Origin of the sequence: Kosmotoga olearia TBF 19.5.1 (assembly GCF_000023325.1) — a bacterium.
GTDB classification, from domain to species: Bacteria; Thermotogota; Thermotogae; order Petrotogales; family Kosmotogaceae; genus Kosmotoga; species Kosmotoga olearia.
Genome location: NC_012785.1, coordinates 1 through 57,671 on the forward strand (window position 1 = coordinate 1; position 57,671 = coordinate 57,671).

47 protein-coding genes, 5 tRNA genes and 2 pseudogenes (1 of these 54 running past the window's edge) are annotated in these 57,671 nt (G+C 44.0%); 30 read left to right on the forward strand and 24 right to left on the reverse strand.

The features are described from left to right. Positions 1 to 102: 102 nt before the first annotated feature. Entirely contained in the window at positions 103 to 1,446 is a 1,344-nt protein-coding gene (dnaA, locus tag KOLE_RS00010; RefSeq protein ID WP_012744518.1) for a chromosomal replication initiator protein DnaA, read from the forward strand. Between the two features lie 13 nt (positions 1,447 to 1,459). Here the strand turns inward: dnaA and KOLE_RS00015 are convergent, their stop codons facing one another. Together KOLE_RS00015 and trmB are read right to left on the reverse strand one after the other, a co-directional pair. Further along, positions 1,460 to 2,434: an NAD(P)H-dependent glycerol-3-phosphate dehydrogenase gene (locus tag KOLE_RS00015; RefSeq protein WP_012744519.1), complete on the reverse strand. Its 975-nt coding sequence runs from the start codon at positions 2,432 to 2,434 to the stop codon at positions 1,460 to 1,462. After that, positions 2,431 to 3,375, reverse strand: a complete 945-nt coding sequence (gene trmB, locus KOLE_RS00020; RefSeq protein ID WP_012744520.1) for a tRNA (guanosine(46)-N7)-methyltransferase TrmB — start codon at positions 3,373 to 3,375, stop codon at positions 2,431 to 2,433. Before trmB ends, KOLE_RS00015 begins: the two co-directional genes overlap by 4 nt. A 230-nt stretch (positions 3,376 to 3,605) precedes the next feature. On the opposite strand from trmB, the gene hpt reads away from it, so the two are divergent. The 18 genes from hpt (at position 3,606) to KOLE_RS00110 (ending at position 30,540) form a co-directional block, all read left to right on the forward strand. Continuing rightward, a complete protein-coding gene (hpt, locus tag KOLE_RS00025) occupies positions 3,606 to 4,154 on the forward strand; it encodes a hypoxanthine phosphoribosyltransferase (protein WP_012744521.1) in 549 nt (182 codons plus the stop codon). Further along, positions 4,132 to 4,449 (forward strand): hypothetical protein, encoded by a 318-nt coding sequence (locus KOLE_RS00030; protein WP_012744522.1) that lies wholly within the window; start codon positions 4,132 to 4,134, stop codon positions 4,447 to 4,449. The genes hpt and KOLE_RS00030 overlap by 23 nt, the downstream gene beginning before the upstream one ends. A 111-nt stretch (positions 4,450 to 4,560) precedes the next feature. After that, entirely contained in the window at positions 4,561 to 6,924 is a 2,364-nt protein-coding gene (gene recG / locus KOLE_RS00035) for an ATP-dependent DNA helicase RecG (protein ID WP_012744523.1), read from the forward strand. Next, positions 6,924 to 7,487 (forward strand): 16S rRNA (guanine(966)-N(2))-methyltransferase RsmD, encoded by a 564-nt coding sequence (gene rsmD, locus KOLE_RS00040; protein ID WP_012744524.1) that lies wholly within the window; start codon positions 6,924 to 6,926, stop codon positions 7,485 to 7,487. Before recG ends, rsmD begins: the two co-directional genes overlap by 1 nt. Next, the gene (locus KOLE_RS00045) at positions 7,484 to 7,960 is read left to right on the forward strand and encodes a Mut7-C RNAse domain-containing protein (RefSeq protein ID WP_012744525.1); all 477 of its coding nucleotides are present in this window, start codon (positions 7,484 to 7,486) and stop codon (positions 7,958 to 7,960) included. The genes rsmD and KOLE_RS00045 overlap by 4 nt, the downstream gene beginning before the upstream one ends. Before the next feature lie 7 nt (positions 7,961 to 7,967). Then, on the forward strand, positions 7,968 to 10,667 hold the full coding sequence (locus KOLE_RS00050) for an ATP-binding protein (protein WP_012744526.1): 2,700 nt from the start codon (positions 7,968 to 7,970) through the stop codon (positions 10,665 to 10,667). Then, complete coding sequence (locus KOLE_RS00055; protein WP_012744527.1) at positions 10,636 to 10,995, forward strand: response regulator; 360 nt, start codon at positions 10,636 to 10,638, stop codon at positions 10,993 to 10,995. The genes KOLE_RS00050 and KOLE_RS00055 overlap by 32 nt, the downstream gene beginning before the upstream one ends. Positions 10,996 to 11,009: 14 nt before the next feature. Beyond that, positions 11,010 to 13,775, forward strand: coding sequence for an isoleucine--tRNA ligase (ileS, locus tag KOLE_RS00060; RefSeq protein ID WP_012744528.1), 2,766 nt, complete (start codon positions 11,010 to 11,012; stop codon positions 13,773 to 13,775). Between the two features lie 124 nt (positions 13,776 to 13,899). Next, entirely contained in the window at positions 13,900 to 17,469 is a 3,570-nt protein-coding gene (locus tag KOLE_RS00065; RefSeq protein ID WP_012744529.1) for an SLBB domain-containing protein, read from the forward strand. A 48-nt stretch (positions 17,470 to 17,517) separates the two neighbouring features. After that, entirely contained in the window at positions 17,518 to 18,198 is a 681-nt protein-coding gene (locus KOLE_RS00070; RefSeq protein ID WP_235599632.1) for a tyrosine-protein phosphatase, read from the forward strand. A gap of 33 nt (positions 18,199 to 18,231) precedes the next feature. Continuing rightward, positions 18,232 to 20,457, forward strand: coding sequence for a GumC family protein (locus KOLE_RS00075; RefSeq protein WP_012744531.1), 2,226 nt, complete (start codon positions 18,232 to 18,234; stop codon positions 20,455 to 20,457). Beyond that, positions 20,454 to 21,197: a ZIP family metal transporter gene (locus KOLE_RS00080; RefSeq protein ID WP_012744532.1), complete on the forward strand. Its 744-nt coding sequence runs from the start codon at positions 20,454 to 20,456 to the stop codon at positions 21,195 to 21,197. The genes KOLE_RS00075 and KOLE_RS00080 overlap by 4 nt, the downstream gene beginning before the upstream one ends. Positions 21,198 to 21,223: 26 nt before the next feature. Then, entirely contained in the window at positions 21,224 to 24,001 is a 2,778-nt protein-coding gene (locus KOLE_RS00085) for an O-antigen ligase family protein (protein WP_012744533.1), read from the forward strand. Between the two features lie 77 nt (positions 24,002 to 24,078). After that, positions 24,079 to 25,998 carry a methionine--tRNA ligase gene (gene metG, locus KOLE_RS00090; protein ID WP_012744534.1) on the forward strand — a complete coding sequence of 640 codons (1,920 nt, stop codon included), beginning with the start codon at positions 24,079 to 24,081 and terminating at the stop codon, positions 25,996 to 25,998. 16 nt (positions 25,999 to 26,014) lie between these two features. Next, positions 26,015 to 28,453, forward strand: coding sequence for a DNA gyrase subunit A (gene gyrA, locus KOLE_RS00095; protein WP_012744535.1), 2,439 nt, complete (start codon positions 26,015 to 26,017; stop codon positions 28,451 to 28,453). Positions 28,454 to 28,472: 19 nt separating this feature from the next. Then, the gene (gene lexA, locus KOLE_RS00100) at positions 28,473 to 29,099 is read left to right on the forward strand and encodes a transcriptional repressor LexA (protein ID WP_012744536.1); all 627 of its coding nucleotides are present in this window, start codon (positions 28,473 to 28,475) and stop codon (positions 29,097 to 29,099) included. Between the two features lie 23 nt (positions 29,100 to 29,122). Then, the gene (rpiB, locus tag KOLE_RS00105; protein ID WP_012744537.1) at positions 29,123 to 29,578 is read left to right on the forward strand and encodes a ribose 5-phosphate isomerase B; all 456 of its coding nucleotides are present in this window, start codon (positions 29,123 to 29,125) and stop codon (positions 29,576 to 29,578) included. Next, positions 29,575 to 30,540: a histone deacetylase family protein gene (locus tag KOLE_RS00110; protein WP_012744538.1), complete on the forward strand. Its 966-nt coding sequence runs from the start codon at positions 29,575 to 29,577 to the stop codon at positions 30,538 to 30,540. Before rpiB ends, KOLE_RS00110 begins: the two co-directional genes overlap by 4 nt. A gap of 59 nt (positions 30,541 to 30,599) precedes the next feature. Here KOLE_RS00110 and KOLE_RS00115 read toward each other — a convergent pair whose 3' ends face one another. The 12 genes from KOLE_RS00115 to KOLE_RS00170 are packed head-to-tail and all read right to left on the reverse strand — an operon-like array spanning position 30,600 to position 41,284. Continuing rightward, positions 30,600 to 33,110, reverse strand: a complete 2,511-nt coding sequence (locus KOLE_RS00115; protein ID WP_012744539.1) for a BamA/OMP85 family outer membrane protein — start codon at positions 33,108 to 33,110, stop codon at positions 30,600 to 30,602. Between the two features lie 4 nt (positions 33,111 to 33,114). Beyond that, positions 33,115 to 33,663, reverse strand: a complete 549-nt coding sequence (locus tag KOLE_RS00120) for an ATP-binding protein (protein ID WP_041288596.1) — start codon at positions 33,661 to 33,663, stop codon at positions 33,115 to 33,117. Further along, a complete protein-coding gene (locus KOLE_RS00125; RefSeq protein WP_012744541.1) occupies positions 33,654 to 34,397 on the reverse strand; it encodes a PHP domain-containing protein in 744 nt (247 codons plus the stop codon). Before KOLE_RS00125 ends, KOLE_RS00120 begins: the two co-directional genes overlap by 10 nt. Further along, complete coding sequence (locus KOLE_RS00130) at positions 34,394 to 34,726, reverse strand: hypothetical protein (protein ID WP_012744542.1); 333 nt, start codon at positions 34,724 to 34,726, stop codon at positions 34,394 to 34,396. The genes KOLE_RS00125 and KOLE_RS00130 overlap by 4 nt, the downstream gene beginning before the upstream one ends. A gap of 39 nt (positions 34,727 to 34,765) precedes the next feature. Next, positions 34,766 to 35,722 (reverse strand): CBS domain-containing protein, encoded by a 957-nt coding sequence (locus tag KOLE_RS00135; protein WP_012744543.1) that lies wholly within the window; start codon positions 35,720 to 35,722, stop codon positions 34,766 to 34,768. Next, positions 35,719 to 36,084: a hypothetical protein gene (locus KOLE_RS00140; protein ID WP_012744544.1), complete on the reverse strand. Its 366-nt coding sequence runs from the start codon at positions 36,082 to 36,084 to the stop codon at positions 35,719 to 35,721. The genes KOLE_RS00135 and KOLE_RS00140 overlap by 4 nt, the downstream gene beginning before the upstream one ends. Further along, positions 36,081 to 36,773: an FAD-dependent thymidylate synthase gene (thyX, locus tag KOLE_RS00145; protein ID WP_012744545.1), complete on the reverse strand. Its 693-nt coding sequence runs from the start codon at positions 36,771 to 36,773 to the stop codon at positions 36,081 to 36,083. Before thyX ends, KOLE_RS00140 begins: the two co-directional genes overlap by 4 nt. 11 nt (positions 36,774 to 36,784) lie before the next feature. After that, entirely contained in the window at positions 36,785 to 37,957 is a 1,173-nt protein-coding gene (locus KOLE_RS00150) for a tetratricopeptide repeat protein (protein ID WP_012744546.1), read from the reverse strand. Beyond that, a complete protein-coding gene (locus KOLE_RS00155; RefSeq protein ID WP_012744547.1) occupies positions 37,947 to 38,768 on the reverse strand; it encodes a type I phosphomannose isomerase catalytic subunit in 822 nt (273 codons plus the stop codon). The genes KOLE_RS00150 and KOLE_RS00155 overlap by 11 nt, the downstream gene beginning before the upstream one ends. A 1-nt stretch (position 38,769) precedes the next feature. Continuing rightward, positions 38,770 to 40,077: a methylenetetrahydrofolate--tRNA-(uracil(54)-C(5))-methyltransferase (FADH(2)-oxidizing) TrmFO gene (gene trmFO / locus KOLE_RS00160; RefSeq protein WP_041288753.1), complete on the reverse strand. Its 1,308-nt coding sequence runs from the start codon at positions 40,075 to 40,077 to the stop codon at positions 38,770 to 38,772. Positions 40,078 to 40,079: 2 nt separating this feature from the next. Then, positions 40,080 to 40,973, reverse strand: a complete 894-nt coding sequence (locus tag KOLE_RS00165; RefSeq protein WP_012744549.1) for a DNA-3-methyladenine glycosylase family protein — start codon at positions 40,971 to 40,973, stop codon at positions 40,080 to 40,082. Then, positions 40,970 to 41,284, reverse strand: coding sequence for a hypothetical protein (locus KOLE_RS00170; protein ID WP_012744550.1), 315 nt, complete (start codon positions 41,282 to 41,284; stop codon positions 40,970 to 40,972). The genes KOLE_RS00165 and KOLE_RS00170 overlap by 4 nt, the downstream gene beginning before the upstream one ends. Positions 41,285 to 41,409: 125 nt before the next feature. Here KOLE_RS00170 and KOLE_RS11840 point away from each other — a divergent pair. Further along, a pseudogene (locus tag KOLE_RS11840) lies at positions 41,410 to 41,595 on the forward strand (hypothetical protein); the annotation flags it as partial. Here KOLE_RS11840 and KOLE_RS11845 read toward each other — a convergent pair. The 8 genes and pseudogenes from KOLE_RS11845 to minC all read right to left on the reverse strand — a co-directional run. Next, positions 41,577 to 42,074: pseudogene (locus KOLE_RS11845) on the reverse strand (epoxyqueuosine reductase QueH); the annotation flags it as partial. The pseudogenes KOLE_RS11840 and KOLE_RS11845 overlap by 19 nt on opposite strands. A gap of 14 nt (positions 42,075 to 42,088) precedes the next feature. Then, positions 42,089 to 42,883 carry a ComEA family DNA-binding protein gene (locus KOLE_RS00180; RefSeq protein WP_012744552.1) on the reverse strand — a complete coding sequence of 265 codons (795 nt, stop codon included), beginning with the start codon at positions 42,881 to 42,883 and terminating at the stop codon, positions 42,089 to 42,091. Beyond that, positions 42,880 to 43,641: a hypothetical protein gene (locus tag KOLE_RS00185; RefSeq protein ID WP_012744553.1), complete on the reverse strand. Its 762-nt coding sequence runs from the start codon at positions 43,639 to 43,641 to the stop codon at positions 42,880 to 42,882. Before KOLE_RS00185 ends, KOLE_RS00180 begins: the two co-directional genes overlap by 4 nt. Continuing rightward, a complete protein-coding gene (locus tag KOLE_RS00190) occupies positions 43,638 to 44,627 on the reverse strand; it encodes a 3-dehydroquinate synthase (protein ID WP_012744554.1) in 990 nt (329 codons plus the stop codon). Before KOLE_RS00190 ends, KOLE_RS00185 begins: the two co-directional genes overlap by 4 nt. Further along, positions 44,624 to 45,634, reverse strand: a complete 1,011-nt coding sequence (locus tag KOLE_RS00195) for a M42 family metallopeptidase (protein WP_012744555.1) — start codon at positions 45,632 to 45,634, stop codon at positions 44,624 to 44,626. Before KOLE_RS00195 ends, KOLE_RS00190 begins: the two co-directional genes overlap by 4 nt. Beyond that, positions 45,631 to 46,665 (reverse strand): M42 family metallopeptidase, encoded by a 1,035-nt coding sequence (locus KOLE_RS00200; RefSeq protein WP_012744556.1) that lies wholly within the window; start codon positions 46,663 to 46,665, stop codon positions 45,631 to 45,633. The genes KOLE_RS00195 and KOLE_RS00200 overlap by 4 nt, the downstream gene beginning before the upstream one ends. Then, positions 46,655 to 47,677, reverse strand: a complete 1,023-nt coding sequence (locus KOLE_RS00205; protein ID WP_012744557.1) for a M20/M25/M40 family metallo-hydrolase — start codon at positions 47,675 to 47,677, stop codon at positions 46,655 to 46,657. The genes KOLE_RS00200 and KOLE_RS00205 overlap by 11 nt, the downstream gene beginning before the upstream one ends. Further along, positions 47,674 to 48,330 carry a septum site-determining protein MinC gene (gene minC / locus KOLE_RS00210; protein ID WP_012744558.1) on the reverse strand — a complete coding sequence of 219 codons (657 nt, stop codon included), beginning with the start codon at positions 48,328 to 48,330 and terminating at the stop codon, positions 47,674 to 47,676. The genes KOLE_RS00205 and minC overlap by 4 nt, the downstream gene beginning before the upstream one ends. Positions 48,331 to 48,489: 159 nt before the next feature. Between minC and KOLE_RS00215 the strand changes: the two genes are divergently transcribed. The 8 genes from KOLE_RS00215 to KOLE_RS00250 all read left to right on the forward strand — a co-directional run bounded on the left by KOLE_RS00215 (position 48,490) and on the right by KOLE_RS00250 (position 52,680). Further along, positions 48,490 to 48,565, forward strand: a tRNA-Glu gene (locus tag KOLE_RS00215). 5 nt (positions 48,566 to 48,570) lie between these two features. Next, a tRNA-Val gene (locus KOLE_RS00220) sits at positions 48,571 to 48,645 on the forward strand. Between the two features lie 8 nt (positions 48,646 to 48,653). Beyond that, a tRNA-Phe gene (locus KOLE_RS00225) sits at positions 48,654 to 48,729 on the forward strand. A gap of 128 nt (positions 48,730 to 48,857) precedes the next feature. Continuing rightward, the gene (locus KOLE_RS00230) at positions 48,858 to 49,364 is read left to right on the forward strand and encodes a transcription repressor NadR (protein WP_012744559.1); all 507 of its coding nucleotides are present in this window, start codon (positions 48,858 to 48,860) and stop codon (positions 49,362 to 49,364) included. Between the two features lie 25 nt (positions 49,365 to 49,389). Beyond that, positions 49,390 to 50,667, forward strand: a complete 1,278-nt coding sequence (locus KOLE_RS00235) for an MFS transporter (protein ID WP_012744560.1) — start codon at positions 49,390 to 49,392, stop codon at positions 50,665 to 50,667. Between the two features lie 154 nt (positions 50,668 to 50,821). Next, positions 50,822 to 51,394, forward strand: a complete 573-nt coding sequence (locus KOLE_RS00240; RefSeq protein ID WP_012744561.1) for a pyruvate kinase alpha/beta domain-containing protein — start codon at positions 50,822 to 50,824, stop codon at positions 51,392 to 51,394. 4 nt (positions 51,395 to 51,398) lie between these two features. Next, entirely contained in the window at positions 51,399 to 52,568 is a 1,170-nt protein-coding gene (locus KOLE_RS00245) for a phosphopentomutase (protein WP_012744562.1), read from the forward strand. Positions 52,569 to 52,604: 36 nt separating this feature from the next. Beyond that, positions 52,605 to 52,680: transfer RNA gene (locus KOLE_RS00250), tRNA-Ala, on the forward strand. Positions 52,681 to 52,744: 64 nt separating this feature from the next. Here the strand turns inward: KOLE_RS00250 and uvrA are convergent. Beyond that, complete coding sequence (gene uvrA / locus KOLE_RS00255) at positions 52,745 to 55,573, reverse strand: excinuclease ABC subunit UvrA (RefSeq protein ID WP_012744563.1); 2,829 nt, start codon at positions 55,571 to 55,573, stop codon at positions 52,745 to 52,747. Then, positions 55,566 to 56,879, reverse strand: coding sequence for a phosphoglucosamine mutase (gene glmM, locus KOLE_RS00260; protein WP_012744564.1), 1,314 nt, complete (start codon positions 56,877 to 56,879; stop codon positions 55,566 to 55,568). The genes uvrA and glmM overlap by 8 nt, the downstream gene beginning before the upstream one ends. A gap of 89 nt (positions 56,880 to 56,968) precedes the next feature. On the opposite strand from glmM, the gene KOLE_RS00265 reads away from it, so the two are divergent. Continuing rightward, positions 56,969 to 57,059 (forward strand) — tRNA-Ser (locus KOLE_RS00265). Positions 57,060 to 57,102: 43 nt separating this feature from the next. Then, positions 57,103 to 57,671 carry the 5' portion of a 16S rRNA (adenine(1518)-N(6)/adenine(1519)-N(6))-dimethyltransferase RsmA gene (rsmA, locus tag KOLE_RS00270; protein ID WP_012744565.1) on the forward strand. The gene runs 250 nt beyond the window's last position, so the window shows 569 of its 819 coding nt (coding positions 1-569); it begins with the start codon at positions 57,103 to 57,105; the stop codon falls past the right edge of the window.

A 57,671-nucleotide genomic window follows, 5' to 3' on the forward strand; every position in this document is an offset into this window, starting at 1 on the left:
TTTTAGTTCTGGGGTTACTCAGCCTCGTTGGATCGATTTTCATTTATTGTTTGGGGTATTGTTTCGCTTCCAGACGATATTTTCTTTCCACTGGAGGTAAATGTGTCAAATCGAATAATAAGCATCCTTAAGAAAAGGCTTGCCAGGAAAACCTGGGACAACTGGTTCACAACCTTTCAGGTAAAAAAGGTAACTGACGACAAGATCATTTTCAGCGTCGGTAACCTTTTCATAAAAGATTGGCTTCAATCCAAGTATGGAAGCGTTATTTCGAAAGCCATTAAGGAAGCTTATGGAAAAAATCTTGATTATGAGATCGTTTATGAAACGACAGAACCTGAAGCCTTTAACAAAAGCAATGAAAGTTACAAAGGACCGCTGGTTAAGAAGAAACCCCTTTTAATATCTAATCTTAACGCTAACTACACCTTTGAAAATTTCGTGGTTGGTCCTGAAAACAGGGTGCTGTATGAGGTTTCACTGGAGATATCCAGGAACCCGGGGAGATACAATCCCTTTTTCGTCTATGGTATGGTAGGACTCGGAAAGACACACCTCCTGCAGGCTATAGCTCACAAGATCATGGAACTCCATCCCGAAATGAGAGTACTTTACATAACCAGCGAGCAATTCATGAATGATATGATAGATTCCATAAAATACGGTTCTGTAAGAGACTTCAGGGAGCATTACAGAAAAAAAGCCGATGTTTTATTGATCGATGACATCCAGTTTCTTATCGGGAAAAACGGCGTTCAGAAAGAATTATTCCACACCTTCAATGAGCTCTACGACGCAGGAAAGCAAATAGTGATATGTTCTGACAGAAACCCTGAGGAACTCAACGGATTCCATGACCGCCTTGTTTCGCGGTTCCAAATGGGAATGGTAATGGAAATCTGCCCGCCAGAAAAAGACACCCGTTTTAAGATTGCGAAGAAGTTTGCCGAAAGGGAATCCGTGTCTTTGCCGGATGATGTAGCGCAGCTTCTTGCGGATAGTGTGGACGGAAACCTTAGAATTCTGAGGGGCGTCATCATAAAGTTGATTGTTCAGAGCAGCATAAACAAAGAAAGGATCGGGGCTGCTTTGACTAATCAGATACTTGCTGCTTTTAACAAAACAACCGTTTCGATAAAAAGGATGAAAGAAGAAGACCTTATCATGAGTACTATCGAAGCGGTTATGGGAGTAAGCCCCGAAGAGATTAAAGGAACCAGTAGAAAGCAAAACATTGTACTCTCAAGGCAGCTTTTGATGTACATTCTAAAGCGCCATCATGGGAAGAGCATAAAAGAAATCTCTAAAATAACAGGCAAGCGCCATTCAACAGTGATTCATTCCATCAAAAAAATTGAGATGAGTGTCATCAAAGGCAACACAGTGGTAAAGGAAAAGCTGGCCAAAATTTTAAACACGATGGCTACAAGCTCGGCTGCAGGATAGAAACACAGTTCCATCATCGTTCATCCTTTTTCTTTCTCGTCATCAGCTCTTCTATCGCTTTCTTCGGTTCCTTTTCTTCGTAAAGAACAGCATAAACCTGTTCGACTATCGGAAGTTCGATGTTTAGTTTTCTGGAAAGATGGTAGATCGCTCTGCAGGTAGCAACTCCTTCTGCTACCATTTTCATTGAAGAGAGTATTTCATCGATTTTTCTTTTTTTAGCTAGTTCTTCGCCAACTTTTCGGTTTCGGCTGTATACTCCCGTACATGTCACAATAAGATCCCCAACGCCGGCGAGTCCTGCAACGGTTTCAGGTTTTCCGCCCAGGGCTACTCCCAGCCTGGCCATTTCGACCGTTGCTCGCGTTATTAACGCGGCTTTTGAGTTGTTCCAGCCTCCGAGACCGTCAATAATACCGGCCGCTATCGCAATGACATTCTTTATTCCACCGGCGATCTCAACGCCAATCAGATCATCGTTGCTGTAAACCCTGAAATACTTAACATTATACAGATCCCTCACAAAACGGGCAAATTCAATGTCTTTCGCTGCTACAACAACACTCGTCGGTATTTCTCTCGCTACTTCTTCAGCGTAACTCGGCCCGGAAAGAGTTGAAACTGTTTTGGCTCCGAAAGACTCAAAGATCTGAGATGGTCTTCTGTGAGTACTCATCTCGAGACCCTTGGAGAGATTTACGATACTTTTATTTGCAAGATTCCGTTCACCAAAAACAGTTGAGATATACTGTACCGGAACAGCATTAAAGATTACATCGGCGTATTCTAACGCTTCGTTGAGTTTGCCGGTTAATGCCACATTGCTTGGAAGGTGCAGCGATTTCACAAAATAAGAACGTCTTTCCTCTCTCAAAAGTTCAAGCAGATCCGGTTCCCTGACCCATAGCATAACGTCATGTCCGCTATCCGCAAGTACTTTTGCCATAGTGCTTCCCCAGCTTCCAGCACCTATTACACTTATTCTCATAGTGCTCCCCTCCTCTTTTCAAGAATCTTTCCAAGTTCATAAACAGCCTTTTTCACTGCCGGAGTTCGGAAGGGAAGTCCGTGACTGTCCAATTTGACCAACCAGCCCTTGTTTCGTTTGTGGATTTCTACATAGAAATGCTGCTGAAAATCACCATCGATTGCTATCGTTTCTACAAGATAACGATCGTCATCCAGATCTTTTAGCATACTCTTATATACGAAGACACCTATATCTTTCTTAATCGGAGAATTTAGAATTTTCTTTAAATTTTCTGGTTTGAGTTCCTTTATCCATGTATGGGGCATTTCATCACCTCCCGCTATTCGTCTCAACATGGGTGTTTTCAACTTTTCAGCGGTGACCTTGTAGATCTCTCGTCCTTCACGCTTCCACTTTCGTTCATAACGGGTATTTACCTGCGGAGGATTCTTTATCAATTCTATCTTTATGAAACATGAGGTTTGACCGAGATTTTCAGCAAAAACCTCCGCAAATTCCAGGGAATCAGTGTACAGCTGAACCATACCACCTTTTTTAAGAACCGCTGCCACACTGAGAAGAAAATCAACCGTGTTCAGGCGTTTACCAGAATGCCTTTCACGCGGCCAGGGGCACGGGAAATTCATATATAAACCATCGACACTTTCATCAGGAAAGAGTTCCCTGACTCCGAATTTGGCGTCAACCATCATCACTTTCACATTCTCGATGTTTTCCCTTGACAATCGTTTCATTATTTTGACCATTGAAATAACAGAAAGTTCTATACCCAGGAAGTTGTGACCCTGTCTATTCAGCGCGTTTTCTATCAGAAATTCTCCATTTCCAAAACCCACCTCTAGAAATAATGGTGCAGATCTGGTAAAAAGAGCATCAAGATCCATTGGAAGATTCATCAAACGCGGTTCAACATAGAACTTTGTAAAATCCTGACACATATAAAATTACCTCCGAAAAACTCTTTGTTTATCTGCCTATTGCAGAACAAATATATCATAAATCACAAAATCGCGGTTGCTGTTCGCTTAATTAACCACTCCCGGTTCCTTAGACGAAGTTACCCTCCATTCTTCGTGAGAGGAAGCCATAAAAGTCATTTTACACTGCCTTGGAGACCATAAAGTACATTGGTGATATAATAATAGACATAAAAACCGGAGGTGAGAATATGGAGCTTAGCCCCTCCAGAATAAGAATCCTTTTCTCTGAGGAAGATCTCGATAGAATCGTTAAGAAAGTGGCTGAGGATATAAACAACTATTACAAGCCCCTGACTGATGAGATCACGGCTATTTGTGTCTTAAAGGGCTCAGTTCATTTTTACAGTGATCTGTTGAAAAGGCTCGACCTGAAAGTAAGATACAATTTTGTCCATGTTTCAAGCTATTCTGGCATGCATACCACCGGGAAGATCAGAGTGAAAACCTGGGTGGACGAATCTTTAACAAATCGCTATGTGCTGGTTGTAGAAGATATACTAGATACAGGCAATACCTTGCGATACATCATCAACTACATCTGGAAACAGAAACCCAAAGACGTAAAATTGGTATCTTTGTTTGAAAAAACCGTCCATAAACATGGGGTTAATCTCGATTTCGTAGGTGAAAAGATCGGTGATGTTTTCGTTATAGGTTATGGCCTCGATTACAATGAAATTTACCGAAATTTACCATATGTTGGTTATATTCCCGATGAGGAAAACGAAGAAGGGTAATTCAACGATTTTCATCACGGTTATTTTGATTTTTGCTCTTGTGGCCGTGGTATCCGCAGGGATACTTAGAATCGGCAGCGAAATAGTTCGCCTGAGACAGGGATTTGTCGATATAGCGATTAAGAGGATTACACTGGAATCCGCTAAAGAGCTGCTTGATTTTTCAAAGACCTATCAAACACCCCTTAACCTTACACTCAATGAATACGAACTGAAATCATACTTTAAAGATGGGGAATGGTGGGTGGAAATCCAATGGGATGATACTGTAGAAATATTGAGAGAATATCCCTGATAGATTCCATTTCACCCGTAAACCGCATTATTAGTTGAACCACAAATCCTCTTCGAAAGTCAAATCACAACACGCCATGACCCTTAAAAAAATTTGCAGGGAGAATACTCAATGCTGTTAGAAGATTATCTGGATCGTTGCGAGAAACTTTTAGAAAAGTTTTTAAGCGGAAAGGTTGATACAATTGAGTTAATCCAGGAAATCAAGCGGGGAGCAGAACTCCTTGAACCAGAGGAGTTATCTGCAAATGAGGGATTAAAAGACTACATCGGAAAGTTTGTCTCTTATTATCTTCCACTGGCATCACTTCCGAATGAACGGCAACACCTTCGTGTAAAAAATGGTTTCACCATGATCAACAAACTCAGGGGTAAATTTCTTCTAACATCCTTTGATGAAAGCACTTCCGCTATACCCGTGAAGGTTTCTTCGCTGAACTTTGACATAAAATATGCAAAAGGTGTTGGAGAAAGGCGCGCGAAGATTCTGAAAAAGCTTGGTATAGAAACAGTTAAGGACCTGCTCTGGTGGTTACCGAGAGATTATGAAGACCGTCGAAGAATCGTTCCACTGTCTTCCATTGTGGCTGACCGCAAGGTAACTATCAGAGCGAAACTTCAGAACTTTAGCGTTAAAAAGGTAAAGGAATACGTGATTATTTCTGCTGTTGTTTCCGATGGATTTGGACAGATCATTCTGAAGTGGTTCAACCAGGAATACATAACGGACAGACTTATAAAAGAAAGGGAGTACCTCATTACAGGCATCCCCAAAAAAACACCCTTTGGCCCCTACGAAATGAATTCTCCTGAGATAGAGGAGATAACCGGGCGTGTTCCCCGGGAGATTCTCCCGCTTTACAGCCTTTCCGCCGGGATCTCCCAAAAGGTAATGCGGAAAATCGTGCGAAAAAATATCACCAACGTACGCTTGCTGAAAGAGTTTATTCCTGCCGAAGTTATCAAAGAGAGAAATCTGCTGCCAAGACATCATGCCATGTACACCGTGCATTTTCCAAAGAGCCTATATGAGTTGAAAGAATCCAGAAGGCGCCTGGCATATGAAGAGCTGTTTCTTTTTGAGGTTGCTGTTCTTTACAACCGGGAAAAGTTGAAAACCACGAAAGGTGGAATCAGCAAGAGCATATCCGGAAAACTTGCCGAAAGATTCATCGACAGTCTCAACTTTGTCCTTACAGGCGACCAGATGAGGGCCTTTGAAGAGATAAGGGAGGATATGAAAGCTCCCACGCCTATGAATCGATTACTTCAGGGCGACGTTGGTTCAGGAAAAACGGTTGTTGCTGAGCTGGCTATTATTGATAATTTTGAGGCAGGCTACCAGAGTGCGATGATGGTTCCAACTACCGTCCTTGCAACCCAGCAGCATCAAAAATTGGTGAAGGATTTAGAACCGCTTGGTATAAAAGTCGAACTGCTTGTCGGTTCTCAAAAAAAATCGCAGCAGGAAGAAATAAAGAAACGAATAGCAATAGGAGAGGTTGATGTTGTTGTTGGAACACACGCCCTGATCCAGGAGAATGTGAAGTTTAAAGACCTGGGGCTCGTTATAATTGATGAACAACACAGGTTTGGAGTAAAGCAACGTGAAGCTCTCATGAACAAAGGAGCACTTGTCGACACACTCGTTATGACCGCAACTCCAATCCCGCGAACCCTGGCATTGACCGCATATGGCGATCTCGATATCTCCACCATTACTGAAATGCCCCCAGGGAGAGCCCCCATCAGGACGATGCTGATAAGCGAAAAACGCTTACCGGAACTCTATGCCTTCATTCGCGATGAAGTAAATCACGGTCATCAGGCCTTCTTTATCTATCCTTTAATAGAAGAATCCGAGCAAATGGATCTGAAAGCAGCGACAGATGAGGCCGAGAGATTGCAAAAGGAAGTGTTCCCGGATATCGGGGTTGAACTGCTTCATGGCAGGATGAGCGATGAAGAGAAAAACAGGATCATGCACCGCTTCAAAAACAAAGAGGCAATGATTCTCGTGTCGACCTCTGTTGTTGAGGTCGGGATAGACATCCCTACAGCCACCGTTATGGTAATAGAACATCCCGAAAGATTTGGACTGGCGCAGCTCCATCAGTTGAGAGGAAGGGTTGGTCGCAGTTCTTTGAAATCTTACTGTATGCTCGTTCTTAATAGCAACATCTCCGGAGAAGCTCTCGACAGGTTGAGAAAATTTGCGGGTACACAAAACGGATTTAAGCTCGCTGAGATAGATCTGAGCCTCAGAGGCCCCGGGGAGTTTATGGGGACGAGACAACATGGCCTTCCGGACTTTCTGGTGGCTGATATTGTTAAAGACAGTGAACTCCTAATTATGGCGCGTAACGATGCCATGGAATTGCTGAAAAGGGATCCGAATCTTGAAAAACATAATAGAATAATAGAAGAAATAAAGGAACGATTTGGTGAAAATATATCTCTCATCGAGGTAGGCTGATGCTGACAATAACCGGAGGGAACTGGAAAGGAAGAAAGGTTGAAGTAACGCCCAGGCTGATAACAAGATATACTCCCCAATTTGCGAGAAAAGCGCTCTTCGACATCATTGATGTTGAAGGACTGAGGGTTCTGGACCTTTTTTCTGGTAGTGGAATAATTGCATTTGAAGCGCTCAGCAGAAGCGCTACGAACGCTGTTTGCATCGATAGTTCGCGTGTATCCTGTAACACCATCAAAAAAAATGCCCTAAAACTTGGGTGCCAGGAAAAACTCAGAATTCTTTGCGCCGACTTCAGAAGAGCAATACCAAAACTCGAAAAAAGCGGAGAACGCTTCGACTTCATTTTTGCTGATCCCCCATTTGGCGAGAATTATATTCCCGAACTTTTGGAGGTTCTCGAAAGAAACGCAGGTATCTTCTCAGAGAATGCCTGCCTTGTCATCGAAAGTTCTAAGAAAGAACGTGAGCTTGTGAAAAAATATTCCGGCGATGCTTCTTGCCTTTACGATACAAGAGAATACGGAAACGTTTTTCTCAGCTTTTTGAAGGTGGTAAAATGAAGTTTTTCGCGGATCGGATGCTTGGAAAGCTGGCAAAGAAACTGCGTTTACTGGGTTTTGATACCCTTTATTTCAACAATATTGAAGAAAAAAGCATTCTGGAACTCCTTCATGAAGAAGAACGTATTCTTCTTACCAGGGATAGAAGTTTACATTCCAGGGCGTTAAAAGCAGGAATCGACAGCTATCTTTTGAAATCGAATCACTGGAATTCACAGTTGCGGTCAGTAATTCAAAGATTCAGATTGACAGAAGACAATTTCCATCTCTTTTATCGGTGTTCGGAGTGTAATGCTGAGCTCGAAGAAGCGGATGCCGCTTCTGTTTCCGGATTGGTCCCGGATTTTGTGCTCTACACTAACGACAAATTCATGCGCTGTCCCGGTTGTGGAAGGATATACTGGAAAGGTACACATCTAGAAAAGATCATAAAAAGCCTTCAGAGCGTTATAAACCTAACTCGAAAGGATTGACGGAGATATGTCCTCACGGTTGAGGGAGTATCTTGCAAAATTGCAAAATCTAATCCGCAAACTTGATGAAGTCTGTTCCAGCGATTTCAGCGTCTTCGTTTTCGAAAAATACAAGAAAAGATTGAAGGAGTTCAATCCCGGTCGAGATTATTATGTTATGGATTTTCCTGAGGTTCAGGAACTTTTGAATACAAAGAAAGCCATCTCCAAACAGGTTAAACTGCGGAAAGGCGATCGGTTTGAATCTAAAGAAGGGATATTTGTTCCTCTAATAAAGGACGAATTGATAGGTGCTGTAGCTGTATGGGATACAAACTTTCAGCTGACCGATGCCTTTTTAGAAGCCGTTTCGAAGATAACAGATATGATATTTCTTTTGTCTGCTGTTAGTTCCGGAGCCGAAGCCACAAGGAGATTGGAACTGGTAAAAGAGCTAACGGATGTTTTTGAGTCCACTTACAACGAATCGGAATTACTCCACAAAACTATTGGTATCACGAGAAAAATGGTCAAAGCGAGATATGGCTTCTATTGCAGAAAATTCGGAGAAGTCTTTGCTATAGATTCAGCTTCCTGCGATGTTTGCGAGAAGGAGTTTGAGAACTGGTCTTTTAAATTCTCCGAAGATCTGCTTTTGAAACTCGGTGAAGGAAAGGTTTTTATATCACCTAAAACCGCCGGTGAGTATTTGAGTATTTTCCCTGAGGATTTTGAGGTACGTTCCTTCATTCTCGTACCGCTGGATGTCGAAGATAAGATCGAAGGCCTTATTATCATCACCGACAGGGAAAGTGAAGAAGCGGAATTTAGACCTCACCGCTACCTTGACGAAGAGGACCTGGAAATGGTGCAGGATATTTCTAACAGACTGACCGTCGCGATCAGTCGGATTAGATTGATGGAAACCCTTGAAAAAGAGGTTGAAGAGCTCAACAAACTGAAAAAGATAAACGAGGATCTGATAGACCTTCAGAGGAACCAGCTTCTAAAAATGAGCGCTGTACACAAAATCGCACAATCGATACGGAGACCCCTGAAAAAAGACAGGATAATAAAGATAGTTCTGCTCGGGATAACCAGTTCAGCTGGACTTAATTTCGATAGAGCGATCTTTCTTGAAAAGGATCAAACCAGTCCTTTCATAATTCCCCGATATACAATAACCCGTGAGATTGAATATGAACTTTCCAGAGATATTCCTTTGAGCGGCATTTATGGAAATTTTTCTCAGTATTTGCTCGAAGCATCTAACTACGAACTCCCTTATTTTTCTAACTTTTCAGATACAAGACGTATATCCTATAGCGGGAATCTACTTTTAGAAAGGGTCGTCCTGAGGCGCAAGGCATTGCATATTACTCCTGAAATGTGGAAACATCGCTACGAAGAACTCTTTCAGTTAAGAACCATCATAGACAGCGACGACTTTGTTTTGATTCCCATCGCTGGTGAACAAAGTGTCCAGGGAATGCTTGTCGTGGATAACAGTTTGAGTGGCAGGCCTATACTATCTTCGGATCTCGAGATTCTTGGTCTTTTGGCGGATAGCTGTGGACTTGCACTGGAGCTGAGTAATAACTATGAACGCCTGCTTGAAATGACACGTTCCCTTGAAAGAGAAAGAAATCTTTCAGATTACTACCGGAATTTTGTCTCTAATATCCTGCAGTCCCTTGAATCTTCTATCATCGTTTGCGATAGAGACGGAAAGATAACGGAAATGAATCGAAGAGCTGAAGAGCTCTTTGGCCTGTCGAGGGAAAAATGCCTTGGCGTTCCCTTGAAAACCGTGTGTGATCAATTGTCTGAGCTTCATTCTCTTATCGCTGAGGTTCTTAAGGTTGGGGAAACCGTTACCCTCTCCGATCATAGGTTGGAAGATTTCAACGACAGGATTTTTGATATTCGAATAACTCCGCTGGTCAACAAAAGAAGTGAAGAGATAATCGGAATCATCCTTTCCCTTGACGATGTTACCGAAAGATTCAATCTCGAGAAAGAATTACGTTTCAGAGAAAAAATGGCGGCGCTGGGAGAGATGTCCGCGAAAGTCGCTCATGAGATAAGAAATCCAATAACGATTATAAGTGGTTTCACCAGAAGGATCGCTCGTACACGCGATAGAGAAAAGATCCAGCAGTACGTCGAAATTCTCAATCGAGAACTCGAAAGATTGGAAACCATCGTAAACGATGTCCTGGATTACTCGAGGAGAGCTAAGAAGAAAGAGAACATCGAATCTGTAAATGCTCTTGAGCTATGTCAGGAGATAGCGAACGGTTTCAAAGATTTAGCGAAAAAGAAAGGAATTTCCCTGATAGTCGAAGGAGATGAAGAAACCGTATTTGTTGGGAACAAAAATAGAATGAAACAGGTTATAATAAACCTAGTACAGAACGCCATTGAGGCGTCAGAAGATAATGGTATTGTAAAAATAGAAGTCGAATTCGCTCAGGAAAATGTGAGAATCTCTGTGTGGAATAAGGGCAAAGAAATTCCTCCGGAGATATTGAGAAGGGTTTTTGAACCTTTCTTCACAACGAAGACCTTTGGAACAGGTCTTGGATTGTCTATATGTAAACGAATAGTCGAAGAACATGGTGGAAACATAACAGCTCAGAGTGATTCTAACGGTACTATCTTCGTGGTATCATTGCCCTCAAGGAGGTATGCGAATGGAGACGAAAAAAATAATGATCGTAGATGATGAAGAGAACATGCGTTTTTTGTTGACTGAAGAGCTTGGTGAAGAAGGATTTCACGTCATAACCGCTGCTTCCGCAGAAGAAGCCCTGGACCTTTTCGAGAAACATCCGGATATTTCCCTCGTTACCATAGACATCGAGATGCCAGGAATCAGCGGCCTTGAATTAGCAGGCATGCTTAGAAATAAAAAACCTGACCTTAAAATTGTGTTGCTCACCGCCTACACACATTACAAACAGGATATGGCCTCATGGGCTGCAGACGCCTATGTGGTAAAATCCACGGATTTGCGTGAATTCAAAGAAACGATAAAAAAATTGCTTGATTGATACGGAGGTGCATCATGGATTATAAGGACACTCTGAATCTTCCCAAAACATCTTTTTCTATGCGTGCCAATCTTGTCAGGAAGGAACCTGAACAACTGAAAAAATGGGAAGAAATGGATCTTTACAAGTACGTTCAAAAAAACAGAGAAGGTGCGCCACTTTTTGTTCTTCACGATGGACCGCCCTATGCTAATGGAAACATTCATGTCGGAACCGCTTTAAATAAGATCTTAAAGGATTTCATCATAAAGTACAAAACCATGCAAGGGTACAATGCCCCTTACATTCCTGGCTGGGATACCCACGGCCTTCCCATTGAGCACCGCGTCGCTTCCGAACTCGGGGAAAAAGCAAAAGAATTGAGCAAGAGCACCATCAGAAAAAAGTGCAGGAAATACGCGGAAAAATATGTCAAGATACAGCGTGAACAGTTCAAACGCCTTGGTGTGCGGGGAGATTGGGAAAATCCTTACTTAACATTTGATCCAAAATACGAGGCGAGTGTATTGAAGGTTCTCTCAAAACTTGTGAAGAGCGGCAACGTTTACCGCACATTGAAGCCCATTTACTGGTGTACAAGCTGTGAGACCGCTCTTGCAGAAGCGGAGGTCGAGTATCACGATCATAAATCTTACTCGATTTACGTAAAGTTCCAGGATAAGAACAAACCCAATAGATTCTTTGTGATCTGGACCACGACGCCGTGGACCCTTCCCGCTAATGTGGCCATCGCATTGAATCCCAATTTCGATTACTGCGAAGTAAAAGTAAAGGATGAAATCTGGATTCTTGCTGAAGGGCTTTTAGAACAAGCTATGAAAGCAATGGGTATCGAAAGCTACGAGATTATCTCAACAAAGAAAGGTTCGGAGTTTGAAGGTGAAGTAGCTCAGCATCCTTTCATGAATAGGGATTCAGTAATTGTAATGGCTGACTATGTTGCGCTCGACGCTGGAACAGGTTGTGTACACACTGCCCCAGGACATGGTGAAGAAGATTATGGCACCGGTTTGAGATACAGACTTCCCGTTATCTCACCTGTGAATGATCAGGGGATTTTCACCAAAGAGGCTGGAAAATATGCTGGACTCTTTGTATTTGACGCAAATCCTATCATCGTAGAAGATCTGAGAAAATCCGGCCACCTTGTCGGTGAAGGAAAGATTGAACATTCTTACCCGCACTGCTGGAGATGTAAAAATCCGGTCATCTTCAGGGCAACCGAACAGTGGTTCATAGACGTTGATAAAAATGACTTAAGGCAGAAAGCGCTCTCAGAGATCGAAAAGACTGAATGGCATCCCTCTTGGGGGCAAAACAGAATAACCGCTATGGTTCAGGACAGGCCGGATTGGTGTATATCCAGACAGAGATCCTGGGGGATCCCCATTCCTGCTTTCCGTTGTCAAGATTGTGGTGAATCGATTCTTGATGGCAAAGTTATCGATCATTTTGCCGGTATTGTAGAGGAAAAAGGAACGGATGTTTGGTTTGAGTGGAGTGAAAGCGATCTCTTACCGGAAGGATACACATGTCCAAAATGTGGTTCCAAAAACCTCAAAAAGCAGGAAGATATACTCGATGTCTGGGTTGATTCCGGCTCTTCATTTGAAGCAGTTGTCAAGGTCATGGACGAGCTTCGCTTCCCGGCAGACGTTTATATAGAAGGTAGTGACCAGCACAGGGGCTGGTTCCAGTCTTCATTGTTACTGTCAGTCGGCACCGAAGGAGTCGCGCCTTTCAAAAGCGTTATAACTCATGGATTCATAAACGACGAACAGGGCCGAAAAATGTCTAAATCTCTGGGTAATGCTGTTGATCCGCAGGAAATAAACAACAAGTATGGTGCTGAAATACTCAGACTGTGGGTTGCTAGCTCCAATTACCAGGAAGACATAAGAATCTCTATGAACATAATCCAGCAACAGATCGAAAACTATAAAAAGATCAGGAACACCCTGAGATACTTGCTGGGTAACCTGAGTGATTATTCTCCTCAAGATAGCGTACCCTACGAAGAGCTTCTCGAACTCGATAAATGGGCGATAATGAAGCTGCACAAACTCATCAGGGATGTAACCAGGTACTACGATCGATACGAGTTCTACAAAGTATTTCAGAGTATATTGAAGTTCATAATAACGGATATGAGTGCATTCTACCTGGACATAATAAAGGATAGGCTGTACGTCGAGGGGAAAACCTCACCTGAAAGGCGTTCCGCACAAACAGTCCTTTTTGAGATTCTGGTTGCCCTTAACAAGATGCTGGCTCCGATCTTAACCTTCACCTCTGAAGAGGTCTATGCTCATTTGCCTGAGGCGGCGCGAAACTATAAAACCATTCAGGTGGAGAACTGGCCAGAATATAAAGAGGAGTATATCGATAGCAGTCTCGAAGAACGATGGGAAAAGCTCATAAATCTGCGTGAAGATGTGTTGAAAGCTCTTGAAATTGCAAGGGCTGAGAAGCTAATCGGAAATTCCCTGGACGCCAAAGTAACACTTCAAATCCGGTCCAAAGATATTGATGAGATAGTTAGACAATACAGCAGAGAATTTATAGCCGACCTATTCATAGTATCTCAGGTAGAATTTGCTGAGTCTGTGGAAGGATTCAATGGCGAATATGCTGTAGTAAAGGTTGACAGAGCTGAAGGAGAGAAGTGTCAGCGTTGCTGGAAATATTCTATTGAAACCGGTGCTGACCCGGAACTTCCGGATATGTGTCCGCGTTGTGTCGCTGTTTTAAGAAAGTACGGTTCTGATTACGAACTTTGAGGCTTATAACGTTATAGTACCTGGAAGAATCGCCCATCCATAAAAATTGAAAACACGCTCAGAACCGATAGTTAAAAAGGAGCCAAATTTTAAAGAAATAGATATTTGCTGGGGGTGAACCCTTATGTTAAAAAAGGGAAGTCTTTTTTTATTGGTCGCGTTATTGGTGAGTTTTAACCTGGTTTTTGGGGGATATCTTATTCGCGAGGGTGATATTTTAAGTATCACCGTTTACGGCCACGAAGAACTCTCCAGTGAGGTTGTTGTTGGACCGGATGGATTCATTTCTGTTCCTCCTATCGGGAGTGTTCGGGTTTCCGGTAAAATCCTCGAGGAAGTTGAAAAAGTGTTGAGCAGTAGATTCAGAGATATCCTGATTACTAAACCACAGGTTACCATTTCCATAGTGAAATATGCCCCCTACGACTACAATGTTCTGGGTGAGGTAAATCGTCCCGGAAGAGTTTCACTATCCCAAAGTTCCGTCACCATTTCAGAGCTGCTAGCCAGTGTTGGAGGCCCTAAAGAAACCGCTGATCTTTCAAAGAGTTTTGTTATCAAAAAAAACGGCGAGAAGATTTCTATTGATCTATCTGAACTACTTTCAGAAGGAAAAAACGCTGATTTTGTTCTATATCCTGGAGACTCCTTATTTATCCCAAGCGGTATATCCAGCTGGATAAAAGCGGTAGGAGAGTTCAAAAACCCCGGAGTGATCAAGTACTATGACGGTATAACGCTCACGGAAGTGATAGCACAGGTCGGTGGGGTAACAGATAAAGCTGACATAGAAAACATCTCAGTGTTGAACAGAATAGGTAATTCTGTGCAGAGAAAAGAATACAACCTCACAAAGATCTTTTCCGGAAAATCAGCCGATCCCATATTGAAACCTGGAGCCACAGTTATAATTGAAGATTCCTCAGGAAAAGCAGTGAGGGTTCTCGGTGAGGTTAGGATACCGGGAACGGTCCCTTATAAAAAGGGAATCACACTTTTAGAGGTGATCGGTGAAACAGGAGGAATCACCCAACTCGCCGGAGATAAGGTTTTGATAATAGGAAAAGATACGAAACGCCAATTCTCGGTCGAATTGGATAAACTGCTTTCCGGCTCTTCGGAAGACATAGAACTGGAACCAGGAGATACGGTTGTTATCTCACGGTCCGACGAAAAATACACCTATATAGTTTCGCCGGAGATGAGCGAACGTGTAGATTTTTCTATCTATGAAAACCTGACCCTGAGAAACGTTCTCGTTAAAGCGGGTATCTATTATCCCGATAGAGATATCACGATCTCCATTCTACAACCACGCGACGAAAAGGGTTTGAAGGTATCCATGAAAGATCTTCAGAATAAAGATTATCCATTAAAGCCCGGAACTCTCGTGGTTCTCCCCCTCATTCGCAACACCGTCTACGTTTTAGGAGAGGTAAAACATCCAGGCCCGGTAGTTATAGAAAGCTACGAAAAGGCTACTTTGAATACCGTGATAAGCAAAGCCGGAGGGCTAACCGAAAATGCTTCTGAAATCCAGTTAATAAAGGACAATAAGAAAACAATTTTTGACCTGAACGAATCTCTTGAATCACAGACAGAGATCGAATCCGGAAGCATAGTTTATGTAGAAAAGCTTCCAGAACGCTTCGTGTACCTAATTTCCCCTTCTGTTGGTGGAAAGGTTGATTTCAGCAGAGAAGAAAAGATGAGTTTACGCAGCTTACTGTCAAAATACAACCTGTTGGACTTCGAGTCTGAAGAAAAACTCATTTTACTGACTGGAGACGGTGAAAAAACTGAGGTTAAGCTAACGGACCTGCGCAACAAAGACGTTCCGCTTTCTTCCGGAACGGTTATCATTTACCCGGATACAAGGGTAAAGATTTATATCCTTGGAGAGGTCCGCAGTCCCGGTGTTTTTGCCATCAATCCCGGGGATACCCACACCCTTTCCGCTGCTATCTCCATGGCAGGCGGTGTTTTGGACACCGGTGATCCCAGGAATATTCGTGTTACCTATCCCAATGGAGAATCCAGAATTTATAACCTTAAAGAGATACTCAATGGTTCAGAAGCTGATCCACAGTTAAAGTCAGGGGCCACTGTTTACATTTCAAGATACGTGCCAGTCACAGTTAATGTTCTTGGAGAGGTAAACAGGCCCGGGGTCGTTGAATTTGATCCCTGGGAAACCCCAACGCTCCTTCTGGCGATTTCAAAAGCCGGAGGGCTCAAAGAAACCGCAGCTCAGGAAATAAAAATAGCCCACGATGACCAGACGTACATCTGGCTTTCACTGATTGAGAATCAGGATGTCCCCCTCGAGAGCGGAGTAACAATTTACGTTCCTGAAGATCGCGGTAGATACGTTTACATTTCAGGAAAGGTTATGAAGCCCGGAAGGGTGGATTTCGATAAGTTTGAACCCTTCACACTATCCAGAGCGATAGCCAAATCCGGTGGGCTTCTGGAAAGCGCGGATAATTTTGTGAAAATAATCGAACCGGATGGAAAGATCAAAAAGTTCGACATAGAGGAAACTGAAAAAGGAAAGGATCTCAAGCTTGTAGCAGGCAGCATAATTGTCGTTCCTGAGAAAATTAAAAGAATAACCATTATAGGAGCGGTTAGAGATCCTGGAACATACGTTTTCACAAGAAATGAACGCACCACACCCGCAGACATTATCGCCAGAGCTGGTGGAATTCCGGATCTCAGCAAAGTCCGGGAAATACGCATTCTATCAAAAGATGGCAAACCTGTAAGTTACAATGAATTCGTAGAATCCGCAAAGGAATTGGAAGATGGTTCCATTGTCTACGTAAAACCTGTCGATGTTCTTCGATTTTCGGTTATAGGCGCAGTGAAAAGTCCGGGAAGTTTTGACTACAGCAGCAACGAACCTCCAACACTCTTGACCCTTATATCACGGGCTGGAGGAGCACTAGATGAAGCCGACGAAATTCACATTATCTACAGAAGCGGCAAAATAGAATCTTTCGACGTTTCTAAACTTATTACTCAGGGCTCATTTACACTGGAAGAATCAGCAGACATCGTTATCACAAAACTTGCTGAACGCTATATCGGGATCATCGGAGATGTACAAAAGCCAGGGCTCATAGATATTTCACTGATCGGTGGCGAAATCACCCTGGGAAAGGTTCTGGCATACGCTGGAGGAGTAAACAACCCTTCAAGCGCTGAAATATGGTTAATCACCGATGGAGAATCAGAAAAAATCCTTTTGACTCCGGAGAAACTTTCAGAGGTTTCGGGTAGAGTTCTCGAAGCAGGTACAATAATCTATGTGCCTTTAAGCTATCTCCGTGTCTATGTTTTCGGTGAGGTTGAAAGACCCGGGGTTATTGAATACACACCGGATATGAACGTACTGGAAGCGATTCTCAGCGCTGGTGGGCCAAAAAATACAGCCGAGCTTTCAAGGGTGTTGCTGTTTAAAAACGGCATCTCCGAGAACCCGGAGGTTCAGTACGTAGATCTTGACAAATATGCTGTGGATAGTAAAAAGAGCAATGAAGTACCGAAAATACCGGAGGTTCCAAAGGTCGAGCCCGGTGACGTGATATACGTTCCGAGTTCGTACATGGTTGACATAAAAGAGGTAATGGGAGTGATTTCTTCTCTGCTTACGATCATATATACTGGAAAGTTGATCGCAGCACCATAGAAATAATTGTAATTAAACGAAATGATAGGAGTGTCCTATTTGGTCAACGTGGAGATGCACTGCCACCTTTTGCCCGGTGTGGATGATGGGGCGCGTGATGTAGAAGAAGCTCTCGAGCTAATAAATGAAATGAAAGATCTCGGTGTTGAAAGAATTTACCTGACACCGCACCTTTACTCGCCAAAGGTACCAACGGATATCTCAAAAATAAAAAAAGCCTTTTCGCAATTCAAAGAAATAGTATCAAATGAGGTCGAAATTCTCCCGGGTTCAGAAATCTATCTGGTTCCCGGGGTGAGCAACAGGGAGTTAATTCCGCTTGGGGACACAAATTTCTTACTCATTGAACTCCCCACGGACATTCCACCACTTTACCTATGGGAGGAGATAGACAGACTCCAACGAAAAGGTTATGTATTGATTCTGGCACATGTGGAAAGGTACGGATACTTTTACAAGTGTTCTGGTTTGCTATCACAGTTGTTTCGGTGCAAGCAGCCGAAAAAGGAATTCTTTGACAGACTTCGCCAGCAAGGGGTCCTTTTTCAGGTTAACTGGGATATTCTTTCACCAAAAACCGGAAAAACTCCGAAACACATCAGGAATCTGTTAGAGATAACCTTTGTAGATTTCACAGGAAGCGATAAGCATAGAAGAAATGATTCCCGGCAGCTCATAGATTTTTCCACTCAGCTATATAAAGATCTAAGAAATGGAGAATTATTATAAAAAATAATCATTCAGTGTTATGGGGGTGCTTTTGTGAACGAGCTCGATAATGAATACAGAGAACTAACCCTTGAAGATATTTTGAGGATGTTCAAAAAGAGATTCTGGTTCTTTATGGCTATTGTAATTGGAGTCGTTGTCGCAACGGGTATCTACCTTGTCCTGGCGACACCAATCTATGAAGCCAGCGTTAACATAAAGGTCGAGCCCACCTCAAAATCGTCGGTCAGCGATATATTCATGAATCAGGTTACGGGAAGCTACAGCTCAAAAGATATTTCGACAGAGGTTGAGCTTATAAAAAGCAGGACGAATTTTGAAGAGGTTATCCGACGGCTCGGTTTAGTAGATAAAATGTACGAACCTGAAGTCAAAGAAAGGCTTCTTTCAGAAGGATATACCGAGGATGACCTGGTACAATCGCTTACGTACACCCTTTCAGAGATGATTACCGTTTCCCCGGTAAAGGATACCCGAATTGTTAAAGTTGCTGTTCAACATCCAGATCCGGTTCTTGCAAAAGATATAGCCAACACGTTAGCAGAGGTCTACAACGAAAAACTTGCAGAGCTTTCGAAGCGGGATATAACCATGAAGAAGCAGTTTATAGAATCTCAGATTCCTGTTCTGGAAGAAGATCTCAAGAAATCAACAAACGAATTAAAGGCATTCAAAGAAAAAACAGGTATATATGTCCTTGAAGAACAGGCCCGATGGTTGCTGCAAATGATAACCACATACGATCAGCAATACAACAATCTTCAGATTAGCATGGAAGAAAAAATAGCACAGAAGAAGTCTTACGAAGAGTTGTTGAAGCAGTTTGATAGTTCTGAAGATAAAACTTTCAGAGACAAATGGCTCAAGACCTCTGAAACCCTTAGTAGAAATCCAATTATTCAGCAGCTCAAGAGTAAGCTCGTTGAATTGCAGGTGGAGCTAGCTGCTCTCCGTCAGCAATATCCGGAAACGGATCCGCGGGTTAGAGCTAAGCTTACCCAGATAGCGGAAACAGAAAATCTTATCAAAAAGGAAACCGAGGAATTCATAAGAACCGGCGAGACCCAAACGTTGAACCCGGCGTATGAGACCGCTTTAACAGGTGTAATAAGCGCAGAGTCGACTATTCAGATACTTGAAGCTCGCCTAAAAGCAGTTGACAGATTGAGAAAAGAATATGAGAAGGAACTGTCAAAATTACCAACCATAGAGCAGCAACTTCTAGAACTACAAAGGCAGATAGCTGTTAAAGAAAACCTTTACACCTTATTACTGGAGAGGCTTGAAGAAGCGAGAATCAGTGAAGCGGCGGTAGTTGGCAATGCCGCAATAATCGATCCCGCAAGGGTACCGCGTTATCCGGTCAAACCCAACAAGAAGCTTTCGCTGGCTATCGGCGGTGTTCTCGGTATTTTCCTTGGAATGCTCGCTGTTTTCTTGGTGGAGTATGCTGACAAAACCCTGAAGACTGAAGAAGAAATCGAACGTTATTCAGGGGTTCAGATTCTCGGCCGTATTCCTCAGATTCAGGATTTGAAGGATGAGCTTCATGTAAAAGCTTCACCGATCTCGCCTGAATCCGAAGCCATAAAGATGGCCGCAAGCAACATCTCTTTCATTCTGGGTGATAAAAAATCCTTTGCTATCACTTCGGTAAGCCCTTCAGAAGGGAAAAGCTTTATCGCCGCTAATCTTGCGTATTCAATGGCCAGCAACGATACAAAGGTAATACTGGTAGATCTGGATATGAGGCGTCCAAGAGTTGAAAAGATCCTCAAATTGAACGGAAGGAAGACAAAGGGAATAGTAGATGTAGTTCTTGGAAAAATCACACTGAATGAAGCGATTTTGAACTATGAAGGGGTATTTGACGTTTTGCCGGTAGGGTCAATTCCGCCAAATCCAACGGTTATTCTTTCTTCGAAGAAACTAACAGAAATATTCGAAGAATTGAAAAAGCGCTACGATACAATTGTTATTGATATGCCGCCCGCTATGGTTACTTCAGATGTTTCTATGGTTGGCAATAAGTTTGATGGGGTTCTGCTCGTGGTGAAACCCGGGACCACTCCAAGGGATGGTCTGAGAATCGCTGTTCAGAATCTTCGCACTGTCAATATCAATGTGCTCGGGCTCCTGGTAAACGGTGTTGATGAAAAGACATCTTCTTATTACTATTACTACTACCATTATTACTATACTCAGGATGGAACAAAAAAGAAAATCAGACGAAAAAAATCCAGGAGGACCGGTGAATGACCCCGGCAATCAAAGGAATTGTTTATAGTTTGATTGCTGGAATGGCTACCTCGATAGGTGCAATTCCCTTTCTTTTCTGGAAGAAGGGGGTGGATAGGCGTTCTCTCGATATGTTGCTTGGACTTGCCGCCGGCATAATGCTGGCCGCGACAGCTTTCAGCCTTGTTGTTCCTTCGATACAGATCGGAGGACCGTTTCGCTTTGTTGTTGGATTTATTCTTGGAGCAATCTTCGTCGATTTAATGGATAAATTCTCACCGCACGAACACTTCATTAAAGGTTACGAAGGCCCAATGACAAAATCAAAACTCTCCAAGATCTGGTTGTTTGTCATTGCAATAACGCTGCACAACTTTCCAGAAGGCATGGCGGTTGGTGTTGGAGGCTTTACGAAGGACGCATTCGCTATCGCAATGGCGATAGGTATTCAAAATATTCCTGAAGGAGCCGCAGTTGCCGGCAGCCTCATCGGCGCCGGGTACAGTGTCAGGCGCTCTTTCTGGGTGACCTTTCTAACCGGTGCCGTCGAAATTATCGGTGGCGCTCTTGGTGCATTCCTTATAACGATATCTCAACCTCTGTTGCCGTATGCTATGGCTTTTGCCGGTGGAGCGATGCTGTATGTGATCGGAGATGAGATAATCCCGGAAACCCACAGTGGGGGATATCAAAGGATCTCAACATATTCTCTTCTCATCGGGTTTATCATAATGACTCTTCTGGATAATTTGCTCGGTTGATTTTGTAGATGTCAGAGGTGATTTTTGTGGAAAATAAAGCTTACAACAGCACTTTCAAAGCTCAACTTTTTATCTATTATATGATGAGTGTGGTGATACCACTTTTCGTTGTTAAGAACTTCACCCACGAACCTTCAACAGGCAAACATCTTCTTTATGTAATAGGTTTCACGATTATTATTCTGTCCGCGCTTTTTAGCAATAAAAAAATCACAATTAAATACTCTTACGTTCATCTGGCTGCTCTGGGATTTGGTATCACAGCTATTCTATCCCTTATCTCTGTCAGTGCTGAGAACCCCCAGTACTTCCGCTACTCTCTCGATGTTGCTTTGTTCGCACTCTTTGTCGTTCTAACATCTTTCTACATCTCAAAAGAATTCGATACAAGATTAAAAATAGAATTTGCCATGTTTTTCTTCATCATCGGTGCTTTTGTTGTTGCGATTGACGCGCTCCTTAACTATTATGCTGGTTTCGATCTCTTTCTCGGAAAGGTGGGGGCCCCATTCCAGAGAGCTTCGGCACGTTCAACTATAGGAAATCCGAATTTTGTTTCCGATTATATGGGGCTTACCATTCCAATGATCATCTACTTCCTTGTAAATCCATACCCGCTGAAAAAAGTTGTGAAATCTCGTATGGGGATAATCCTATTGAAGAGTTCCATGCTGCTCTTCCTCGCTCCTATGATCGCTGCGGTATTCGTTGCCGAAACGCGAACGGTCATGACGGGAATATTGTTGGGAAACCTGTTGTTCATCATTGTTTATCTGCTTTTATCAAGGAAATTCCAGCATGAAGAAGATCCAGCGCTTGTAAAACTATCACGAATTTTCATTGTTGCGGCACTGGTTCTTGCAATAGTTCTCTCAATTCTATACCTCACTCCTTCTCCTCTAACCGGTAAGGGTAAGTTGAATATAACCCGGAGACTCGAATACGTATTAACTTCTTCCAAATCGTGGAAAGAGAGATTTTCCGCGTGGTTTAATTCCATCTACCAGTGGATAGATCCTTCACATCCTTCAAGGATCATTTTTGGAACGGGAATTGGGACGTTCCAGCTTTATCATCTTCTCTATTCACCTTACGTTATTCAGGAACATCCAGATTATACAGTTGTATGGAATAACTTCAAGAGAACCCACAACGATTATGTTCAAGCTCTCAGCGAAACAGGGATTCTCGGTTTTTCCATGGTAGTGCTCTTTTTGATCTTCATGGTGTCACGTTACTTCCGAACTATGTTAAGGCTAAAAAACAAAACGGATATTCTCATGTACGGAGCATTTGGCGCGGCGATATTCTCATTAGCCATGCATACGATGTTTGAATTTCCACTCCATATGCAGCCCAACCTGATGGCCGGGGTTTTCATAATGTCCATTACTATGGGAACATACTTCAATGATGACCTAAAAGAACTGCAGATCTCAAGAACTGCTCTGGCGATACCCTTTGTAATACTCAGTGGAACCATTATTTTCTTAAAGACCACTGCTTATCTCGGTGAAGGCTTTTTCCGCAAAGGGCAGGTCGCCCAGCAATATTATTATGCATACGCAAGAGAGGCTATCAAGAGAAACCCGGTTGTTATAAAGAACAAACTGAAAGATCTGGAAAATTACCGCGGTGAATTTGCTTACCTTAAGAATGTCGGAAATTACTATGCTGCCAGAGAAAAAGAGCTCAGAAGTAAATTCGGCGGACTCTCTCAGGTAGAGTTCTTGAAAGCAATAGAATCAGAAAGAAAAAAGGAATTTGACGCCATCAGAGCGAATCTAATGCGGGAACTTCAGACAGCAGAAGCTCTTCAAAGTAAAACGCGTGCATACTACAACAGGGCAGTCGATTACTTCGAACGTTCTTACAGGATTTACCCGGTTTTCGGAAAACCTCTATGGTATCTTGCTGCCTTTGGTATCAAACCCGAAAGGGTTTATTCCCTTTCCTCTGATAAAGAGAAAGTGATTCAAACATTGATGGGAGAGGATCCATACGCTGCCCTCATAGTAGATGAGTTCAAAGGAGATCTCAGGGTTATACCGTTACCCGAGAGAAATATCCGTACCATTCCTTTCAAAGAATTTGTGAAAGCACACAAAGAAAAACTCGCAGAACTTTCAGACAAGCTATATCTTTCTTTCCTTGCGCAGATCCAGGCGGTTCTCGACTCGATAGATTACTATGAGTCATCGATGATATTCTTCAGTGAGCGTCAGACCCCAAAAATCGTTGGAGGCCTTTATAAAAAGGTTTACGAAGAGCTAAAAAGATATGGTTCTTTCCTTTTGGTGCGCGAGAAATTATATTCTGATACCATCGATTTGGCTGATCTTTTAATGCAAATAGAGAGGTTCAAAAATTATGCAAAGACACAGATGTACTACTGGTACGATCTGGCCGTAACGCTTCTCCCCGGTACGTGGAACCGCTACAGTGACTGGGAAGGAATTTACGGTGAGTACATGACGGCGGTAGTATCAGTAGGCGGAGATACAACGGCTGTTTCCAATAGAATTCTTGAAATAGCCAAAAAACATGCCTTTGCATGCGAAGGAATGTGGGAAGGAGGATATTATGGTATTCCGGATGATACTCTTGGAATCGCTTTGAAGTACGCCGGGAACCTAAAGGAAAAGCATCAGAAAGAGTACGAAAGGTTCATGAGAGAACTATCAGAAATCTATCATGGCGTTTACGTGAAGACAAAAGAAGGACTCTCTAAATTCCGTTCTGAGGAGTTGAAAAAGAGAGCTGAAAAGTTCATAGAACTTTACGAAAAAATCAGCACTAATTAGGTAAATTCTGATAAAATCAGGAATACAGGCGTATAAACCATGATATAATTAAAATAACCAAAAGACGGAGGTGTACTATGAAGCCGAAGTTTTATGTTACCACACCGATTTATTACATAAATTCTGAACCCCATATAGGTTCTGCATATACCACAATCGTTGCCGATATTGTGGCGCGATACAAGCGGCTGAGCGGATACGATGTGTTTTTTCTAACCGGAACCGATGAGCATGGTCAAAAGGTTCTACAAGCTGCGAAAGAAGAAAACCTTGATCCGCAAACCTACAGCGATCAACTCGCTGAAAAATTTAAGGTTCTCTGGAAAGAGCTGCAGATTACCAACGATTATTTCGTCAGGACCACAGATGAACGCCACATGAAAACCGTCCAGCTCTTTGTGAAAAAGATGCTTGAGAATGGCGATGTTTACAAAGGGAAGTACGAAGGATGGTACTGTGTCCCCTGTGAAACATTCTGGACGGAAGAGGACATCGGAAAAGAAAGAGTTTGCCCGTCCTGCGGCAGAGAGGTCAAATGGGTGAGCGAGGAAAATTACTTCTTCAGGCTTTCAAAATATAACGACGCTTTGCTCAAACACTTTCAGGAGCACCCGGAATTTGTACAACCTGATTTTCGAAGAAACGAAATGTTGAGAATACTCGAAAATGGCCTCAGGGATCTGAGCATTACCCGCACCTCTTTCAAGTGGGGAGTTCCAATGCCGAACGACCCTGAACATGTTATATACGTTTGGGTTGATGCTTTGATAAATTACATAAGCGCTATCGGATATATAGATGACCCCGAGACATTCCATAGATATTGGCCGGCTGATGTACATATCATTGGAAAAGAAATAAATCGCTTTCATTCGCTAATATGGCCTGCAATGCTGATGTCTGTCGGGCTTCCTTTGCCAAAACAGATCTATGCGCACGGCTGGTTGACGGTAAATGGCCAGAAGATATCCAAATCCCTTGGTAACGCCATAGACCCAAGGGAATTCGTAAAAGCCTATGGAAACGATGCCGTTCGATACTATCTTTTAAGGGACATACAGTTTGGCAGAGACGGAGATTTTTCGGAGGAAAATCTGGTACACAGAATAAATGCTGACCTGGCCAATGATCTTGGGAACCTTCTGCACAGAACGGTTGCCATGATCGAGAAATTCAACAACGGCATTGTTCCTAAAAAGGGCGTTGTTGAAGACGTAGACAACCAGCTTTACGGGCTGGCAGAGGAGGTTATAGCGGAATACATAGATCACATGGATAATCTCAGATTCACCCCTTCACTGGATGCAATCTGGAGGTTCGCCAGATTTGGAAATAAGTATATCGATCTTACAGAACCATGGAAACTGGGGAAAGACCCAGAGAAGGCTGAAAGACTGAACACGGTTCTTTACAATCTTGTAGATACACTTCGAATAGTTTCGCTGATGATTGAGCCTGTTATGCCAAATACCGCAAAAGCAATCAGAGAGAGGATAGGACAGGCAGTGGAACTAGACTTTACGCACTTGAAATTGGGATTAACAAAGAACGGAGTAGGCGTTAAGCACGGTGAACCTTTGTTCCCGAGAATAGATGTTAAAAAGCACAGGTGGGTGAGTAAAATGCTGGAAGAGAAAAAAGCAGAAGCGTCTGTGGAAGGAAAAGAAGATAACCTTATAGAGATAAGTGATTTTGCTAAGGTGGAACTTCGTGTCGGCGAAATCCTGGAAGCTGAAAAGGTGGAGAAGTCACGAAAATTAATAAAACTCAAAATAAATCTTGGCGAGCTTGGCGAGCGCCAGATTGTTGCCGGAATCGCCCGGCATTATAATCCTGAAGAGCTAATTGGGCTCAAGATTGTGGTTGTAACCAACTTGAAACCTGCAAAGCTTATGGGCATCGAATCTCAGGGCATGCTCTTGGCAGCAAAAATCGAAGACTCTTTAACAGTATTGACCGTTCACAGGGATATAAAACCAGGCGCAAAAGTTTCTTGAGAGAGGAGGCACTACTTTGCCCGAGGAAATAATATCGAGATCAATAAACGATGAAATGATAACTTCTTATATGCTCTATTCCATGAGCGTTATTGTCGGGCGTGCTATTCCCGATGTAAGAGACGGTTTGAAACCGGTTCAAAGAAAGATCCTTTTTGGTATGCTGGAGCTCGGCCTCCGTCATAACCAATCTTACAAAAAGAGCGCAAGAATCGTTGGTGAGGTAATGGGTAAATTCCATCCTCATGGTGACATGGCGATCTACGATGCCCTTGTGAGGATGGCTCAACCCTTTTCTATGCGTTATCCCTTAATTCAAGGGCAGGGAAATTTTGGTTCTATAGACCGTGACCCACCCGCGGCAATGCGTTATACCGAAGCCCGTATGCAACGATTGGCCGAAGAATTGCTCGCAGACATTGATAAGAATACAGTGAAGATGATTCCAAACTTCGATGGTTCTCTTATAGAGCCAGAGGTTCTTCCGGCTAAAGCTCCCAACCTGCTGATGAACGGTGCTTCAGGTATCGCTGTTGGAATGATGACCAACATTCCACCCCACAATCTCTCCGAACTTGTTGAAGCTCTAACAGCGCTTATAGACAACCCAGATGCCACCATCGAAGAGTTGATGGAGTATGTGAAAGGCCCTGACTTTCCTACCGGCGGTATTATTATGGGCCGTGACGGCATCAAAAAGATGTATGAAACCGGTCGCGGCAGAATGGTAGTTCGTGGGGTCGCGGAGATTGAAGAAGCAAAGGGTGGCACCAGGATCGTAATAAGCGAGATACCTTACGGCGTATCAAAGGCCGACTTGATCCAGCAGATAGCAAATGTAGCTCAGAATGTACGGGATATCCAGGTAAGAAATGTCAGAGATGAATCAGACAAACGAGGGCTTCGAGTGGTTATCGAGTTGAAACGAGGCGCCGATCCTAACGTTGTTTTGAACCTTCTTTATAAACACACACAGCTTCAAACAACCTTTGGCGCACACATGCTGGTGATAGATGAGAAAAAGCGCCCGAAATTGATGAACCTCAAGGAGATATTCCAGGCCTTCATCAAACATCGATATGAGGTTGTAAAGAGGCGCACAGAGTATGAACTTGAACAAGCTTCTAAGAAGGCCCATATTCTCGAAGGTCTGACGAAAGCTTCAAGAGCCATCGATACAGTCGTTGATATCATCAGAAATTCAAAGAACATCCAGGAAGCTTCCGTAAATTTGCAGGAGACACTTGAGATAACTCCGGAGCAGAGCCAGGCAATACTCGAGATGAGACTCGGAAAACTAACCGCTCTGGAGATCGATAAACTCGTTACTGAATATGCTGAGCTGGTAGAAAAAATAAAAGAGTACAGAGAGATTCTCTCCGACGATAAAAACATATACCAGATCATCAAAAAAGAGCTTCAGGAACTTGAGGCCCAGTACGGCGATGCTCGCAGAACAAAAATAAGTATAGATGGGAACACCGATTTTAACGTCGAAGATGTTATCCCGGATGATGAAGTGGTCGTCACCGTCACCAAAAAAGGTTATATAAAAGCGACACCGCTTGAGGACTACCGCAAGCAGGGTAGAGGCGGAAAAGGTATAAGGGGTGTCAAAACCACCGATGCTGACTTCGTCACAAACGTGGTAAGTACGACCCGTCTCAGTAAAACCGTTGTTATCACATCCAAGGGTAAAGCTTACTTTATAAACAACTATGAGCTCGAATGTACTTCACGCAGTTCCAGAGGCAAACTCCTGGCCAATTACGTGAAAATCGAACCCGACGAAACCGTGCAAGCGGTTCTATCCGTAAAACGCGAAGAAGTCGCAAACAAGCATCTAATAATTACGACCAGAAAGGGCAAAATAAAGCGTACCCCCTTTGAAGCCTTTATCAACTCGCGAACATCCGGTATAAAGGCTATAACACTCAACGAAGGTGATAGTGTCGTTGATGCTGGCATCAGCACTTCGGAAGAAGAAACCATAATTATCTCCACACGCAAAGGAATGGTTATAAGGTTCCCGATTTCGCAGATCAGACCCATGGGACGTACAGCAGCCGGTGTCAAAGCGATGGCCCTTCGTGGTGATGATGAGGTCGTCTCCGCTACGATAGTACTCCCGGTTGATGAACGCTATCTTTTCACAGCTACAGAAAGAGGCGTAGGAAAACGAACGCCTCTCAGTGAATACAGACCCCAGCACCGTGCTGGCATGGGTGTGAAGAATATCTACGGTCTCGAAAGAACAGGATATGTTGTGGGTTCTCTTGTGGTAACCAATGAAGACGAAATCATAGTTATAACCAAAAACGGTATGTCCATAAGAATCCCGGCTGCTGATATAAGGCCGACGGGAAGAGTAACAAAGGGAGTTAAGGTTGTGGAGCTTCGTGATGACGATACGGTGGCGAGTCTCGCCGTTGTTGTTGACCAGGCGGAAGTATAGTTCAGGAGGTGGGTTATCCGTGAACCTGACAGAACGCCAGAGGGAAATTCTGGAATACATAGAAAAGTTCATAAAACTCAATGGTTATCCGCCAAGCATCAGGGATATATGCAGAGATTTCAATATCTCATCTCCCCGAGGAGCTGCGAAGCACCTGGAAGCCCTGGAAAAGAAGGGCTATATTGAAAGAACGGGTGTTTCCCGGGGAATTCGTGTGATTCGTGATGCGTCTGGAGGTTCGGTAACCCTTGAAAACGATGTGGTCATGTTACCGGTAGTTGGGGTCATCGCAGCAGGCGAGGCTATTCGTGCTATCGAGAATCGCGATGAAAGCATTCCGGTTCCCATGTGGATGGTAAGACGTGGATTCGAATACTACGTTCTTAAAGTTACCGGAAACAGCATGATCGAATCCCATATACTCAACGGGGACTACGTTGTTATCAGGAAGCAGGAATGGGCAAACAATGGAGACATTGTCGTTGCTCTTATTGACGGTGAGAATGCTACTTTGAAACGCTTTGAACACGAAGGGCCGAAGGTTCGCCTTGTTCCTTCGAACCCCGAAATGCTTCCCATTGTTCTGGAAGCTGACAGGGTAAAAATCCAGGGGAAGCTGGTTGGACTATTGAGATGGTATAAATAGATTAGGATTTCGAGGTGATGATTGTGAAGGTGGCTATTGCTTCAGATCACGCGGGATTCGCTATGAAAAAAGAACTCATAGATTTTTTAAGCTCAGCAGGATATGAAATTACTGACTACGGCACATATTCTGAAGAGTCGGTAGATTATCCCGATTATGCCGCGAAGGTCGCAGAGGCGGTTACTGAAGGAACAGCAGAGCGCGGAATCCTTATTTGTGGAACAGGGCTCGGAATGTCCATAGCTGCTAATCGTTATAAAGGGGTAAGGGCAGCGCTATGTCTTTATCCCGAAATGGCAAGAATGACAAGAAAACATAATGATGCGAACGTTCTCGTATTAAGTGGAAGATTAATCGGTGTTGAACTTGCCAGGAGAATCGTAGAGGTGTTCTTTGAAACCGGGTTCGAGGGTGGTCGCCACGAACGCAGAATAAGAAAGATCGATGATCTACCGGATCTACGGAGGCGGTCTGATTGAAGATTTTTTATGATCGTCGTCATCTCCTGCACATTCCAAAAAAAGAGATGGACAACGGAAAGTGGGTAGAAAATGCCGATAAACCGGATCGTATCGAAGCGATAAGAGAAAGCCTTGAGAGACACTTTGGCTTTTCTTTCAACGAACCAAGAGACTACTATAGCTCTTATCTTTATCTCGTACACGATCATGATTACGTTCACTGGCTGAAGAAAAGGTCAGAAGGAGTCGAGCCAGGAGAGGAGTACTTTCCAGAGGTTTTTGGATACGATAAGGTTTTCGATACAGGAACACCAATAACAAGAAATTCTTTTTTTGCTGCATTGAATGCAGTTTCTGCAAGTTTGAATGCTGTGGATGAAATCCTTACGGGTGAGACAATCGTATATGCTCTCTGCCGCCCACCCGGTCACCATGCTTCCAGCTCCCAGGCGGGTGGGTACTGTTATTTCAACAATGCCGCAATAGCAGCAAGGTACTTCCAGAAATATACCCACGGTTACGTTGCCATACTGGATCTCGACTTTCATCATGGCAACGGAACACAGGAGATTTTCTACGCCGACAGCACGGTTCTTTACGTATCACTGCACGGCGATCCGGAAAAATTCTATCCATGGATAAGCGGTTATGACTGGGAGATAGGCGAAGAAGACGGTGTCGGATACAATTTCAACTTTCCTTTGCCTGGTGAAACGACAGGAACCGATTATTTGAGAACCCTTGAGAAGGCCCTGGCAGAAATAGAGAACTTTGACCCGGATCTTCTGATTGTTTCTCTGGGTTTTGATACACACAAGGAAGATCCGGTAGGCCATTTCTCTCTTGAAGACAAGGATTACTATTTAATAGGAAAAGCTTTGAAAGATCTCGACTTTTCGATCGTGCTGATTCAAGAAGGCGGATACAATCCGGACGCGAACATGCGAGCTTCAAGAAATTTCTTTGCGGGTTTGCTATAACAGGCAACAATAGAAAAAAGGGGCTTGAAAGCCCCTTTTTTGTTGTCGATTGGCTCCGATCAAAAGACCGGTCCTATTCCGAAGAAGAAGGTTCCGGAATAATCTGTGCTTTCTCCGTACACCGAATTCCAGCCCCAACCCACTCTGAACAGCCCTATCATGGGTAGACTTATTTCAAGGCTTACACCTGCATCCCAGATAGTCTTATTTCCAATCAGATCAGCAATGTTGGCACCTTCACGATAGTAAACAAGATCTCCAAAAAGAACAAAATCGAGAGGCATGCTTCCACGGATTTCAACGAGGGGAACTCTCAACTGCAGAGAAGCTGCTGTCACACCATAAACATCATTTCCCACCACCAAACCACCGTTTTTCACTCTAAGATAGGTACCGGGTGAAAGCAGATAAGTTTCAAAGACCTTGTTATATTCATTAAAGGGGAACAATTGATCTGTTCGCGCTCTAAAACCAAGGACCGGATTCCCCAATCCTTTGGCTATCGGTAAAGGTCCCAGATCGATGAACTTTTTGAATTCAAACATTACTCCTGCAAAAGGTTCATTGCCAAAGATTCCCCGGGCGTACAGCCTTGCAGAGAATTCTGTTCCGTTTTTCGGTCTCAGAAGATCATCCCGGGTACTGTAACTGTAGGAAAGAGAGGTATAAAGACCGTAGAATGTGTTTGCCGTCTGACTGGTTGCAACTTCAGTTGAAGTAGCGGTTCTCAATTCCGTAGCGGTTTCTGTATAAATATTTATATACTCAAATCCCGCACTTGTTCTGATTTTTTCAGCTGCGGACAGGTTGTAAGTTGGAGCCAATGCTAAATCAATACGATATTCTCTTTCTTCCGTAATGGTTGCTTCAATTGTATCTGGTGCCGTTTCGGTGGCTTCTTCAGTGCTCTTTCCTGTGGAACGAAGCTTCATGCTCAAACCAACATCCCAATTCGAGGCGAAAATTTTTGGAACGATATATGAAAATGATAGGTCGTACGTTGGTGAACTGGTTTCAGTAATAGTCGCCCCGGTGGTTTCATCTGTGCTTATCGTTGTTTTGCTTCCACCAACGGGAAAGTTCACGTTCGCCTTTAGAGAAATATCCTGACCGTACCCAAAGGGGTTCAGGAACCCGACGTCCAGGTTAAGCATGAGGCCATCCTGCCAACCTCCGCCACCCATTATCTTTCCGTTTTTATCCTTTTCATCAAGAACAATTTTGACGTCGAGCGTCTCACCATCTGAAGGAATTGGATTTATAACAACAGAGTCGAAATATCCCGTGGAATTGAGAAATGCATATGTGTTCTGGTAATCTTTTAAGCTTAGTACCTCACCTTTTTTGAGCACGATCTTGTCCTGGATCAGGTAATCTCTGGTCTTGTGCTCACCCACGTATTCGACATTTATATTTCCTACCTTCAACTCTGTTATCTCAAAAGTCAGGGATCCAAGATTCTCATCAATTCTCACCTGTTGTTTTGTAAAGGGATAGCCCTCTTTTGAATAAACTTCCTGGATTGCCTGAAGCGCCTTTGCTATTTTCTCAGAATCTATTACCTCTCCTTCCCTGATGCCCACAGCATTTAAAAGTGTGAGGCTTGAAACGTGCTCATTTCCGGTGAAAAAGATCGTTTTGACTTCCATCGGTCTGGCAATGTACGAAGCGGGCTTGAATGAAAGAGTGATGATTTTTGCCTGGCCTTCTACGCCTTCAGGTAGCTCCACCTCTCTTGCGGTTTTTAAGGCATTGCTGTATGCGAAAGCCAGCGCCCGATAGACCTTTTCTAATCCCCAGGACCCTTCGGGATTAACATAGTAAGTACTGAAAATCGAACGCACAGCGGAAGCTATATCGCTTGCTTTAGGAACATAAGAACTCTCCTTCATAAACAGTCTGATTATCCCGGGAGCTTCGTAATAACTCTTGAAAGTTTTAAGCTTCGCGGTGTTCTTGAGTTCTTCCAGTGCCCTTTCAGATAAAGGTGCTTCGATTTCTACATCCCAGAGATAATAAGGCTTGATCTTGAAAATAATCTTTATATGGTCTTCAACATTCCCGCGCATAATATCTTTCTTATCCGGTTCCGTATCCCATTCGATATCAAAAAACGCTTCAGGGTATCCAAGAGATTTCAGAGTTTCGGTTAGGCCCTCAACGGATCTCGGAATCTCGTAAATAATACGTGTTGGATTTAAAGGTTTTCCATCTTCTATCGTCACTCCTGAAGCCAGCAACGTGTCTTTGTCTGCGATTTTTGGACCAACGAAGGTTATCTCAACATCAGCACCGGGAAATTCCTCGACGGTTATGCTAAGAAGGCCAGAGGCCTCATCAAAAGAAAAATCCACGTTTTTGAAATAACCGGAATCGGTAAGAGACCCCAGGGAAGCTTCGAGCGTTTCGCGGTCAATCTCCGTTCTCAGTTTTATTCCCAACAGTTCTCTTATCTCGGAATCCTTGAGAATGGTGTTCCCTGTAATCTCGATTTTCTTGACCACAATTCCAGACATCACAATGACTGAAAAGATCAAAAAACTCAATAAAAGAACCGAAACTTTCCTCATCTTCTTAACCTCCCAATGAATTTTCCATCATATTTAAAAGTTCCATTATTTTTTTCATCTTCATAGGATTGGAGTAGAAATCATCACCGAGAATTTTTTTTAGTTCTTCAGTGGTGAGACTGTATCCATTTTGCCCCTTTACCCGTACTATTTGCCAATTAACACCGGCCTCCATCGTTATCGCTGAAAAGATCGCGGACGCTAAATCTCCCACAGGCTGACAGTCTATATTTGACAGATTGAATGTTGCGCTCACTTTTGTGCCCACACCCGGTTTGGATTGAATAGAAAAACTTCCTCCGGTAGATTCCGAAGCAAACTTGAGCATAGGAAGACCCAAACCGAATTTCACTTTCTTTTTCTTTTCAGTATAGAAAGGATCGAGAATTTCTTTTAACTTTTCCTCTGGAATTCCCTTTCCATTGTCTTCAACCACAAACGAAAAGCGCTCCCCGGGTATTTCTTCTATCGACAACTTAATCTGTGAAGCACCCGCATCAACCGCGTTTTGGCAGATATCCAGTATATGATCTGCTATGGTTCTCAAACCCAATTTATTCTCACCCTCGCTTCATAATCTATCAATAAGCTTTTCTTGAAGGCCTCAAACGTTCGACGCTCACATTCTACGACCATGGAAGGCTTCAACATGTTCAAAGAATGGGCGTCCGAGGAATGTAAACAATTTATTGCTACATTCGAAGGGAACTCATGAAGGGTCTTTTTAAAAGCAACTTCTACCAGAACCGGATTCGCCACAGGTGGAATGAATCCAAGTTGATACAAAATACCCATTCTTCTCTCAGCGTGCGCAAAAGCAAAGATGCCCTTCCTTTTAAGTATTTCCTGAATAGCTTCATGGATCTTCACATTCGCCGGTTGGCCAAGCCATTTTTCTTCCATTCCAATGAATTCATCATTCTCATTTACAAAAAGCTGATACCCAAATTTTTCTGGATCAATGGATATGTCAGGAATCTTATCATACAACCAGCTGGAATAATCTTCAGCGGTTTCAGCATCCGGAAAATATGCAAGAAGATGTACGTCTTCGGCGGTATGAACCTCTATACCGGGTATCACCTTGATCCCTTGAAGAGTAAGGGCCTTCATAAAGGTCCGAACATTACCGGCGGAATTGTGATCGGTTACGGCTATCCAATCTATGCCCTTCTCCGTTAAAACCTTAGCAACCGCCCTGGGTGTCATGGTGATATCCGCACAGGGCGAAAGGCACGTATGTACGTGAAAATCACAGGAAAATTTCTTAAGCCCCAAACCTATCACCTCAGACCTGCTTCAAAAAGTTTCATGCAGGTCTTAAAAGAGTTTTCGCTGGAGGACAGGAGCGCTATAGCGTTTTCTTTTGCTTTCTCTATGGTTTCATCTTCGTATGTCAACCCGTTACACAATACGATGGCTTTGACCCCCACAATGGAAGCTACAGCTACGATATTCATATGAGATTGTACCGTTAACCAGATGGAATCACCTGGCGCGTTCCCCATAACATCACTCAGAAGATCACCTACATAACCATTGGAGATTTCCACATCAAGGTTTTCGGCTTCAATCACTTTAAGATTGCATTTATCAATAATCTCTCTCAAAAGCAAAGAAGACCCCTCCCCTCTAAATCAAACCGATAATAGCGATTATTTTTTGTTCATGTAAAATATCATTTCTACAACGACTCCTTTTCCCACTTCTGACATGACCACCATCTTATCAGAATAGCGCTTCATATTTGGGAGTCCCATTCCAGCTCCAAATCCTAATTCCCTGACATGATCAGTGGCGGTGGAATATCCTTCCTTCATGGCCATTTCAATATTTTCAATACCTTTGCCGTGATCTTCAACTCGCACCCTGATGGCATCATCGTCTATCCAGCAGTAGATGAAGCCGTCGCTTCCACTGTGAATGACCACATTGACCTCAGCCTCATAGGTGGCAATCGATACCTTGCGCACAAGATTCTCATCTTTTATCTTTCCCATTAAGAAGCGTTTCAATCTTGCAGCTCCCATTCCTGCAAGGTCCACGTCGGTGTAATTTATCGCAAAGAAGAAATCCGCTTTCTTTTTTTCGACGTAATCGCCTGTAATTAACGAGCGTTCAAACCATTTATTAGTATTTTCCAATACTCTGCTTCTACGCTCGTCATGAACGTATATGATCCTGAATCGTTCAAGGATCGCGCTGATTATATCCTTTTTGGTTACTAAACCCACGAGTTTCCCGGATTCATCGACAACGGGAAAACGCCCATAACGATACCTGTCGAATTTTTGCAGTATCGATTCAAGTTCTTCATCTGGTTTGAGAACGATCACGTCTTTTGTCATGTGCTCCCCTATTTTGTCCCTGATGTGATCCTTCTCAAGAGCAACAATGATATCCTCAATACTCACGATTCCCAGGAGCTTATTGTCGCGATTTACAATAGGGATGCCGGAGATTTTTCGGAGCTTCATCAATTCTTTGGCTTGCCAGAGGGTTCTTTCTGGAGTCATTGTGATTATGTTCTTGGTCATTATTTCGCCAGCTTTGATATGCGAAAAAAACTTTCTGAGTTTTTCAATTAGTTTATCAACGCCTTCGTCGCTCAAAACCCATTCACTTCCTCTAACGCATCTTTGAGGTTGAGGTCATAGAGTTTTCCACATGCCTTGTACATTGAAATCCGTGCGTGCAATAGAGGGATTTCCAGATCCTTTGCAAGATTGACGGTGGATTCTGGCACCTCCCTTTTTCTAACAATCAGTACGCCGGCTGCACCCACAACCGAGGCAGTCCTAACACACTGTGGAGAGTTGAGGCCGGTTACCAGTAGCATATTAGGGGTACCGAAGGCAAGCACATCACTCATTAGATCAGCAGCTCCTATGTATTCGATCTGCCGTTTATCTAAATCCCCGGTATCATTCAGAATTTCGCAGCCCAAAAACTTGCAAATTTCCTCAAGAGTCATAAGCATCCCTCCGTTTTCAAAAGATCGCCGGTATACGCAAAATTAAGGAAGGCTTCATAGGTAACCGGACATTTACTTTTGAATATCTTTGCAACTGCGAGAGCATATTGCTGCATTTCATACTGAGCATGGGAATCCGCTCTCAGATTCAAAAAATTCATCATGCTCCTCGCGTTTATTGTCCAGTAACACTCGGTGTACATCGATGTTGGCAACACGATTCTGGCGAGTTCCCGTGCCACACCCATTTCCAAAAGCCTTTTGTAAGCCTGATAAGTTTTTTCGATGGTTTCTTCAATAAGTCTTATCCCCTCTGAATTCAGATCGTCATCATCGACAAACACTGACCCCTGCCGATTGACTTTATCGGGTGTTCTGATCCTTTCGGGGATGTACCACTCATCGCTGAATTCAGTATATCTTCCGCTACGCTCATTTATCGAAGCAATTCGATGCCTCACCAGCTGGCGCATCACAAAGATGGGCAGTTTTATGTGAAACTTAAAGATGATATGTTCAAAAGGAGAGTGGTGTCCGTGCTCCATGAGATAAAAAATCAGTTTTTTATCACGTTCGGGGGTTGTTAATCCTTTCCCATAACTGACTCTCGCAGCCTGAACAGCAGAAAAGTCATCCCCCATTACCTCTACAAGTCTGATAAAACCCTTTTCAAGTACCTTTATCTCCATGGAATCCTCCTCTACTTCCGTAAGGCTTCTTCTTCCTGTTTTTTTCTTCTCTTTATATATATATATTCTACCAAAATTAACCCAAGTACAACCGCAGCAATCAGCGGGAGCACCTGATAGAAAATGATCCGCAGTACCAGTCGCTTACGAAGTACGTTCAGAGCCTCCGCTACCTCCGGGTCATAATCTTCCATACCACTCATTTCGAAATAGTATCTGGCCAGGGTGTCGTGCTCTTCCAGATCTGAATTCATGTAAAGGAATCCAAGATGTACCAGAGCATCACGATTCTTCCCGTTAAATTTAATAGCACGCTTGAAATAATATATCGCCGAATCCGTGTTGCCTTCATTTTCCGCAATCTTGCCGAGGACCTCGAACCCTTTAGAAGCCATCTTCGAAGGTAGAGAAGATAGGTTGGTATCCTTCAAAAGGATTTCTGCCGTTCCCTGCGATCCTGTTTCAAATTCGGCCATCGCCGCATAGAATTTTGTTTCATCGCCTGGATCTGTGAGTTTCCTGTAATCCTCCAGGAGTTCTTCGTACAACCCAAGATAGTATTCACCTTTTATCAGAGCCTGTAATATAGCAGAGAATTCATCGCTTTCATCAATCATCCCTAAAACAACATCTCTGTATCTCAAGAATTCTGACTTATCTCCGAAGACACTCGAAGAATGAAAGAGAAAGATTGCCTCGTACGGCAAATAAGCTTCAGGATATTTTTTTTGAAGTGTTTCCGCTATTCTCAACATAGCCTTGCCTGAGTTCGGGTCGCGGGTTTCTGTCCAGTCGATTTTGTAGAGCCTTAAAGCAATTGCTGCTGCAACAGAGCTTTCGGCAGATTCTTCTAACAATGCCAGTGCACCCACGGTGGAAGTGGAGATCGCCGTTTCCAAAACGTCCAACCCTATGATGATCTCTTCCGGTAGTTCTTCCCTTTTTAGTTCTTCTAAGGAATCATAAAACCTGTCTTTGTCTATCCATGCGAGATTCTCCATATATCTCACACCATAAGCTATACAGCTGAAAACCTTCGAAATCTCCGAGTCATCTTGAGCGAAAAATATCTTTTGAGCGTAATCTTTCGAAAGGAGTAATATTATTCCCTCATTTACATCCATCGCGAAAATGTAGACAAAGGACATCAGTAAAACTAAAATAAGTTCGATCTTATACTTCATATGAAACACCCTTCCAATATTCTCCAGGTTCTATCCAGAGCCCGATTTTTTTGGTCTCCAGCGAATCATCTACAACAACATAGGCTCTAGGCTTTTCTTCGAGAGTTACAAATATCCCCTTTCCCGAGGCTTTATTGGTTAATGTGAGTTTAAAGATACCCATATCTCTCGTCTCAAAATCTTTCAGTGCCTCAATTTCCGGTGTTAACGACGGCTTGATGGCAAGCCTGGCTTTCTCCAGATGAAGCTCCCGCGGCCTGTCCCAATCATAGATCCTGTAGGTTAAATCAGATGCCTGCTGTATCTCCAGCAAGCGGGTGTTCGGTCCAAGCGCATGAACCATACCGGCCGGGAGTTTTATCAGTTCACCTTTGTGAACGTCGAGAATGTTCAGATCCTCCGCTTTTATCTCTGAAATATCTTTTTTGTTTACAACTCCAGGATCAGAAAAACCGGCTGCTATCGTCCCGTCACTTACAAAATACCAGGCTTCCGTCTTTCCCCATGGCTCCTTTTCCAGCTTCCTTGCCAGGACATCATCCGGGTGAACCTGAACAGAAAGCCAGTCTTTAGCTGATATGAGTTTTATCAAAAGCGGAAATCTCGGGAGAGGCTTATCACAAAAATCAGATACCAAATCCATAGGAAAGACTGTCTTACAACTATCCTTCAAAGGCGTTCTCTTGTCAAGAAAATCACACAACAACCACACCTCACCGATGGGAAGCTCCGAATTCACACCATACAGCTTGTTGAGTTCAGGATCCCCCCACGGGCGTTCAGAAAACAGGGGTTCAGAAAGGTATATCATCTCAAAAGCCCCTTTCTTTAAGAAACTTTTTTAACTCCTCAATAGCTCTCTCGGCCTTTTTCAGGTTCCTTTCTCTCTTCCCCTTCGCTTTAACGGGGGGAAGGAGACCATAATTTGCGTACACGGGAGAAAGGGGAACCCTCCCGGAGACCGTTATGTGGTTTATCAAGGCTCCAAGCATGGTCTTTTCCGGCAGGTAAAAGGTTGAACCGGTTTTCACTAACTCCATGACGTTCAATGCGACAAATCTCCCGCTTGTGATGGCCTCAACATAACCTTCCAATCCTGTTATTTGACCACAGAAAAACAGGTTTGGATAACCCTTGCTTCTTAGATCTCTATTCAGAATCTTCGGGGAATTCAGATAGGTATTTCGGTGCATAACACCATACCGAACAAATTCAGCATGCTCTAAAGCAGGAATTATCCGAAATACCCGTTTTTGCTCTCCCCATTTAAGACGGGTTTGAAACCCGACAAGGTTGTAAAGGGTCCCCTCTTTATTTTCTTTTCTTAGCTGAACCACCGCGTAGGGTTCACTACCCGTTTTCGGATCTATCAATCCTACAGGTTTCATTGGACCATAGCGCAAAGCATCGATGCCTGTTCTCGCGATCTCCTCAACCGGTTGACAGCGATCAAAGAGAAGCTTGTCGGAAAAATTCTCTATTGGAGCAACCTGGGCATTCACAAGTTCATTCCAGAATCTCTCGTAGGTTTCCTTATCAAGGGGACAGTTCAGATAATCGCCGCTTCCCTTCCCGTAACGATCGCCGACAAAACAGCGTCTATAATCAATAGAATCCGCTGCTACTATTGGTGACAGAGCATCGAAAAAGAAAAGGTCCTCTCCAAACAAACCCGAAAGCCATTTCTCAAAAGCCGGCGAAGAAAGAGGACCGGTAGCGATAATCCAGAGCGTTCCCTCATCGTTGAGATCAATTTCTTTGACTTCTTCTCTCACCACATGAATATATGGGGAGCTTTCAATCCTTTCGGTAACCTCCTTAGAGAAGGTTTTTCTATCAACCGCGAAAGCTTTTCCGGCAGGAACGCGGTGTCTTTCCGCTATCTCCAGAAGAATTGAACCCAGCATCCTGGCTTCCTCTTTCAACAATCCTGAAGCGTTGGTTAATTCCACGGATTTAAGAGAGTTACTGCACACCAGTTCAGCAAAATACCCCGTCTGGTGAACATCGGTTTTTACCTTTGGTCTCATCTCGTATAATGTTACTTCTATTCCCTTTTCAGCTAGGCTCAGGGCCGCTTCAGACCCGGCCAGCCCACCACCGACTATATTTATCTTCACCTTCACTGTTTATCTCTCCCCAATTTGTGCGTTCTATAGTATCTGAACACAGCTTCCTGATAGTAACCTGCGTAAGGGGCAAAGGTTTCCATGCCAAACTCCATTACCTTTTTTGTGCTACCATTTACACCGAAGAGATCCTTCATCACTCTCTTTATCCATACATCAACGGGGAACGAGTTCAGTTCAGCATATGCGAAAAGCGTAATACAACTTCCAACCTTGTATCCGATCCCCTTTATTTTCATCAGCTCCTCGAGTTTTTCCATCAAGGGTTTATCATAAAGCTCTTCAAAAAACATTTCATCCTCAAGATTCTGGAAGAGTTCGTACAACCAATCCGCTCTAAAACCAAGCTTGATTTCAAGGAGATCCTCAAGCTTTAAATGCTTCAGCTGTTCCAATGAAGGAAAGGTGTAGAACACCTCATCATCCATTTCAACTCGATTTTCCGGAAACTTTGCAGAAAGCAGGTCGGATATTTTACGTATTGTAGGAATACTGTTTCTCGTTGAGATAATGTATTCCACTGTCATCTCAAGGGCATCCTGCCTGAGAATTCTCAAGCCTCTGGCCTGTTTAACCGCATTTAGAGAGAGTTCCTTTGTTCGCTCTGGAAGACTCCGGATGATCATTTCCAGGGTAGAATGAACCTCTTCTAAATCATCCTCAAACCCAAGATATTTTCGTAATCCTTCATCTATGTCCATTCCAAGTAATGTATCTCTGGAAGCTATCACATCAAGCTTTTTCCCAGACTGTTTGAGAAAAAGCACAGTATCCCTTACAACACCTTTCCACCAGCCATCAGTCTTTTCCCATCTGAATGTCTGACCACAATCGAGTGTGGTATCAAGATCGAAAGCTGTGTCGAGCTTCAGGGAAAACTTTATCATTTAGTCAGCATCCTCTCTGTGACAACCTTCAAAAGCCTGAAAGCGTTGTCTTCTCTGAATTCTCCAATAACCACGAGAACGAGGGCATTTCCTCCTATATTAACGGGCATTGCCGTTATGGTTTCCAGGCCGCTTGTTGTGGAACTTCGCGAACCGGTCTGAAGAGAAAGCGCGAGGACAAGGGGAGGAATTTCGACTGGCAACGGTTTCCCCAGAGAATTCCCCTGCGAGTCCACAAGCCTCAACTGAAGACCTATTTCATTCCCCAATTCTTCAATCCGCTCTATCAATTCTACAGGAACGCTACCCATAAGTTTCACCTCTTTCTGATCTTTCCAGGCGGCAGTTATAACTACCGCATTTCAACCACTTAGAAGTGAGAGAGAATGCTTTCGCAAATCCTTCGGTAACCACAAGCTTTGATGGTTTTATTATTTCGAGCAGCTCTTTCAATTCGTTTATGTCATTTATCTCAAAATTATCACTGTTCAAAGGCTTCCTTCTGTACTTCCAGAGATGTATCTTCTCAGGGAAATCCTGTTTTAGTTTTTCAAAATCCTTTTTTTCAATCTCCTGGCGCTTCATTTCCTGTTCTCTGAGGCCAAAAACACACCCACAATAATCCTGGACATAAATTCCAGAAAACAGTTCTCTCTTTTTCTTTCCATCTATACCCTTCCGAAAATTTGAGAACAAAAATCTCTTTCCCGTCGCCTTTTCAGCTCGTTTACCTTCGTTTTCCAGCATAACAATAGACTTTCTCGGGCTTGCCATCAGCGTAGTGGAAAAAAGATCAAAATCCATCTTTTGAGCAAGAGACGCTGTAACGCCGAGCCTCAAAGCTATACATCTTCTGCATCTTTCCCCACCTTCAGACTCATCTTCTAAATTCCGGGCAAGGGCATAGAATCTTTCTTCATCGTATTTTCCTTCCATAGTCTCCAGTCCATATCTTTCAGCAACCTGTTCGAAAGCCCGGAGACGTTTCACATATTCCTCATAGGGAAAGATGTTTGGATTGTAAAAGAAAGCGGTTATTTTGCCGTTGAAATCGCTTTTCAGGTGTTCCATAGTAACAGCTAAATCAGGGCCACAGCACACATGCAAAAGGAGTTTCAAAAATCGATCATCTCCCTGAACTTGCTCAACGTCTTGATTCCTATTCCGCTTACTTTAAGCAGGTCTTCCGGTTTATGGAATTTTCCATTGTGTTCTCTGTAATCAATTATCCTTTCTGCCAGGACAGGTCCTATCCCTGGAAGCGCTACTAACTCCTGAAGAGTCGCGGTATTGACATTTATCTTTCCGGAATTCTCGCTTTTATCCGGAACATTTGTTGAAACGCTCCCAACTCTTACCAGATTTCTTATTTTGTCCAGAGTGGCTCTTCCTATCCCCTTCACATTTATAAGTTCATCTATGGCCTTAAAACCACCATGCTCTTCCCGGTATTTCACTATCTCTGCTGCCTTGACTTCCCCTATGCCGGGAAGTGAAGTCAAATCTACTTTCGATGCTGTGTTTAAATCCAGTCTGGTATCTCTGGTGTTTTCCGCCTTACTTTTTGCAGCGTTCGTAATGGTAACCAGATCCTTTAGCTTTTCGTAGGTAGAGTTACCTATTCCCTTAACTTGAAGCAACTCTTCGGTTGACGAAAAACCGCCATTGCTTTCTCTGAACGTAACAATCGCCTTTGCCCTGGTCTCGCCGATTCCCGGAAGTAACTGCAATATTTCTACAGTAGCGGTGTTCAAGTCTATTGGAAATCGCTCTTTTACATCAAAAAGGGCCTCGCTGTTTTTGGTTACGTCATTGGTCTCACCCATGTTCAATAAAGCTATAAAACCAATAACAACGATGAAAATCACGGACCCAAGTAATTGCGCTTCTTTTGAAGAAAGTCGTTTCATTTGATTCTCCTCAAGTACCTTCCGGAAATATCCCAGCCTGTTATTTCCTCAACCTTGAAAACATTCAAAGCTTCAGAATAATCTCTCGCGGTTTCGAGATCGGGAAATGCCCCGAGAATTGCCGCGTAGAACGTTCGGCCATCGGCAGTGTAGAATTTATAAGCAAAAGCCGGATAACCGTTTGCCCTGAGATTTATAATCTGCGGTGCTATACCATCTACTATTGTATGCGAAACAAGCTGAACTCCATAAGCTACCTTTGAAGCAAATAACCCTTCCAGCGGGTTTTCACCAAGGAACATTATTCCGTAATTTCCTGGATCAATTTTGGTGATGAAATAATTGTCTTTTCCCTTTTCAATACAGAGTTTAAATGCCGTATTCTCATCAACTACAACGTAACTGAACGCAGTTCCCTGGACAAAGTAATCAAAAGATTCTATAATAAGTCTTTCGTAATCGAAGCTCTCAAGAAAGAAGTGCCTTTCAGGCTCTTCAACCGCCATCTCTTTATCCGGAGAAGCTTCTTCAAGTTTTTCTATCTCTTTCTTAAGAGGTTCTAAGGAGGGTTCTTGAGGTTCCGTTGCAGCTATAGTTGGATTTACGCTGTTTCTTATTTCTTCAACGATGAGTCTATAATTGTCGTTTTCCTGTTTCAATAGGTATGCATACCCCCCAACAATGAATACCGCAATCGAAAGGGCTATCACAAAAACTGAAAGCATCCTGACCGCTGCTCCAAAGGCTTTGTCACTCACGTAAAACTCTCCAATCCTCTCATATTTTTTCTCACCATCCGGGAAAGTTCTGTAGAAGAAACCACAACCCTTCTCTGTTGTGCTCCACCCGGGAGCCAGATGACAATTTCCTTCAGTTTATCTATGTATTCAGTAACGGAACTCATATCAAGTCTATAAGGCCAATTGTTGCACCATATCTTTTTTAGCGTAAGGAAAAATTTTCTGGTATGTTCCTCATCTAAAAGTCCATGCAAAAGTCCAACCCAGCTTTCGATGATTGCTCCAAAGGCAAGAGCTACCATATAGTCCAGTTTAAGCCTAAAGGCTGACTGCAATATTCTTGTCATCGAAATTCCAACAGGCTCGTAGTCGTTGCTAATACCATCGATATATGCTTTCAAAGAAGACCAGAGAAGATCTTCCCACAATTTCAGATCTATTTCCATACCTTCGGATATCAGATTACTGAGATAGTTAAAGAGCCTCCAATCGTAGCTGTATGCAGTTATTAACATAGGAAACAGTTCGTAGACCCCCTGGCGACTAAAAACCTCATAGCTTAGTTGAGGTTCTATAATGACCTCTTCCGGTACGCCAAAAGTCCGTAACACATCTTTTCTGAACTCCAGATTGATGAAGAAGCTTCCGCAAATGGGAAGCATCACCTGCGAAAGCGGTGTGCTTGGCACCAGTCTCAAGTGTTTAAGTTCAGTGTAGGTGGAGGTTGAATAACCAACGAGATCAAGAAGTGCACCCCCACCGACAGCGGTGACGGAATCCTTTTTCGATACCTTGAAAAGCTGGTACATCTCGAGTACCCTATCAAGGGATTTGACGTGTTCGCCACCTTTCAAAGCATAGATGTTAGGAAAGCTCTTCCCTTTAAACTTAGGGACACCGGAGTCCACTATCAAAAGGGACTCCGGTATGTTTTTCCTGCAATCTTCGACAAATTTCACCACACACTCAGATTCCTGAACCCTCGTGAAAAGGAACTTTTTCATCCAATACCTTCCTCACAAAGTGCTTTCAGGAGTTTTACCGCATTAAGAACATCGTCATAATCAACCATTTCATGGGGTGTGTGGGCATATCTTGTGGGAATTGACAAAGTTCCAGCAGCGATACCGCTTCTGGTAACCTGATAGCCTCTGGCATTTGTGCCACCAAATATCAAAACCTCGTACTGATAGGGAATCTTATACTTTTCTGCAACCTCTGCCAGCTTTTTCACAACCCAGGAAGAGCTCACGCTTGCCCTGTCCTTTATCTTTATCGCCGGACCCTTACCGAGTTCAAAGCCCATTCTTTTGTAGGATTTCGGGGTATCGGGTCCGCCGGTTATATCGACAGCTATCGCCATATCCGGCATGATGTCAAATCCGGCTACGCTTGCCCCAACAAGTCCTACCTCTTCCTGGACGGTAAAAGCAAGGTAGATATCGTCCTTCGGATTCTTCAGTTCCTTCGCAACCTGTATCAGGATTGCACAGGCGATCCTGTCATCCATTGCTTTGGATATCAACCTCTTCCCGGCATCGTAGAAGGTTGCGTCGTAAGTTCCAAAGGTTCCCACCGGTGCAAGCTTCCCCGCTTCTTCTCTGCTTGTGGCACCGATATCCACGAAAATGTTGTCAAAACTAAGACCCTTCATATTCTCCTGTAATTCTTTACCAGACTCACCTTCAACACCAACAACCCCGATAACACCTGTTTCAAACCTTATTCTTGTACCGAGAAGAATGTACGGAGAAACACCACCAATCATCTCGATCTTGAGGAATCCCTTGTCGTCTATATTGCTTACCACAACACCGATCTCGTCCATATGAGCATCAAGCAAAAGCTTTTTGCCGGATGAACCTTTTTTCCATGCCACGAGGTTTCCAAGACGATCCACTTTATAACCATCAACAAAATCCTTTATCTCCTCAATAATCATTTCCCTTATTTTATCCTCGCGGCCGCTTGGAGAACAAACCTCTGTCACTTTCTTTATCAATTCTTTCATTCGCTTAACACCTTCCCTTCCCTAACCAGGATTTTCGCAAGTTTTACAACTTTCAAGAAATCATTGATATCTATCACTGAAACAGGCGAATGTATGTAACGTGATGGGGTTGAAATCACCCCGGAAGGAATGCCTCTGAGTGTTCTCGCCAGTCGTGCGGCATCCGTTCCGCCGACTGTTCTGCTTTTGTACTGGAAAGGAATGTCATATCTTTTAGCCGTATCGACTATGGTTTCGAAGATCTTCCTGTCCAGTACCAGCCCTGAATGCGCAAAGGTTAACGCTGGCCCTTCACCGAGGCGCGTAGACCACCTCGACTCAGGCATTTCCGGGTTGTCTCCTGCGGTGGTATTCTCAAAAACGAGAGCCGCATCGGGTTTAATCTGGGCAGCAGCAACGCCGCTTCCTCTAAGCCCTACCTCTTCCTGGACAACCCAGGCAAAGTAGATATCATAGTCAACAGGATTTTCAAGAATGTCATCAAGAACTGAAAGCAAAACCTCACAACCGCTACGGTCATCGAAAGCCTTCCCTATCGCGTAATTTCCGACCTCTTCATATTTCGTGCTGAAAAAAACAGGGTCACCAATTCTCACGTTCTTCACTTCATCTTTACTCGAAACACCAAGATAAACAGATAAAGAATCGTAACTCGGTGACTTCAAGACAGTTGCGGGTTCCTGAATATGTATCGCATCGAACCCAATTACCCCGGGGATAAGGTCAGGTCCCACCAGCACCTTCTTGCCGATCAGAACCCTTGGAGCCAATCCACCTACAGCTCTTATCGCCAGCGTGCCGTCTTCATTCACCCTCTTGACCATGAGCCCAACCTCATCCATATGAGCCAGAAGCATGAGCTTCTTGCCGTTACCTTTTCCTTTCTTCAGTGCAATAAGATTGCCCACATTGTCACGCCAGTACTTATCGACCTTATCCTTTATCTTTTCTTCTATATAATCCGCGACCTTCTCTTCAAAACCTGAAATTCCGGGAAGTTCGGAAAGTTCTTTCAGTCTCTCAAGCTTCATTCTCTTCACCTTCTTCCAATTCAAAAAGGAAGTTCACGAGTAATCTTGCAGACTCTTCAACATCAGATACCTGCACCACTTCCACAGGAGTGTGCATGAATTTATTTGGAAGCGACACCAGAAGCGCCGGGATTCCCGTACCGGCTATCTGGACATTATCGGCATCTGTTCCGGTCCTCCCAGCTGCGATTTCGTATTGAACCTTGACACCTTCGCGTTTTGCCACATCATCAAGCATTTTGAAGTATCCTTTGTGGATATTCGGACCACCTACGGTTATCGCCGGTCCTTTGCCGAGCTCTATTCCTGTCCTTTTGTGAGCGTGGGTTACATCCATCGCTATCCCAACATCAGGTTGTATCGCCTCAGCAGCCACTCTGGCTCCCATACCGCCTACCTCTTCGCGACTCGTAAAAACGAAGTACACATCCGGGAATCGGGAAAACTTTGAAAGCTGCTTCGCAACGAGTATAGAAATAACAGCGCAGGCTCTATCATCAAGAGCTTTTCCAATAACCTTTCCATTACTTTCAAAAGCTTCGGTATCTATCACAACAAGATCACCAATTTCGATTTTCTCATAATCCGGATTCATAGAAACATCAATAAACATTTCATCCATTGGCGGTATGTTTTTGCGATCTGCTGCTTTCTGGAGATGTGGCGCAAGCACTCCAATGACTCCTCGTCGCACTTTGCCGTCCTTTGATACAACCTTTACCCGTTGAGCGATGAGGACTTTTGGGTCGATCCCGCCCATGGTATCGAACCTTAAAAAACCTCTTTCGTCTTTGGCGGAAACAACAAGAGAGACTTCATCGATGTGAGCGAAAAATGCAACTTTTTTCTTGCCTGTCCCCCGTTTGAAGGCAATGAGGTTGCCAAGGTTGTCGACTTTTACTTCATCCACATAGGGTTCGATCTCCTCCTGGATGATCTTTCTAACCTCATCTTCATAACCCACAGGGCCAAAGGCATTTGATAGCTTGATCAATAGCTCGGGCGTTTTCAAATCTTTCCCCCCTTTACCTCAAATTTTGCACTCTCTATTTTTTCCACAACTATTCTTCCCGTTCTGATGTGGGCTACAGCCGGGGTTTCATAGACATTATAATCTTGAGAAATCAAACCGCTTATTTGTATCAGAGAAGGCTTCAGATCGAGAGCTGCGATGACTGCTTCATCACCAACCGAATAGCCTGCTCTCAGTATCCCCCGCGCCGTTCCAAAGATCACAATGCTTCCTCCAGCGATTATCTCCGCCCCGGGATGGACATTTCCAAAGACTATGATATCGTAGTTATGTACAACAATCTGTCCGGATCGCAGATTTCGTTTTATTACCTGAGCTCCACGTACCTCGGTTACTTTCTCTCTAACAAGATCGTATTTCTGTCCAATCTTCACATTTTTCTTTTCCAGACTTCCTACGAGAATATCCTTCACTCTAACCCCGAGATTCCCGAGAAGGGAAACGATATTCACTATGTCATCCGGTTTGCTTGTTTCCTGTGTAAGCATCAAAGAGATCTCATCGCCTTCAGAGAAAAAATCGCGCGCTTCATTGAATTTAGCCATAATCTCCTGCTTCAAACTTTCAATGGACGAATATGACTCGATGAGAAGAATCAACCCTTTTTTTGTCATGCGAAAATCTATTGGCAAAATTATCCCTCCTTTCGAAGTAAATTCTATCACGAAGCAGGCTTTAAACTAACCCCGACCAGAGATTTAGTTGGATTTTAACCCCATAATTGAATTTTTACGGGTTAAGGCCCTTGACCGAATGGTGTTTATAGTGTAAGATATTTAACGATGTTTTGCGCCCTCATCGTCTAGAGGTCTAGGACACTGGCCTTTCAAGCCGGCGGCAGGGGTTCGAATCCCCTTGAGGGCGCCAGGGGTGGAAGCGTAGCTCAGTGGGAGAGCGCTTGCCTTACAAGCAAGAGGCCACAGGTTCGAACCCTGTCGCTTCCACCAGAAGAAGTGGCGAGGTAGCTCAGTTGGTAGAGCAGTGGACTGAAAATCCATGTGTCGACGGTTCGACTCCGTCCCTCGCCACCATTTTTTTCAATTCCCACAATTCCATATCCATCCCCTGACTCCAGCCTCGCATAAGCGAGGCTTTTTATTTTGACTTCTTGATTTTCTGCAAATTTACTGCTATTATCAGATACGAAGAGGTGATCTAGATGCGCAAAGAAAGGCTGGAGGGAATCCTCGAAATCCTGTCAAGTGCCAAACAACCAATAAGTGGATTGGAACTCGCAGAAAAGCTCAATGTGAGCAGACAGATGATCGTCAGAGATATTGCAACCCTCAGAAATGCAGGGCATGAAATCCTTTCAACCGCTCATGGATATCTCTTAAAAAAACAGAAAACCGTTAAGAAACTGGTTGCCGTTGCACACGGTAGTGAGAACATCATGGATGAACTTTTAACCATTGTGAGAAACGGCGGAAGTGTTGTGGATGTGATCGTTGAACATCCTGTTTATGGCGAATTGAAGGGAAATATAGGTGTGAGTACAGAAGAAGATGTCATCAGATTCATTTCACTACTCAAAGGTAGCAGTGCATCACCACTTCTGGCAGTCTCGAAAGACGGAATACATCTTCATACGATTGAGGCTCCAAATCAAAAAATCATGGATACAATCATAAAAAATCTGGATGAGAAGGGTTATCTGCTCAAATAACGTAACAATTTTGGAGGTGGTATGGATGATCATCGATAAAGTTGTGGAAAAATACGTGTCCCGCGCCAGGCAATTGAGAATTCTTCTTGTGACATCGCTTGAATGGATGCTTGTAGCGGCTGGTGTGATGGTGTTGTCATTAACACTCCCGTCGATACTCAAAGAACTTCCAGGCGCTGCAGAGCTCAAAGGTACCATAGCGAGCTCCGTCTTCATGGGGATGCTTGTGGGAGCTTTGAGTTCCGGTTTTATCTCCGATATTTTTGGAAGAAAAGTGGGCAATATCATGTTTCTGGTTTTAGCAGGGCTATTTTCCGGTTTAACGGGGGCTTCTTCCGATGGGACGAATTTCATCATCAACCGTTTTTTAGCAGGGGTTGGTTACGGCGGGCTCTTACCGGTTGTCAACGCCTATCTGACTGAATTCACGGCCATAAAAATACGGGGGCTTTATCTGACACTGCTTGAAGCCAGCTGGGCTATTGGAAGTATTCTGCTGGGGGTTTATACCATTTTGACACTGGGCGTGTTTGGTTGGAGAGCGTCCTACTACCTCCTCACTCTGGTTTCTTTGCCGCTTCTCGCTGTGGTCTCCCTTCTTCCCGAAAGCCCAAAGTTCGCCTATATGAGAGGGGGCAGGAGAGCTCTAGAAAAAGCTCTCGGAACAAAGATAGATGAGAAAGTAGAAATGCACAAAATAAAGAAAGTTCCTTTTCTCGAGATCCTGTCGAAGCGCTTTGCACCTCGTACACTGATGGTCTGGTTTAGCTGGTTCACCGTTAGTTTTATTTACTACGGCCTCTTCATCTGGGCCCCGAAGATCTTCCGTTCCAAGGGAATCGCTCCGGGGAATGCCCTCATGTACACATTCTTTATGTTGATGATGCAGCTTCCTGGTTATTTGCTTGCTGCATACCTTATTGAAAGAATAGGACGAAAGAAGAGCATCATGTTCTTCTTTAGCGGAACCGCTGTATCCGCACTGCTTCTTGCAGCTGTCAATAGCCAGGGAATGCTCCTGTTTTCAAGTGTCGTAATGTCCGTTTTCTGTCTTGGCGCCTGGGGAATGGTTTATGCCTACACACCGGAACTCTATCCTACCGAGATGCGCGGCCTGGGAAATGGTTCGGCCGGAGTGATGGCAAGAATCGCTGGAATCATAGCTCCCTATTATACCGCCTTCATGATGGATAAAACCGGTTCTATTACCTGGGTCATGATCCCCATGTCACTGCTGGCTATAACGACTGTTATCCTGAACGCCACTTTTGGAATCGAAACCCGGGGAAAACCCGTAGAATAACACCTCCAATTAAAAAAAGGAAATGGGGACAATACTGTCCCCGTTTTTTATTGATGAAAACCTGATTGCTTCTTTTTGAAGGAGGTGCTCTTCCTCCATGCAATTCTGTGAAATCATGGTATCATTTTATGAGAGATATGAGAGGAGGGATAGAATGCTCTACTTCTCAGAACCCGGTGAACATAATACTGATGCTGTACTCGATCTGGTATTTGAAACGGCTGTTAAAGAAGGCATAAGACACGTGGTCCTTCCTTCTACCCGGGGAAAAGTAGCAACAAAGGCACTTGAAATGGTACCGGAAGATATCGATCTGGTTATCGTTACCCATAGCGTTGGATTCAGAAAGTCCGGAGTTGACGAATTTGATCCTGAGGTAAGGAAGCTATACGAAAACACCAGACACAAAATACTCACAACAACACATCTTTTCAGAGGACTGGAAGGCTATTTTTATAAGAAGTTTGGAGGAGTTTATCCTCCGCAGTTTTTCGCTGCTGCTTTGAGACTTTTCGGCGAAGGAACAAAGGTAGCTGTGGAAATCGCTCTTATGGCTGCTGATGCAGGATTGATACCGATAGATCAGTGGGTTATCTCTGCTGGTGGTACCGGAAAAGGGCTCGATACCGCATACATTCTAAAAGCTTGTAACACCAGAGACCTTTCTGAATTCCGTTTTGGAAGGTTGCTGGCTATTCCATCAGAATTTTATTCACGAAGGAGTTGATTAAATGAGAGCAATAATAATTGTTCTTGACAGTGCAGGTATTGGTGAAATGCCTGATGCTGAAAAATACGGAGACAAAGGCTCAAATACCTTTGGCAACACAGCCAAAGCGGTTGGCGGGCTTCACATGCCCAACTCACAAAGGCTTGGCCTCGGGAATCTAACGGATATTCTCGGCGTACCACCAACAGACCACGCACTTGGAGCTTACGGTAGAATGCTTGAGAAGAGCCCCGGGAAGGATACAACCACGGGACACTGGGAATTCATGGGTATCATTTTAGAAAAGCCCTTTGACATGTTTCCAAATGGATTCCCGCCTGAAATTATAGAGCCCTTCGAAAAAGAGACTGGAAGAAAGGTCATAGGTAACAAGCCCGCTTCGGGGACAGAGATAATCAAGGAACTCGGTCGGGAACACGAGAAAACCGGAGCGCTCATCGTTTACACATCCGCCGACAGTGTTTTCCAGATAGCCGCTCATGAGGAAATTGTTCCTGTTCCTGAGCTCTACAAATACTGTGAAATTGCGAGAAAGATCTTGAATGAGAGTGGATACAAGGTCGCCCGTGTCATTGCGAGACCTTTCATAGGTGAGTGGCCAAATTATACGAGGACTCCAAGAAGGCACGACTATTCCCTCCCACCTGAAGGAAAGATCGCACTCGAATATCTCGTTGAAAACGGGGTTCCCGTTTACGCGGTGGGAAAAATAAACGACATCTATGATGGCCACGGAATTACCGAATATGTTAAGACAAAGGATAACATGGACGGAGTGGACAAAACCCTCGATTACATAAGGAAAGTTGATAAAGGCCTCATATTCACTAACCTGGTTGACTTTGATATGAAATACGGCCACAGAAACAACCCTGAAGGCTATGCTAAAGCACTGGAAGAATTCGATGCGCGGCTTCCAGAAATTATTGGAACGATGAGGCCAGATGACGTTCTCTTCATCACAGCTGATCATGGCTGTGACCCAACGACCCCTTCCACGGATCATTCGAGAGAAAAGGTTCCTCTACTAGTCTATGGAAGGCATGTGAAAGAAAATGTATTCCTTGGAGAGCGCGAAACCTTCGCGGACCTTGGACAAACCATTCTCGATCTCTTCGGAGTCGAGCCAATGGAAAACGGTACCAGTTTCAAAAAAGAAATTCTCGATTGACCTTTTTCTTGCTTCACGTTATAATATCCATCGTGTGGGGTCGTAGCGCAGTCGGGAGCGCGTCGCCTTCGCAAGGCGAAAGTCGTGGGTTCGAATCCCATCGACTCCACCAATGATAAAAGGGGGAGCGAAAGCTCCCCCCTCTTTATGTTCTCCATTTTTCCTTCTAATAGCCTCTATTTAAGGTTCAAATGTTTCCGTAGATAATAGCCTGTGTAGCTCTTTTTACAGGCCGCTACCTCTTCAGGGGTTCCCGCAACAACGATCTGCCCGCCACCATCTCCGCCTTCGGGGCCAAGATCGATTATGTAATCGGCATTTTTTACCACGTCCATGTTGTGCTCAACGACAACAACGGTGTTTCCTTTTTCCACAAGCCTTCCCAGAACCTTAACAAGTTTTGAAACGTCATCGAAGTGCAGCCCGGTTGTCGGTTCGTCGAGGATATAGAAAGTCCTGCCAGTTGAGCGTTTCTTCAACTCCGCGGCGAGCTTTATCCTCTGCGCTTCCCCACCGGAAAGGGTTGTAGCCGGCTGTCCAAGCGCTATATAGCCAAGCCCGACATCGTTCAGAAGCGAAAGAATTCTTTGCAAAGGCGGTATCCTTTCAAAGAATTCAAGCGCCTCTTCAACCGTCATGTTCAACACATCGGCGATGTTCTTTCCCTTATACTCGATTTCAAGGGTCTCCTTGTTGTACCTTTTACCTTTACAGACATCACACTCCACATAGACATCCGGGAGGAACTGCATCTCAATCTTCAGCAATCCGTGCCCCTGACAGGCTTCACACCGGCCGCCTTTGACATTGAATGAAAATCGGCCTTTCTTGTAACCCCTTGCGCGAGCCTCCGGTGTTTTCGCAAAGAGATCCCTGACATGGTCAAAAAGACCGGTGTAGGTTGCCGGATTGGATCTCGGGGTTCTCCCGATGGGGCTCTGATCTATCACGATGACATTATCGAGTTCCTCTACACCTATAATATCGTCATATTTACCTTCGGGAAGCCGCGACCTGTTCAACCGATTGCTCAGTGCGGGATAAAGGGTATCCATTACGAGGGAGCTTTTTCCGCTTCCGGAAACACCGGTCACGCAGATGAACTTTCCAAGCGGGAACTCAACGTCTATGGACTTCAAATTGTTTTGTCTTGCGCCTTTCAAGATCAATTTCTTTTTGGCCTTAACGTTTCTACTGTCAAATCTGGGGATTTTAAGCTCGCCCCTTAAATATTTTCCCGTCAATGAATTTTCTGGCGGGTTGTCCAGCAATTTTTTGGTTGGGCCCTGAAAGACAACCTCTCCTCCATGAATCCCGGCTTTAGGGCCTACATCGACTATGTAGTCTGAGTTTCTAATGACCTCTTCATCGTGTTCAACAACTATCACCGTGTTCCCGAGATCCCGGAGATTTTTCAGGGTCTTAATCAATCTCGCGTTATCCCTGGAATGCAAGCCTATGGTTGGCTCATCCAGCACATAGGTTACGCCGGTCAATCCTGAACCTATCTGCGTGGCAAGCCGGATTCGCTGCGCTTCCCCACCGGAAAGGGTAGTAGCCGAACGGGACAGCGTTATATAATCCAGCCCCACATCTATAAGAAACTTCAAGCGCCTTTTGATCTCCCTGAGCAATTCACCGACGATCTTTTCCTGATGCTCCGTTAACTTTAATTCCCCAAGAAAATCGTATATCTCGCGGATAGTTAGGTCAGATAGCTCGGAGATATTTTTGCCGTCTATTTTTACAGCAAGCGCTTCTGCCCTCAAACGCTGACCGTGACAGCGGGGGCATTCCTGAGTCACCATAAATTTGCTTTCCATCCATTCGCGAATATCCCCGGATTGGGTTTCCCTGTACCGTCTCTTGAGGTTGTTCATAACCCCTTCAAAGGGTTTTCTTATCTTGTATGAGAGCCTTTCAGACTGGAATGAGAAGCTGAGCTCTTCTCTCGTGCCGTAGAGAATGACCCTTTGAGCTTCTTCGGAAAGATCCTTGAAGGGTTTATCGGGGCTCTCCCCGAGCCATTCCAGAACCCGCATGATCATCCTCATGGTAAAACTATCGAAGGAATTAGAAAAGGCACGGATAGCTCCATCTCTTATACTAAGCTCCCTGTCGATTACAAGCTCTTCGGAAAACTCCCTTGTGAACCCGAGACCGTGACACTCCGGACAGGCTCCATAGGGATTGTTGAAAGAGAAAATCTTTGGGTTGATTTCCGGGAGACTTATCCCGCATACGGGACAGGCAAAATGTTCGCTGAATATCTTCTTCTGAAGATTGTCGAGATTCACTATCTCGACGAATCCGTTACCCTCATGGAGCGCCATCTCTATACTGTCAGCGAGCCTCGATTTATTCTCTTCCCTGACCTTCAACCTATCCACCACCAGATTGATGGTGTGGCGCTTGTTTTTATCCAGAGAGAGCTCATCTTCGAGGTCGTATATGATCCCGTCTATCTCTATTCGTACATACCCTTTTTTCTTGAGGAGATCCAGTTCCTTTTTGAACTCCCCTTTCTTTTCCTTAGCAATGGGAGCATAAACAGCTATTCTGGTGCCTTCAGGAAAATCCCTGGAAACATGTTCAAGAATTTCATCCAGCGATTGCTTTTCAACGGGCCTTCCGCATTTTGGACAGTGGGGTTGGCCGATTCTCGCGTAGAGAATACGCAGATAGTCGTGAATCTCCGTAACCGTTCCCACCGTCGAACGCGGGTTGTGGCTCACCGTTTTCTGTTCTATAGCAATCGCCGGCGAAAGGCCTTCGATGCTCTCAACATCCGGCTTCTTCAGCTCTCCAAGGAACTGCCTGGCGTAGTTTGAGAGGGATTCCAGGTAGCGCCTCTGCCCCTCAGCGTAAATTGTGTCCAGAGCAAGGGAAGACTTCCCGGAACCCGAAAGCCCAGTGATAACCGTCAGTGAATTCTTCGGAATTTTAACGTCTATGTTTTTAAGGTTATGTACCCTTGCACCTTTCACATAGATAAAGTCATTCATTGCTACAGTCCTCCAGCACCTCCACGATCCTTTCTACTATTTCAGAAACCTTTCCTTCGTCCATGCCTTCCACCATAACCCTTATATAAGGCTCCGTACCGGAAGGCCTTACCACAATCCTCAAGGTTCTGTCCTCTTTCAGCTCTTCAAGAAGCTTATGTAAATCCTCGCATTCCATAACCGCTTTTTTATCTACAACGGGAACGTTTTTAAGCAGCTGGGGAAATTTGGGGAAGTTCTCGTAGAATTCCCTTAGATCCGTCCCCAGAACGGCAAGAGAATTCAAGGTCTCAAGAGAGGTAATCAGACCGTCTCCTGTAGTGCTTCTATCGAAAAAGATTATATGCCCGGATTGTTCGCCGCCAAGCGTGGAACCGGTTTCTATCATCTTTTCCAGCACGTATTTATCTCCAACACGGGTTCTCAGAAGCTTCATTCCCCTGCTTTCAAGGAACTTCTCGAAACCCAGGTTCGACATCACGGTGGCAACCACCGTGTTGTTTTTCAAACGGCCTTCCCTGTGCAACTTGTCGGCATTCAACGCCATGAGCATATCACCATCTATGAGCGTTCCACCCGGAAGAACAAAGAGACACCTGTCGGCATCACCGTCGAAAAGGACACCGATATGATCGTCATCCAGCTTTTTCCCCAGGGTCTTCGGATGGAGAGAACCACAACCGTCGTTTATATTTATGCCGTTTGGTTCAAAGAAGGTATAATCGGCCACAATCCCGAGCCGGGAATATACCTCCTTGAGCACCGTCGTTATGGCACCGTTAGCACCATCGACTATAAGGGAGTTGTTTCGAAACGCCTTCCCGGAGAACATGCTGACGACATGTTCTATGTATTCTTCCCTGTAAGAATCCTTTGAGCATATCTTTCCCACTTCAGAATAAACCGTGTAGTTCATAGGCATGGCCATAAGATTTTCCAGTTCAACCTCAACCTCGTCAGGGATTTTCATTCCCCTTTCCAGAACCTTTATGCCGTTATAAACAGCGGGGTTATGCGAAGCGGATATCATTACTCCTATCGTGTCGTATTTCCTCGTTATATATGCCAACGCCGGTGTGGGCATTACGCCGGCATATTCCACGTTGATCCCGGCAGAACTTGCGCCAGCAGCCAGGGCACTCTCCAGAAGATCCGCGGAGCTCCGTGTGTCTTTAGCGATTATCAAGACGTCGTATTTACCGGCAAAATACCTACCGATCGCGTTCCCTAATTTAAGCGCCAGTTCCACGGTGAGCTCTTCATTAACGATTCCTCTTATCCCGTCAGTTCCAAAGAGTTTCTTCACAAAAATCACCCCCGTCTTCGACTAATTCAAAGTTTAACACGAAATAAGATTGACAACTTTAACCACGACTTATATAATTGGAACGTAACGGAGAGATGGCCGAGCGGTCGAAGGCGCACGCCTGGAGAGCGTGTGACGGGCACAACCCGTCCGTGGGTTCAAATCCCACTCTCTCCGCCAGGAACGGGGTAGAAATACCCCGCTTTTTTCTGTTGGAGGAGATATGAATATCACCGATATTCTGAGAAAATATGGAATACACCTAAAAGACTCGCTGGGTCAGAATTTCATCAAAGATGAGAGAATCCTTTCGAGAATCGTAAAAGATTCTGGAATAACTGACGAGGCAACGGTTATAGAAATCGGGATCGGACTCGGTACCCTGACGCTGAAACTCGCCAAAAAAGCGAAAAAAGTAATTGGCTTTGAGATCGACAAACGCTTTGAACAGATTCACAAAGAACTATTAAGCGATAAGAACATCCAGATCATTTACGAGGATTTTCTCAAAGCAGATCTTAAAGACTATGATTCCCGGCCGCTTTTTTACGTCGCCAACATTCCTTATTACATAACCTCGCCTATTCTGGAAAAAATTCTATTCGAAGGGCCGGCCTTTGAAGCCGCCATACTGATGGTTCAAAAAGAATATGCTGAGCGTTTGCTTGCAAAACCGTCGTCCAAATCCTACGGGGCACTTACGGTTACAATAGGGGCTTTTACGATGGTTAGAAGGTTGTTCAACGTTTCCAGGAAAGCTTTTATCCCTGCTCCCGCAGTTGACTCCAGCGT

Coding starts and splice junctions, on each gene's coding strand:
- KOLE_RS00015 (WP_012744519.1), bottom strand. CDS start 2,434: ATGAGAATAAGTGTAATAGGTGCTGGAAGCTGGGGAAGCACTATGGCA.
- trmB (WP_012744520.1), bottom strand. CDS start 3,375: ATGTGTCAGGATTTTACAAAGTTCTATGTTGAACCGCGTTTGATGAAT.
- hpt (WP_012744521.1), top strand. CDS start 3,606: ATGGAGCTTAGCCCCTCCAGAATAAGAATCCTTTTCTCTGAGGAAGAT.
- KOLE_RS00030 (WP_012744522.1), top strand. CDS start 4,132: ATGAGGAAAACGAAGAAGGGTAATTCAACGATTTTCATCACGGTTATT.
- recG (WP_012744523.1), top strand. CDS start 4,561: ATGCTGTTAGAAGATTATCTGGATCGTTGCGAGAAACTTTTAGAAAAG.
- rsmD (WP_012744524.1), top strand. CDS start 6,924: ATGCTGACAATAACCGGAGGGAACTGGAAAGGAAGAAAGGTTGAAGTA.
- KOLE_RS00045 (WP_012744525.1), top strand. CDS start 7,484: ATGAAGTTTTTCGCGGATCGGATGCTTGGAAAGCTGGCAAAGAAACTG.
- KOLE_RS00050 (WP_012744526.1), top strand. CDS start 7,968: ATGTCCTCACGGTTGAGGGAGTATCTTGCAAAATTGCAAAATCTAATC.
- KOLE_RS00055 (WP_012744527.1), top strand. CDS start 10,636: ATGGAGACGAAAAAAATAATGATCGTAGATGATGAAGAGAACATGCGT.
- ileS (WP_012744528.1), top strand. CDS start 11,010: ATGGATTATAAGGACACTCTGAATCTTCCCAAAACATCTTTTTCTATG.
- KOLE_RS00065 (WP_012744529.1), top strand. CDS start 13,900: ATGTTAAAAAAGGGAAGTCTTTTTTTATTGGTCGCGTTATTGGTGAGT.
- KOLE_RS00080 (WP_012744532.1), top strand. CDS start 20,454: ATGACCCCGGCAATCAAAGGAATTGTTTATAGTTTGATTGCTGGAATG.
- metG (WP_012744534.1), top strand. CDS start 24,079: ATGAAGCCGAAGTTTTATGTTACCACACCGATTTATTACATAAATTCT.
- KOLE_RS00115 (WP_012744539.1), bottom strand. CDS start 33,110: ATGAGGAAAGTTTCGGTTCTTTTATTGAGTTTTTTGATCTTTTCAGTC.
- KOLE_RS00140 (WP_012744544.1), bottom strand. CDS start 36,084: ATGACTCTTGAGGAAATTTGCAAGTTTTTGGGCTGCGAAATTCTGAAT.
- thyX (WP_012744545.1), bottom strand. CDS start 36,773: ATGGAGATAAAGGTACTTGAAAAGGGTTTTATCAGACTTGTAGAGGTA.
- KOLE_RS00150 (WP_012744546.1), bottom strand. CDS start 37,957: ATGAAGTATAAGATCGAACTTATTTTAGTTTTACTGATGTCCTTTGTC.
- KOLE_RS00155 (WP_012744547.1), bottom strand. CDS start 38,768: ATGATATACCTTTCTGAACCCCTGTTTTCTGAACGCCCGTGGGGGGAT.
- KOLE_RS00165 (WP_012744549.1), bottom strand. CDS start 40,973: ATGATAAAGTTTTCCCTGAAGCTCGACACAGCTTTCGATCTTGATACC.
- KOLE_RS00170 (WP_012744550.1), bottom strand. CDS start 41,284: ATGGGTAGCGTTCCTGTAGAATTGATAGAGCGGATTGAAGAATTGGGG.
- KOLE_RS00180 (WP_012744552.1), bottom strand. CDS start 42,883: ATGAAACGACTTTCTTCAAAAGAAGCGCAATTACTTGGGTCCGTGATT.
- KOLE_RS00190 (WP_012744554.1), bottom strand. CDS start 44,627: ATGAAAAAGTTCCTTTTCACGAGGGTTCAGGAATCTGAGTGTGTGGTG.
- KOLE_RS00195 (WP_012744555.1), bottom strand. CDS start 45,634: ATGAAAGAATTGATAAAGAAAGTGACAGAGGTTTGTTCTCCAAGCGGC.
- KOLE_RS00200 (WP_012744556.1), bottom strand. CDS start 46,665: ATGAAGCTTGAGAGACTGAAAGAACTTTCCGAACTTCCCGGAATTTCA.
- KOLE_RS00230 (WP_012744559.1), top strand. CDS start 48,858: ATGCGCAAAGAAAGGCTGGAGGGAATCCTCGAAATCCTGTCAAGTGCC.
- KOLE_RS00235 (WP_012744560.1), top strand. CDS start 49,390: ATGATCATCGATAAAGTTGTGGAAAAATACGTGTCCCGCGCCAGGCAA.
- KOLE_RS00240 (WP_012744561.1), top strand. CDS start 50,822: ATGCTCTACTTCTCAGAACCCGGTGAACATAATACTGATGCTGTACTC.
- KOLE_RS00245 (WP_012744562.1), top strand. CDS start 51,399: ATGAGAGCAATAATAATTGTTCTTGACAGTGCAGGTATTGGTGAAATG.
- uvrA (WP_012744563.1), bottom strand. CDS start 55,573: ATGAATGACTTTATCTATGTGAAAGGTGCAAGGGTACATAACCTTAAA.